Origin of the sequence: Aquicoccus sp. SU-CL01552 (assembly GCF_040365005.1) — a bacterium.
Lineage (GTDB): Bacteria > Pseudomonadota > Alphaproteobacteria > Rhodobacterales > Rhodobacteraceae > Antarcticimicrobium.
The window spans coordinates 1-54,568 of sequence record NZ_BAABWV010000003.1 but is presented as its reverse complement, the minus strand read 5'-3'; the positions used below and the strand labels follow the sequence as shown (position 1 = coordinate 54,568).

Here is a 54,568-nt window from a genome sequence, read left to right as displayed (position 1 = left end):
CCCTGCATGCCAGATACAGCAGTAACGCCGTTGACTCGGACCGCCCCTAGGCGCCACATTTTACCCTCAACAGGAATCAAACTGGACCGCCCTTGCGCTTCTCCAAGCTCAGACTGACCGGCTTCAAAAGCTTCGTCGACCCGACCGATCTGGTGATCGCCGACGGGCTGACCGGCGTGGTCGGGCCCAATGGCTGCGGCAAGTCGAACCTGCTCGAAGCGCTGCGCTGGGTGATGGGGGAAACCCGCGCCAAGGCGATGCGCGGATCGGGCATGGAGGACGTGATCTTTGCCGGCTCCGGCAGCCGGCCGGCGCGCAACTTTGCCGAGGTCACCCTGCAGATCGACAACTCCGACCGGCTGGCGCCGGCGGGGTTCAACGATACCGACACGCTGGACATCATCCGCCGCATCACCCGCGACGTCGGCAGCGCCTACAAGGCCAACGGCAAGGACGTGCGTGCGCGCGACGTGCAGATGCTGTTCGCCGACGCTTCCACCGGGGCGCATTCGCCGTCGCTCGTCCGCCAGGGCCAGATCTCGGAATTGATCAACGCCAAGCCCAAGGCGCGCCGCCGCATCCTGGAGGAGGCGGCGGGCATCTCCGGCCTGTACCAGCGCCGGCACGAGGCCGAGCTGAAGCTGCGCGCGACCGAGACCAACCTGACCCGCGTCGACGACGTGTTGGAACAGCTCTCGGTCCAGCTTCAGCAACTGGCGCGACAGGCCCGGCAGGCCGCTCGCTATCGTGAGATCGGGGAACAATTGCGCCTGTCCGAGGGGATGCTGCTCTATCGGCGCTGGCGCGAGGCTGACGAGGCCCGCGCCGCGGCCGAAACCGTGCTGCGCGAGCGCACGACCGAGGCCGCCCGCGCCGAGACCGAGGCGCAACAGGCTGCCCGCGCCCGCGCCGAGGCAGATGAGGCGATGCCCCCCCTGCGCGAGGAAGAGGCGATCGCGGCGGCGATGCTTCAACGGCTCCAGGTCGAGCGCGACGCGCTCAACGACGAGGAGGCCCGCGCGCGCAAGACCATCGAGACCCTGACCGCCCGCATCGACCAGCTTGGCCGCGACATCGAGCGCGAGACAGGCCTCAACCGCGACGCCGGCGAGACCATCGAGCGGCTGGAGTGGGAGGCCCGCGAACTCGCCAAGGCCAGCGAAGGGCAGGACGAGCGGTTGTCCGAGGCCGCCGAACTGTCCCATGAGGCCGCCTCGGTGCTGCAGGACCGCGAGGAACACCTCAGCCAGGTGACCGAGGATGTCGCCCGCCTGGCCGCGCGCCACCAGTCGGCGCAGCGCCTTTTGGGCGACAGCCGCAAGACCCTGGACCGCTCCGAGGCCGAAGAGGAGAAGGCCCGCCAGGCGGTCGCCCAGGCGCAAGAGGCGGTGGAGGGCGCCGACGCGGCCTTCGAGGCCGCACAAGAGGCGGCGGAAGAAGCACAGGAGGCCGCCGAAGCAGCCGAAGAGGCACTGACCGCCGCCGACGAGATGCGCACCGACATCCAGGCGCGCGAGGCCGAGGCCCGCGCGCAACGCTCCGAGGCCGAGGGCGAGGCCGGCGCGCTGCGCGCCGAGACCCAGGCCCTGGCCAAGCTGGTGGCACGCGACACCGCCGAGGGTGGCCAGGTGCTCGACCTGCTGCGGGTGACGCCGGGCTATGAAAAGGCGCTCGGTGCCGCGCTCGCCGACGATTTGCGCGCCCCCGTGGTCGAGGAGGACGGCCCGTCGGGCTGGGCGCAGCTGCCCGGCTACAGCGCCGCGCAAACCCTGCCCGAGGGGGTCACCGGGCTGGCCAACTATGTCACCGTCCCCGAGGTGCTTGCCCGCCGCATCGGCCAGATCGGGGTAATCGAGGCCGAGGACGGTCCGCGCCTGCAACTTCTGCTGAAACCGGGGCAGCGGCTGGTCACGCTCGAGGGCGACCTGTGGCGCTGGGACGGCTACCGCGCCTGGGCCGAGGATGCCCCCAGCGCCGCCGCCCTGCGGCTGGAACAGCTGAACCGCCTCGAGGCGCTCAAGCAGGAGCTGGAACAGGTCAACGCCCGCGCCGAGGGCGCCCGCGCCGCGCATGAGAGCCTGAACCGCAAGCTGGCCGAGGTGACCGAGGCCGACAAGGCCGCCCGCGCCGCCCGCCGCGCCGCCGATCAGCGGGTCGCGGATGCCGCCCGCGCCCTCAGCCGCGCCGAATCCGAACGCAACCTCGCCGCTGGCCGGCTGGAGAATCTCGGTCTTGCCGTCACCCGCCACAAGGAAGACGCGATGGCCGCCCGCGCCCAGCTGCGCGAGGCCGAGGCCGGGCTGGCCGAACTGGGCGATCTGGACACCGCCCGGGCGCAGGTCGAGGCGATCCGCCAGAGCGTCGAGGCGTCGCGCATCACCATGCTCACCCGCCGCTCCGCCCATGACGAGCTGCGCCGCGAGGGCGAGGCGCGCACCAGGCGCCAGCAGGAGGTCACCAAGGAGATCAGCGGCTGGAAACACCGGCTCGATACCGCCGAACGCCGCATCGCCGAACTGATCGAACGCAAGACGGGATCGGAAGAGGAGTTGGAGGCCGCCCGCGCGGTGCCCGAACAGATCGCCGAAAAGCGCGAGGACCTGTCAGAGGCCAGCGCCGAGGCCGAAACGCGCCGCGCCAGCGCCGCCGACGCGCTGGCCACCGGCGAGGCGGTGCAGCGCGCCGCGATCCAGGCCGAGCGTGACGCCGAACGCCACGCCTCCGACGCGCGCGAAGGGCGTGCCGCCGCCGAGGCCCGGATGGAGGCCGCCCGCGAAACCGTGCAGGCCGCCGCCGAGCGCATCGCCGAGGACATGCAGCTCACCCCGAACCAGTTGCTCAACCAGCTTGACGTGGCGCCGGGCGACATGCCCCGTGCCGACGTGCTCGAGGCCGACGTCAACCGCTACAAGCGCCAGCGCGACGCGCTCGGCGCGGTCAACCTGCGCGCCGAGGAGGACGCCCGCGAGGTGCAGGAGGAATTCGACACCCTGTCGCACGAAAAGACCGACCTGGAAGAGGCGATCAAGACCCTGCGCAGCGGTATCGCCGGCCTCAACCGAGAGGGCCGCGAACGGCTGCTCACCGCCTTTGAACAGGTCAACAGCAACTTTGCCATGCTGTTCCGGCATCTCTTTGGCGGCGGCGAGGCCAACCTCGTCATGGTCGAAAGCGAGGATCCCCTCGAGGCCGGCCTCGAGATCATGTGTCAGCCGCCGGGCAAGAAGCTCTCGACGCTGTCGCTGCTCTCGGGGGGCGAACAGACGCTGACCGCGCTGGCGCTGATCTTTGCGGTGTTTCTCGCCAACCCGGCGCCGATCTGTGTGCTCGACGAGGTCGACGCACCGCTAGACGACGCCAACGTGACCCGGTTCTGCGATCTGCTCGACGAGATGTGCCGCCAGACCGACACGCGGTTCCTGATCATTACCCACCACGCCGTGACGATGAGCCGGATGGACCGCCTGTTTGGCGTCACCATGCAGGAACAGGGGGTCAGCCAGCTTGTCTCGGTCGATCTGAAAAAGGCCGAATCGCTGGTGGCGTGAATTGCCACGCCCCGGCGTTTCTCCTCGAACTCCCCCCGCGTGCGGCGCTAGAATGGATCATGATCCGCCGTCTGCTTCTCTCGAGTCTGTTGCTGTTCCCCGCCGCGCTGCCGGCGCAGGACTGGGATTGGCCGGCGTCGGATTTCGACGGGCTCTACACGGGCGAAAAGCTGCGCTTCTCCGCGGCCCCCAAACTGGCGCCCGACGGGTCGGTCCGGCGCCAGTTGCCCGCCCGGAGCTCGCAGGACTTCGGCCTGTTCACCCTGCGCCGGGACGGTCGGCTTTGCATTGACTACGGCGACGGAACCAGCCGCTGCGACCTCTACCTGCGCGAGGGCCAGATGCACCTGCTACTGTCCGAGGGTCAGGGGCGGTTCCCGTTCCGTTTCGAACTGGGCGTCGGCAACTGATCCGTCACAGCCGGTTCAGCAGTGCCGCGGTCGGCCAGGCGTCGGCGGGCAGGCCCAGCCGTTTCTGCTCGGCCTGCACCGCGGCGCGGGTGCCGCCGCCCAGGATACCGTCGATCTTGCCAACGTCATGGCCCCGGGCCTGCAACTTGGCCTGCAACTGCTTCATCTGCGTCCCCGACAGCCCCGGCTCGGGATTGCCCGCGTCATAGACCTTTCCGCCCTCCAGCCGGGTGGCGAAATAGGCGGCGGTGAGGACATAGGTGAAACTCTGGTTCCACTCGAAATAGACCTGGAAGTTGGGATAGGCGATGAACGCCGGCCCCTTGCGCCCCTGCGGCAGGATGATCGAGGCCGGCAGTGACCCCTTCGCCAGCTGTCCCGCGCGCGGGCGCACGCCCATCTTCGCCCAGTCGGCCACCGTCCGGGTCTGGCCCGGCCCGGTCAGCGACCAGTCCAGCGTGTCGGGCACCCGCACCTCCTGCAACCACGGCTCGCCGGCGCGCCAGCCCAGGTTCGACAGCATCTTGCCCCCCGACATCAACGCATCGGGCGCCGAGGTCTTCAGCCGCACATGCCCGTCGCCGTCGCCGTCCACCCCGTTCTCGATGATGTCGCGCGGCAGCATCTGCACCATGCCGATCTCGCCGGCCCAGGCCCCCGTGGTCCGCGCCGGGTCGAAATCGCCATGTTCGTACAGTTCCAGCGCCGCAAAGATCTGCGGTCGGAACAGCTGCGGGCGGCGGCAATCATGCGCCAGCGTGGTCAGCGCGTTCAGCGTGTTGAAATCGCCCTGGAACCCGCCGTAATCAGTCTCGAACGCCCAGAACGCCAGCAGCACCCCGCGCGAAACGCCGAACTCGCGCTCGATCCGGTCGAAAACGGAGTCGTATTTCTTCGCCATCGCGCGGCCCCGGTCGATCCGGTTCTGCGAGATAAGCCGGCGCGAGAACTCGATGAAGGGTTTCTGGAACACGCCCTGCGCGCGGTCGGCGCGCAGCACCTTTGGATCCTGTCGCACGTTGCGGAAAAACGCGTTCACCGTTCCCCGGTCATGCCCCTTGCTCACAGCCTCGGACCGGAGTCCGTCGACAAAGGCGGAAAACGCGCCGCCGCATTGTGCATGGGCGGTGGGGGCGGCAAGGCACAGGGCGATCAAAGGGGCGAAAAGGCGCATGAAATCAATATCCTTGAATAAGTCGCCGCTACCATAACGGCAGCAGCAACGCACAGGCAACGGTGAGCAGAAGGAAAACCAACCAGACCCGCCAGAGCAGTCGCGCCGCCGCCGCGACCTGCCCCGGGCCGATGCGTTTTCGGCCAGTGGGATTCACCCAGGGCAGGTCCCGCATCCGCCCGTCATAGCTGCGCGGTCCGGCCAGCGCGACATCCAGCGCGCGGGCCGCCGCCGCCTCGGGCCAGCCGGCATTGGGGGAGCGGTGCCGCCGCGCATCCGACGCGATCGCGTGCCACTCCCGCATCTGCCCGGTGAAAACGGCGATCAGAACGCCGGTCAGCCGGGCCGGGATCAGGTTCATCAGGTCGTCGGCGCGCGCCGCCGCCTTTCCAAAGGCTTCATAGCGCGCGTTGCGATATCCGATCATGCTGTCGGCGGTGTTGATCACCTTGTACAAAACGAGGCCCGGAGTCCCCAAAATCAGGAACCAGAACGCCGGCGCGATCACCCCGTCAGACAGGTTTTCCGCCGCGCTCTCGATGGCGGCGCGGGCGACCTGGCTTTCGTCCATCGCGCCGGTATCGCGGCTGACGATCCGGGCGACCATGCGCCGCCCCTCCTTGAGCGAGAGGCGCAACCCGTCGGCGACCGCCTGCACATGCTGCACCAGCGCCCGCTGCGCCAGCAGCACCGCGGCGGCCAGGACCTCGGCCACCGGCCCCAGCCGGGTCAGCACCTCACCCAGCGTCAGCGCCCCCAGCGCCAGCAGCGCGAGGGCAAGCGCCCCCTTGAGCACGAGACCGTTGCCCCGGTTGAGCAGCCGGTCCAGCGCCGAGACCGCGCGCCCCATCAGTACCGCCGGATGCGGCAGCCGCTTCCACAGCCAATCGGGTTCGCCGAGCAACGCATCGAGGACAAGCGCCATGGCCAGCAGCGCGGCGGTGGTCACAGCGCCGCCTCCAGCCGCGCCCAGCCCTCGGCTGGAGGCAGGCCAAGCCGAAGAAGGTTCTGAGAATACGGGAAAATTCGGCTCCACACGTGATGACGGGCCAACCGGTCCCGCCAGGCAGCGGCGTCATCGACGCGATACAGTCGGAACAGGTCGGTGCCGCCCGCCACCTTGGCACCGCGCCGGATCGCCAGCGCATCCATCCGGGCGGCATCGCGGGCCAGTCGGGCGCGCGTCGTCTCGGCCCAGCCGGTGTCGCGCAGGGCCAGTGCCCCCACCCGCAGCGCCGGGCCGGAGACCGGCCAGGGTCCCAGCAAGTCGGACAACCGCGCGATTGTGTCCGGCGCGGCGATGGCAAAGCCCAGCCGCAGACCGGCCAAGCCCCAGAACTTGCCAAAGCTTTTCAGCATCACCACACCGGGCCGCGCCGCCAGTGCGACCAGCGACCGCCCCGGGCAGATGTCGCAAAAGCTCTCGTCGATCACGGTCAGCGGCGCATCGGCCTCGCGTGCGGTCCAAAGCCGCCCGTCGGGGTTGTTCGGATGCACCAGCACCCGCGCCTCGGCCAGACCATCCCCGATCACGGTCCAGCCCTGGGCGGCAAAGCTGGCGGCATGTTCGTTGTAGGTGGGCGCGGCGATCCGCACCCGACCGGGCGCCGCCAGCGCGGGAATGCGCGCGATCAGGGCCGAGGCCCCCGGCGCGGCCAGCACCTCGGCCCCGTCGGGCACCTGCCAGAGGTCTCGCGCGGCCTGCACCAGCGCCTCTTGCGCGGCGTGGTCGGGCAGGGCGGTCCAATCCGACGCGACCAGCGCCGGCAGGGGGTAGGGGGTTGGATTGATGCCGGTGGACAGATCCAGCCAGTCGGCGCGCGCGCCGCCGTACCGGGCGATCGCCGCATCAAGGCCACCGCCATGGTCGCGGGGCGTTCGGGTGTCGGTTGGGGCGTCGTTCGGCATCTTGCGGACCCGGTTGCTCGAGGGACATCGCACCGCTTCAACCGGATTTCCCGTCGCGGCACAAGCGGGCGGTGCAACCGTGCTTGGAGAATTCCGGGAACCTCGCTAGACTGCACGTTGCGCAGAATGACGGCGTTCAGAGGTTCACCAGGTGCCGAACAAGGTCACGAACACACTTATCGTCGAGAGCGACCCCAACCTGGGTGAACTCTGGGCGCGGCACCTGCGGCGGCAGGGCGGGACCGTGCGTCTTGCGCAGACCCAAAGCGAGGCGATTCTCGCCTTGCAGGCCGAAAGTTTTGACATCATCGTACTCGACCTGATCCTCTCGGACGGCAGCGCGCTGGCGGTGGCCGATTTCGCCAGCTTTCGCAGCCCGGACACCCGCGTGATCTTTGTCACCGACACCACGTTCTTTTCCGACGGCTCGATCTTTGCCCATAGCGCGAATGCCTGCGCCTATGTGCAGACCGACACCCTGCCCGAGGATCTGGCTGCCATCGTCGAGCATTACGGTTCTGCGCGGTAGGGGGCGTCTCAGGCCTCAGCCCCGGTTGTGCGGCGCCCAGAGGTTGAGGCGGGGAGCTACGGGCACGATCCGGTGCGGGTTGATCCCGTCATGGCTGTAGAAATAGTGGCGCCGGATGTGGTCGAAGTTCACCGTCGCGGCGACGCCCGGCCACTGGTACAGCTCGCGGGTATAACCCCACAGGTTGGGGTAATCGACGATCCGTTGCCGGCTGCATTTGAAATGCAGGTGATAGACCGGGTCAAAGCGGATCAGCGTGGTGAACAGGCGCCAGTCGGCCTCGGTGATCCGGTCGCCCATCAGGTAGCGGTTCTCGCCCAGCCGAGCCTCCAGCCAGTCGAGCGTGTCGAACAGGGGCCGCACCGCCTCTTCATAGGCCGCCTGCGTGGTGGCGAAACCGGATTTGTAGACACCGTTGTTCAGGGTGTCATAGATGCGCGCGTTGACCGGTTCGATCTCTGCGTGCAACTCCTCGGGCCAGAAATCCGCCCTGTTGCCGGTAAGCCCGTCAAAGGCACTGTTGAACATGCGGATGATCTCGGCGCTTTCGTTTGACACGATGGTCTCGCGCTGGCGATCCCAGAGGATCGGTACGGTGACCCGGCCGCTGAACGACGGGTCGGCGCGGGTATAGAGCTGATGCGCAAAGTCATGGCCGTACAGAAGGTCGCCGGTGGCGCCCTCGAAACCGGTGGAAAAGCTCCATCCGTTGTCCAGCATGTCGGGGTGGACAACGGAAACGCCGATGTGATCCTCCAGCCCCTTGAGCGCGCGAAAGATCAGCGTGCGATGCGCCCAGGGGCAGGCGAGGCTGACATAGAGGTGATAGCGCCCCGATTCGGCGGCAAACCCGCCGGTCCCGCTGGGCCCGGCGCTGCCGTCGGGGGTGATCCAGTTGCGAAATTTCGCCGCCGCGCGTTCGAATCGCCCGCCGGTCTTGGCGGTGTCGTACCAGGCGTCGTGCCATGTCCCGTCGATCAGCAAACCCATTTTTGCCCTCCTTGGATGTTGGTCCGGGACCTAGGCGGCCTCGTCCGCCTTGCCCATCCCCATGGCTGCGCATTTCCCCTGCACGACTGCACAGTGGGGGTGCTGCAAAAAGGCAGCGGATCGCCGCCACTTGCGCCAAGGGGCGATCTGCACGCTTGCCTTTGTGCCGTCCTCGCCCAAAGTGAGGATCGACTTGGGGAGGATCGTGACGTGACCACCTATCTTTCGGATGAACTGCGCGCCGGGCTGGATGCGGCGCGATTGGCGGGATTGAAAAAGGCCAGCCGCCTGCGGGTGCTGGCCGGTGACGACTTCCACAAGGTCCTGCGGCTGTGGCGCGACGGTTTCGCGGTCGAGGCCGGCGAGGGGGCGCAGTTGCGAGGGCTGGTCGATCTCTACGACGGCAGCAATCACCTGTACCAATGCCTGATCGTTGCCGCCGAGGAAGAGGGCGGCGAGATGCGCTACGAGTTCAAGCGTTCAACCGCCGCGATGGACCGCGCGCCGCTGGACTACAGCCGCGATCCCGAGGCGCCGGCGGCGCTGTTGCCCCGGCCGGAGTGACCGGGGCCGAACCCTATTGCAGATCGCCGAAGGCGGCGCTCAGCCGGGCGCAGGCGTCCTCGATCCGCGCCCGCTGGGTGCCGAGGTTGAAGCGCAGGAAATTATCGCCGCCCAGCCCGAAGGTGGTGCCGTGGTTGGCGGCGATCCCGGCCTGCTGTTCCACCCTGCGGGTGAACTCTGCCCGCTCCATCCCGGTGCCCGAGAAATCGACCCAGGCGAGGAAGGTGGCGTCGAGCTCCATCGACTTGAGGCCGGGGATGTCGGCGATGGCGGTGTCGAAAAGCCTGCGGTTGCCGTCCAGGTAGACCATCAGCTCATCCACCCAGGCCGCGCCCTCGGGCGAATAGGCCGCCGCCAGAACCGCCTGCCCCATCGAGTTGCCCGACAGGTTCAGCGCCGCCATCCGCGCCGCGAACCGTTCCCGCAGCTTGTCGTCGGGGATGATCACGTTGCCGGTGTGCAACCCGGCCACGTTGAAGGTCTTGGAGGGTGCGGTCAGCATCATCAGCCGGTCGGTGATCGTGGGGTCGGCCACCGGCATCGGCAGGTGCTTTTGCCCCGGATAGACCAGGTCGTGGTGGATCTCGTCCGAGATCAGCAACAGGTCATGGCGGCGGCAGAAATCACCGACGCCCTGCAATTCCTCGCGGGTCCAGACCCGGCCGCCGGGATTGTGCGGCGAACACAGGATCACCATCTTTTCGTCGCCGGTCATCTGCGCGTCCCAGGTCTCGAAGTCCAGCGTATAGCGGCCGTCTTCGTTGGCCATCTCGCACTCGACAACCTTGCGGCCGGCATTGCGGATCACCTTGGCAAAGGCGTGGTAGACCGGCGTGAACAGCACGATGCCGTCGCCGGGGGCCGTGAAGGTGTCAAGGCACATGCCCACGCCGTTGACCAGCCCGGTGGTGGTGAAGATCCAGTCCGGCTCCACTTTCCAGCCGTGGCGGTTGTCCATCCACCAGCGGATCGCGCCGGTATATTCATCGGTGTTGTCGAAATAGCCGAACACCCCGTGCGCGATCATGTCGCGCATCCGGTCCAGTACCACGTCGGGGGCGCGGAAATCGGTGTCGGCCACCCACATCGGCAACCCGTCCTCGGGCGAAACGCCGTAAACGGTTTCCATCTTGTCCCATTTCGCGCAATGGGTGCCGCGGCGGTCGATAATCTCGTCAAAATTCATGGGGGTCTCCGTCTGGTTGCGGCGGAGGCTAACGGGAATGGCGCCGGGCGCAAGGGGGGGCGTTGCGAAGGGCGGGGTGATCGCCTAAATCACAGTCATGAAACGCTCGATCCTGATCCATCCCGACCCGCGGCTGAAAAAGCTGTGCGCGCCGGTGCCCGACGTCTCCGACGACTTGCGCAAGCTGGCCGACGACATGCTGGAAACCATGTACCACGCCCCCGGCATCGGCCTTGCCGCGCCGCAGGTGGGGGTGCTCGACCGGCTGATCGTGCTGGATTGCGTCAAGGAAGAGGGGGCCGAGCCGAAACCCCTGGTGATGTTCAACCCCGAGATCCTCGCCAGTTCGGATGAGACGAGCAGCTATGAAGAGGGCTGCCTTTCGATCCCCGAGCAATTCGCCGAAGTGACCCGCCCCTCCGAGGTCGAGGTGACCTGGATGGACCGCGACGGCAACGCCCGCAAGGAAACCTTCGACGGGCTATGGGCAACCTGCGTACAGCATGAGATCGACCATCTGAACGGCAAGCTCTTCATTGATTATCTCGGCCCGATGAAGCGGCAGATGATCACCCGCAAGATGCAGAAACTCAAGCGCGACATGGCGCGCGCCTGAGATGGTCGCGCGCCCGACCCTGCGCTGGCCCGACAAGCGACTGCGCACCGCTGCCGAACCGGTGGAGGAGATCACCGACCAGATCCGCGCTACCTGGGACGACATGATCGACACCATGGAGGCGATGCCCGGCGTCGGTCTTGCCGCGCCGCAGATCGGCGTGATGCTGCGCCTCGCGGTCGTCGATGCCTCCGAGGCACGTGGCCAGGCGGTGCGCATGGCCAACCCGGAGGTGCTGCATGCCTCGGTGCAGCCGCGTGTCCATGAGGAGGCCAGCCCCAATCTGCCCGGCGTCTCGGCCCGGATCGAGCGTCCGCGCGCGGTGACGGTGCGGTTCCTGAATGAACAGGGCGAACAGGAAGAGCGCGATTTCGTCGGCCTCTGGGCGACCAGCGTCCAGCACCAGATCGACCACCTGGCGGGGCGGATGTATTTCGACCGGCTCAGCAAGGTCAAACGCGACATGCTTTTGCGCAAGGCGCGCAAGCTGGCAGGCTGACCGCCCAAGTGACGTCGCGTTCGCGTCCTTTGGGGCGTTTTGGCCGTTGCATCCCGCCCGTCCCTTTCGCCTTTTCGGGGCGACGAGAACCAGGCAGGGAACGCGCAAATGGCCAAGGACACATTGGAATTCATCCCCTTCGAGAGCTTCGAGGTCGGGCAGGTGCAGGAATTCGGCGCCTATGAGGTGACCAAGGAAGAGGTCATCGAGTTCGCCGGAAAGTACGACGCGCAGTTTTTCCACCTCGACGAGGAGGCGGCGAAAGAATCGCTGTTCGGAGGGCTTTGCGCCAGTGGCTGGCACACCTGCGCCATGACCATGGCGATGATGGTTGAGAACATGGACAAGTCCGGCCGTGGGCTGGGTTCGCCCGGCATCGATTCGCTGCGTTGGATGAAACCCGTCTATCCGGGCGAGGTTCTGTCCGTCCGCATGGAGGTGATCTCGCTGCACCCCTCCAAAAGCCGCCCCGAGATCGGCATCGTGAAAAACAAGGTGACCGTCCTCAACCAGGATGGCGTGCCGGTGATGGAATTCGTCAGCAACGGCATTTTTCCCCGCGGGAAATCCTAACGCGCCGCCGATGCTGGACACCGGGCAGCGCATGGCTAAGGTGCGCGGCGTTGATACCCCCGGCGACAAGGCAGAGGTCAGGCGATGCGCATCATCTTCATGGGAACCCCGGATTTCTCGGTGCCGGTGCTCGACGCGCTGGTCGAGGCCGGGCATGAGATCGCCTGCGTCTACTGCCAGCCGCCGCGCCCCGCCGGACGCGGCAAGAAGGATCGCCCAAGCCCGGTGCAGGCGCGGGCCGAGGCGCTGGGCCTGCCCGTCCGCCACCCGGTCAGCCTGAAGGGTGCCGAGGCGCAGGCGGAGTTCGCGGCATTGGGCGCCGATGTCGCCGTCGTCGTGGCCTATGGGCTGATCCTGCCGCAGGCGATTCTGGACGCGCCGGCCAAGGGCTGCCTCAACATCCACGCCAGCCTGCTGCCGCGCTGGCGTGGGGCTGCTCCGATCCACCGCGCGATCATGGCCGGCGATGCCGAGACCGGCGTCTGCATCATGCAGATGGAGGCCGGGCTCGATACCGGGCCGGTGCTGCTGCGCGAGGCGACGCCGATCGGCGCGGAAGAGACCACCGCCGAACTGCATGACCGCCTGTCCGCGATGGGGGCGGCGCTGGTGCTGCGGGCGCTGGAGCGGCTGGATGACCTGACGCCGGTGCTGCAGCCCGAGGACGGCGTGACCTATGCCGAGAAGATCGACAAGTCCGAGGCGCGGGTGGACTGGACCCAACCCGCCGAGGTGGTCGACCGCAAGATCCGCGCACTGTCGCCCTTTCCCGGTGCCTGGTGCGAGATCGACGGCGCGCGGGTGAAACTTCTGGCCTCGCGCCGGGCCGAGGGCAGCGGCGCCCCGGGCGAGGTCCTGGACGACGCGCTGACCGTCGCCTGCGGCACGGGTGCGGTGCAATTGACCCGCTTGCAACGGGCGGGCAAGGCGGCGCAGGATGCCGAAGTGTTCCTGCGCGGGCTGTCCGTGGTGCGGGGCGCGCGGCTGGATTAGGCCGAGGGAAAGGCGGGGTCATGTTCCTGACGTTGATGGGCACGGTGGTGATCGCGGGGATTGTCGGCTATGGCGCCGAGAAAACCGGCTTTACCCGCAACGGGATCCTGCAATCCATCATCATCTGCATCGGGGGCGCCTTCCTGTTCTATTTCCTGCGCCTGATGTTCGGAATCGGCTTTGGCTCTCCGGGAATGAATGCCATCATCTCTTCGATCGGGGCGCTGATCATCGTGCCGTTCCACTGGCGGAGGTAAGCGAATGGGCATCATTTTCCTGATCATCATCGGCGCGGCGGCGGGGTTCCTTGCTACCCGGATGATGAAGGTCGAGGCCGACATCCCCACCACTATGCTGATCGGCATCGTCGGCGCCTTGCTGGGCGGGCTGATCCTGCGGGCGCTGCTGACCATGATGGGGGCGCTGTCCGGCTTCGTCGGCGCGGTGCTGGGGGCGATGCTGGTGATCTGGATCTGGCAGACCTATTTCCGGCGATAGAGTCGCGCCGGGGCGCTGCGGGAAACCTGCACTCGCCTGCCCGGTCCACCGCTCCCGCGCGCCTTGACAAAGGCTGGCGCGGAGGGGCCGAACCCACTACGCTCAAGGGCTCGGCCCGTCGCCTTCGGGCGGCAGGCGGTTCCACTCGGTTCCTGGAGAGCCCGTGTCATGAGAACGCGTTTCATCCATAGCGTCCTGCAATTGCGCAAGCGCCTCTGGGCCAAGCCCGCGCTCTATTGCCTGATGGCGGTGCTCGCCTCCTTTCTCGCGCAGGCGGCGGATTACTGGTCGGCGGGGAGCCTGCTGCCCGAGATCACGCCGGATACGATCCAGACATTGCTGACCATCATTTCCTCGTCGATGCTGGCGGTCGCGACCTTTGCCGTGGGCTCGATGCTGGCCAGCTATTCCTCGGCCAGCGCCTCGGCCACGCCGCGCGCCTTCGCGCTGGTGCTGGCCGATGACGTCTCGCAGACCGCGCTGTCCAGTTTCATCGGGGCCTTCATCTTCAGCATCGTCTCGATCGTCGCGCTCAAGACCGGCCTCTATGGCCGGGGTGGGCTGTTCGTGCTGTTCGTCCTGACCCTGGCGATCTTTGCCTGGGTCATCCTCACCTTCGTGCGCTGGGTCGACAACATCGCCCGCCTCGGTCGGCTGGGCACCACGATCGACAAGGCCGAGGCCGCCGCCCGCACCACCCTGAAGGCGCGGCGTCTCAAGCCGTTCCTCGGCGGCGTCGAGAAGACGGAGCGCACCGCGCTTCGGGGCAGCAAGGTGTTCTGCGACGACATTGGTTATGTTCAATACGTCGACATGAAGGTCTTGCAGGCCATTGCGGAGGAGCACGAGGTGCGGATCATGGTCGATGCCATGCCCGGCTCGTTCTTGGCGCCGGGCCGGCCGGTGGTGATCCTCGATACCGAGGAGGATCCCGACGACAAGCTTGCACGGCGCATCGCGAACGCCTTTGTCATCGGCGAAAACCGGACCTTCGACGTGGACCCCCGGTTCGGCCTTATCGTGCTGTCCGAGATCGCGGCGCGGGCCCTGTCGCCGGCGGTGAACGACCCCGGCACCGCCATCGTGATCATCGGGCGCTTCGTGCGGCTGTTCTCGGCCTGGGCCGAGCCGGTGGAGGAGAGCGAAAGCACCAAAGCGATCTATGACCGCGTCATCGTTCCGACGCTGGAACTGGCCGAGATGTTCGATGACGCTTTTACCGCGATCGCCCGCGATGGCGCCGGCGCGGTGGAGGTCGGCATCCGGCTCCAAAAAGCGTTCCTGTCGCTCTCGACCCTCGATTTCCCCGGCTTCGCCGAGCAAGCCCGCCGTCATTCCGCGCTGGCGCTGGATCGCGCCCGGGACAGGCTGCCGTTGCAGGACGACGTCACGCGGCTGGAGCGGATCGCGCGCCTGCTGGCCTGAGCTCCGGACCGCCGACCAGGGGCCCGAGAGCGTCCGCGTTGGAAATACGGGCGTTTTCGCCTAGACTGGTCCTGTTTCGCGGCAAGGGGCCGGTCATGCGCGTGCTGTCACTGATCCTCGTCCTACTGATCCTGCCCTCAGCCCTGCTGGCCGGGCGGGTGGCGCTGGTGATCGGCAACGCCGACTATTCCGCCGTGGCGCCGCTGGACAACCCGCGCAACGATGCCGAGGCCGTCGCCGACGCGCTGGAACGGCAGGGGTTTTCCGTGCTGCGCGGCACCAACCTGGGCCGGATCGGGATGCGGGATGCGCTGCGCAAGTTTCGCGACATGGCCGACCGGTCCGAGATCGCTTTGGTCTACTACGCCGGTCACGGCATCGAGATCGGCGGCACCAATTACCTCGTCCCGGTCGATGCCCGTCTCGAGGACGAGCGCGACGCGCCGCTGGAGATGGTCGATCTGGACCTGGTGCTGCGCCAGATCTCAGGCGCGGGGGAGATGAAGATGGTGGTGCTGGACGCCTGTCGCAACAATCCCTTCGTCATGCGAATGCAGCGGCCCGGCGCCAGCCGCAGCGTCAGCCAGGGCCTGGCCGATATCCGCACCAACCAGAGCGATACTCTGGTGGCCTATGCCGCCGCAGCCGGCGCGATCACCCCGGACGGACCCGAGGGCGGAAACTCGCCCTTTACCGCCGCCTTTCTCGCGGCGTTGGCGGGGCCACCGGCGGATGTGCGCCGGGTGCTGGGCCGGGTCCGCGACCGGATGCGCCAGACGGTGCCGGGGGCGGCGCCCTTTGTCTATTCCTCGCTGGGGGGTGGTGAGTATGTCATCAACCCCGATAGTGCGGGCGCCGTTGCCTCCGCTCCCGGCCCGGTGCCCGATTCCGACCCCGCCGTGCCCTCGCTGGCCGAGGATTTCGTCCGCATCGACCGTGACGGAACGCTGGCCGACTGGGATGCCTTCCTGATCCGGCACCAGCGGCAGAGCGATCATCCGCTCTATGCCTTTGCGCTGGAAAAACGTGAGTCCTTGCGCCCGCCCGCCCGAGGCCAACCGGATGACCCGGGCGCGCCGCGCGAAAGCCACGCCGCCCTCATCCCCGCCCCCCCCTCCGTGCCGGGGTCTGCAGCTCGCGTTCAGGACCTTCCATCGGTGGACGGTCTGGCCCGTGATATCCAGCGCATGCTTCGGGTCAGCGGCTGCTATCGCGGTGGCATCGACGGGATTCTCGGGCGCAAGTCACGGCGCGGGCTGGTGGTCTTCAGCGAAGTGGCCGGTGTTGCCTTGACGACCGAAGATCTTGACGATGCGGCGCAACTGCTGCGTATCCGCACCTTGCTCGAGACGCACGCGGGGGTCGAATGCCCGCCCGCGCCGGTGCGCACCACCGTGCGTAAACCGGCGCCGGCCAAACCGGCGGTCTCGCCCGTTACCCCGGCCGGCAAGGACACGGCATCGCAGGCCCACAAGGGCACCAATATTACCGGGGCGACGACGCGCAAGGACGCGACCAAGCTGGTGCCAGTCCGGACGTCAGACTGCATCGGCCCGAGGCGCAAGCTGCATGACTGCGACTAGGCTTTCGTCTTGAACGGTTTCATGCCCGCGCGTGCCAACTCGTCGGCGCGTTCGTTCTCCGGGTGGCCGGCATGCCCCTTGACCCATTTCCAGGTCACCTTATGGCGCGCCTGCGCCGCGTCCAGCCGCTGCCACAACTCGGCATTCTTCACCGGCTTTTTCGCCGCGTTCTTCCAGCCGTTCTTCTTCCAGCCGAAGATCCAGCCGGTGATGCCGTTCTTCACGTAATTGCTGTCGGTGACGATGGTCAACTCGCTGGCCCGCGTCAGGCTTTCCAGCGCGTTGATCGCGGCCAGAAGCTCCATGCGGTTGTTGGTGGTCTGGGCCTCGCCGCCCTTCAATTCGCGCTGCTTGACGATCTCGCCGCCCTCCATCGCGCGCAACAGCACCCCCCAACCCCCCGGGCCGGGATTGCCGGAACAGGCCCCGTCGGTATAGGCGATCAGCTCAGCCATGGGCGAGCACCGAGATCCAGGGCGCCGTGGTGCCGTCCAGCCCCTCGCCTGACCCGTGTTTGACATCTGTGGGCGTGAAGCCCGCCGTGCGAAGGTGGTCCATCAAGTCGTCCTCTGTGTAATAGGTATAGTGCCGCCCGATCCGGTCGCGGGCCGCCCCCTTGCCCAGCTTCAGCCCGATGAGAAAGACCCCGCCGGGTTTCAGGGCACGATGCAGCGCCGCCAGGTGGCGCGGGAAATCGGCGCGGGGGGCATGCAGCAGGCTGAAGTTGGCCCAGATCCCGTCATGGGTGGCGCTGCCCGCGATCTCGTCAAAACTGGCCTGTCGCGCGGTCACGCCCGGGTGCCTGCTCGCCATCTCGACCATCGCGGCCGAGGCATCCACCGCCTCGACCACCAACCCCGCCCGTGCCATCGCCGCCGCCGCCGCCCCGGGTCCGCAGCCGAGGTCGAGCACCCGGCCACCCGCCGGGCAGGCGGCGATGAACGCCGCCAGCCGCGGGTCGGTGGTGTTGTATTGGTCGGTCTTGGCGGCATACTCCGCCGCCCGGTCGTCATAGACGCCGATGGTTTGCGGATCGCTCACAGCCAGACCCCCACGGCGAGGCAGCCGATCGCCACCGCGCTCAGCAACAGGCGCAGCCGCATCCACCAGCGCGGCGTCAGCCCCCAATGGGAAAACGCCGCATCCAGCAGCAGCAGCCCGGCAAAGCCGAAGATCAGGTTGGTGCCCGCCGCCACCGGCCCGCCGCCGGTCATGAAGAACGCCCAGAGCGCCGGCAGCACCGACAGCAGGTAGCCGGTCGCCGCCTGTCCGCCCTGTGCTCGCGTGGCAAACCCCCAGAGCACCCCGGACATGAAGCTCAGGATCACCGAGCCATAGAACAGCTGGATATACGGCCCGACGAAACGCGGCCCCAGGTGCACCGCGCCCCAGGCTTGCAGGTCGGTGTTCAGGTAGGTCGCCGCGCCCCAGAGGAATGGGACCAGGCCGGCCAGGCCAAGCAGCAGCGGGGCAGGGGGGATGCGGTGCATTGGACGCTCCGGTCAGGCGGGCGCGCGCAGCACGCGCGGCACCTTGAATTCCACGTTTTCGACCGCCGTTTGTACGGTTTCCACCGTCACCTCGTAGCGGGCGCGAAAGGCTTCGATCACCTCGTTGACCAGCACCTCGGGCGCCGAGGCCCCGGCGGTGATGCCCACGCTTTCGATCCCCTCCAGCGCGCGCCAGTCGATGTTCTCGGCCCGCTGCACCAGCTGGGAATAGGAGCAGCCGGCCTTGGCCCCCACCTCGACCAGGCGGCGGGAGTTCGACGAGTTCGGCGCGCCGACCACCAGCATCGCGTCGCATTGGCCGGCCATCGCCTTGACGGCCTCCTGCCGGTTGGTGGTGGCGTAACAGATGTCTTCCTTGTGCGGTCCCACGATGGTGGGAAACCGCGCCCGCAGGGCGGCGACGATATCGGCGGTGTCGTCGATGCTGAGCGTGGTCTGGGTGACATAGGCCAGCCGGTCGGGATCGCGCACCGCGACCGTCGCCACGTCCTGCGGTGTCTCGACCAGAACCACCTCGCCCTCGGGCAACTGGCCCATGGTGCCGATGGTCTCGGGGTGACCGGCATGGCCGATCATGATCATCTGCAACCCGTTGTCGAAATGCCGCTGCGCCTCAATATGCACCTTGGAGACCAGCGGGCAGGTGGCATCGACATAGACCATGTGCCGCTGCTCGGCCTCGGAGGGCACCGATTTCGGCACCCCATGCGCCGAGAAGATCACCGGGCGATCCACCGGGCAATCCTCCAGCTCCTCGACAAAGACCGCGCCCTTGTCGCGCAGCCCGTCGACGACGAACTTGTTGTGCACGATCTCGTGGCGCACGTAGACCGGGGCGCCCCATTTCTCCAGCGCCATCTCGACGATCTTGATCGCACGGTCGACCCCGGCGCAAAAGCCGCGCGGCGCGGCGAGAAAGAGGGTGAGGGGCGGTTTGGTCATGTCGCGGTCTCCTTGCCCCGACAGGTAAGGCCTCGGGCGGCGATGGTCCAGCCCGCCGGCGGCCCGGAATGCCGTTCACGCAGCCGTGATTGGACCTTCCCGCGGGGGAGGCTGGCACCCCTGCAACGGGACAACCGACAACGGAGACACAGCCATGAACAAGCTGGTGGTGGGGGCCGGCGGCACCGGCGCGCTGGCGCTGGCGGTCGCGGCGCTGATCTGGTGGCAGACCGGGGCCGAGGCGCAGCCGGGTCTGCTGCCCTATTCCGATCCGCAAACGGTGGCGCGTGGCGCCGAGGTCTACGCGGGGTATTGCGCCAGTTGCCACGGGGCGCGGCTGCAGGGGCAACCGAACTGGCGCGACCGCGACGCCGAGGGATACCTGCCCGCGCCGCCGCATGACGAGACCGGCCACACCTGGCACCATCCGGACAAGCAACTTCTGGCGCTGACCTGGCATGGCACGGCGCAACTGGTCGGCAACGGCTACAAAAGCCGGATGCCGGGCTTCAAGGACACCCTGAACCCCGAAGACGTTGTCGCGGTCCTGGCCTATGTCAAGAGTACGTGGCCTGACGCGGTGATCGAGCGGCACAACGACGTGAACGCGCAGGCGGGACACTGAACGCCGCGCCCGGGCCCCAACCCGGCGTGACGTCAGTGACCCGCCCCGCGATCAGTTGTTGGCGTAGGCGACGTTGCGCGCCTCCGACGTCTGGTGCTCCCGCGGAGGGCGCCCGATCACTTCCTTCAGCTCTTCCAGCTCAATGAAGTTGTCGGCCTGCCGACGCAGGTCGTCCGAGATCATCGGGGGCTGGCTGCGGATGGTCGAGACCACCGAAACGCGCACACCCTGGCGTTGCAGGCTGGCCACCAGCGGGCGGAAGTCGCCATCGCCGGAGAACAGCACGATATGGTCCACACGTGGCGCCAGTTCCATGGCATCGACCGTCAGCTCGATATCCATGTTGCCCTTGACCTTACGGCGGCCCATGCTGTCGGTGTATTCCTTGGCCGGCTTGGTGACCATGGTGAACCCGTTATAATGCAGCCAGTCCACAAGCGGGCGGATCGGCGAATACTCGTCATTTTCCAACAGCGCGGTGTAATAGAATGCACGCAGAAGCTTGCCGCGTCGCATGAATTCCTGGCGCAACAGCTTGTAGTCGATGTCGAACCCCAGCGCCTTTGCGGCCGCATAAAGATTCGATCCATCGATGAACAGCGCGAGCCGTTCGTCTTTGTAAAACATAAAAATGTCCTTCCGATAATCTCACTTCGCCGTGGTGTTCCGTGAGTGAATGATAAAATCTGGCGAAATGATAAAAACAAAATAAGTGAAATCGAGTATACCGCAAGGCCCGCGCCATGTCGAAAGAACACCTGAAATGACCGATTCCCGGTCAAATACCTGTGTAGCGCTGGGGGCGAACCTGCCTTCCTGCGCTGGAACCCCGCAGCAGACCCTGGTCGCGGCGGTCGCCGCCATGGCCGAACGGGGGCTGGTGATTCGCGCCGTAAGCCGGTTTTTCGCGACCCCCTGTTACCCGCCCGGGGCCGGTCCCGACTATGTCAACGCGGCGGTGCGCCTGTCCACCGACCTGGCGCCGCAGGCCCTGCTTGCTCTCCTGCATGAGATCGAGGCCCGTTTCGGGCGCGAACGGCAGTTGCGTTGGGGCATTCGAACGCTCGATCTGGATCTGCTGACGGTGGACGACATGGTTGTGCCCGATCCGACCACCCAGGATCGCTGGCGCGGGTTGGACGACACGGCGCAGCGCCAGCTGGCGCCCGAGGGGCTGATCCTGCCGCATCCGCGCCTGCAGGACCGCGGATTCGTCCTGGTACCGCTGGCCGATATCGCGCCGCACTGGGTGCATCCGCGCCTTGGTCGGTCGGTCTCGGACCTGCTGGCGGCGCAACCGTCGGAGGAACTGGCCGAGATCCGCCCCATCTGACCCCGGTCGGTCGTACGACTCGCCTTGTCAAGCCGGAGATTCGCCGTTACAAAGCCTCGCTCTGGACCCGGATATGTATTGGAGATCCCTCGATGGCCCGCGTGACGGTTGAAGATTGCGTTGACAAGGTACCGAACCGGTTCGAACTGGTGATGCTGGCCGCGCATCGTGCGCGCGAGGTGGCTGCCGGCGCGCCGATCACCGTGGACCGCGACAACGACAAGAACCCGGTCGTTGCCCTGCGCGAGATCGCCGAGGAAACCCAGAGTGCCGACGAGCTGCGTGAGCGGCTGATCGAATCGAACCAGACCCAGATCGAGGTCGACGAGCCGGAAGAGGACAGCATGGCCCTCCTGATGGGGGCCGAGGCTGACAAGCCGGCCGAGGACGACATGAACGAGGAAATGCTGCTGCGCAAGCTGATGGAGGCCCAGGGCCAGGGCTGAGCGGGCAGATGAGGATGCGGACCGGATGATCTCAGCCGAAGACCTGATTGCGCTGGTCCGCAACTACAATCCGAAAACCAACGCGGCACGCATCGCCGATGCCTATGCCTTCGGGTTCGAGATGCACGACGGGCAGACGCGCCAGTCGGGCGAACCCTATTTCAGCCACCCGGTCGCGGTCGCCGCGATCCTGACCGAGCAGCGGCTGGACGACGCCACCATCATCACCGCCCTGCTGCACGACACCATCGAGGACACCAAGGCCAGCTATTCCGAGGTGACCCGCCGGTTCGGCACCGAGGTCGCCGAACTTGTCGATGGCGTCACCAAGCTGACCAACCTGCAGCTTTCCAGCCGCGAGACCAAGCAGGCCGAGAACTTCCGCAAGCTGTTCATGGCCATGTCCAAGGATCTGCGCGTGATCCTGGTCAAGCTGGCCGACCGGCTGCACAACATGCGCACCATCAAGGCGATGAAGCCCGAAAAGCAGGCCCAGAAAGCCCGCGAGACGATGGACATCTTTGCGCCGCTGGCCGGGCGCATGGGCATGCAGTGGATGCGCGAGGAACTCGAAGATCTGTCGTTCCGGGTGCTGAACCCGGAAGGCCGGCAATCGATCATCCGCCGCTTCATCACCCTGCAGCGCGAAACCGGCGACGTGATCCACCGGATTACCGGCGACATGCGGCACGAGCTGGAAAAGGCCGGGATCGAGGCCGAGGTGTTCGGCCGGGCCAAGAAACCCTATTCGATCTGGCGCAAGATGCAGGAAAAGGACCAGGGGTTCTCGCGCCTGTCAGACATCTACGGGTTCCGCATCATTACCGGCAGCGAGGAGGATTGCTATCGCACCCTCGGCGCCATCCACCAGCGCTGGCGCGCGGTTCCGGGCCGGTTCAAGGATTACATCAGCCAGCCGAAATCGAACGGCTACCGCTCGATCCACACCACGGTGTCGGGCCGCGACGGCAAGCGGGTCGAGGTCCAGATCCGCACCCGCCAGATGCACGACGTGGCTGAAACCGGGGTGGCGGCGCATTGGTCCTATCGCGACGGGGTGCGGTCGGAGAACCCCTTTGCCGTCGACCCCGCGAAATGGATCGCCTCGCTGACCGAGCAGTTCGACGCCGAGGAAGATCACGAGGATTTCCTCGAGGCGGTCAAGCTCGAGATGTATTCCGATCAGGTGTTCTGCTTCACCCCCACGGGCGACGTGGTCAAGCTTCCGCGCGGGGCGACGCCGATCGATTTCGCCTATGCGATCCATACCCGCATCGGGCACGCCTGCGTCGGCGCCAAGGTCGACGGCATCCGGGTGCCGCTCTGGACCCGGCTCAAGAACGGCCAGTCGGTCGAGATCATCACCGCCGAGGGGCAGACGCCGCAGGTCACATGGCTGGAGATCGCCACCACCGGCAAGGCCCGCACCGCGATCCGCCGCGCCCTGCGCGAACTGGACCGTGGCCGGTTCATCAAGCTGGGGCACGAGCTGGCGCGCTCGGCCTTCGAGCATGTCGGGCGCAAGGTCACCGACAAGGTGCTCGAGACCGCCGCTCGGCACCTGCGACTGACCGGCCGCGACGAGCTTCTGGCGCGCCTGGGCAGCGCCGAACTGACCGCGCATGACGTGGTGCAGGCGGTCTATCCCGAACTGGCCAGTGACGACGGCGACCAGGTGCCGCCGCGCCGGGCGGTGATCGGCCTGCAGACCGGCCAGAGCTTTGAGCGCGCGCCCTGCTGCCAGCCGCTTCCGGGCGAGCGTATCGTGGGCATCACCTATCGCGGCAAGGGCGTGGTGGTGCACACCATCGACTGCGACCGGCTCAGCGAATTCGAGGATCAGCCCGGCCGCTGGGTCGACCTGCACTGGCATTCGGGCACCCACCCGGCGGTCTATACCGTGACCCTGGACATGACGATCGGCAACGACGCCGGCGTGCTGGGGCGTATTTGCACATTGATCGGCGAGAAAAAGGCCAATATCAGCAATCTGGCATTCGTGGACCGCAAGCCCGACTTCTATCGCCTGATGGTGGATGTCGAATTGCGGGATGTGGAGCAACTGCACTCGCTGATGCTGATGCTCGAGGCCGAAAGCGACGTGGCCTCGGTGGAACGCTACCGCGAGAGTTCGCCAGTCCACGCCACGACGGGCTGACACCGGCGCCGGGACGAAGGGGACGACGAGGTTGGTTTTCAAACGCCGGGATCGCCGCTCGCTCTCCAAGATCGCGTTGGAGTTCCTGTATCCCCGCGGTGGATGGTATCGCGCCTTTCTTTACGTCAAGCACCGGGTCCGCCGCCTTCCCGACACGCCCGAGCGGATCGCGCGCGGCATCTGGGCCGGCGTGTTCACCACCTTTACCCCGTTCTACGGGCTGCATTTCGTGGTCGCCTTCCTGATTTCGCGGCTGATGCGCGGCAACCTGCTCGCCGCGCTCAGCGCCACGTTCTTCGGCAACCCGCTCACCTATGTGCCGATCGGGGTGATCTCTCTGCGCACCGGGCATTTCCTGCTCGGCACCCATTTCGACGAGACCCGCCACACCGGGTTCCTTGGAAAGTTCGCCCATGCCGGGCGCGATCTGAGAGACAATATCTTTGCGCTCTTCACCGAGCGCGATGCCGACTGGAACGGGCTGGCGGTGTTCTATCACGACATCTTCTATCCCTACATGATCGGCGGGCTGATCCCCGGCGCGGTGGCCGGCACCATCGCCTATTTCATCAGTGTGCCGCTGATCCGCGCCTACCAGCAGCGGCGGCGCGGCAAGATCAAGGCCAAGTTCGAGGCGATCAAGAAAAAAGCCCGCGCAGAGGCTGACCTTGTCGCAAAGCGGGATTAGTGTCTGCGCGACCCCTCTGGCAAGGAGAGCCCCAATGAGTGAAGCAAATCTGCGTCTGGGCGTGAACATCGACCACGTCGCCACCGTGCGCAACGCGCGCGGCGGCGCCTATCCCGATCCGCTGCGCGCGGCGAAACTGGCCGAGGCGGCCGGCGCCGACGGCATCACCGCGCATCTGCGCGAGGATCGCCGCCATATCTCGGACGCCGATATCGAGGGGCTGGCCGAGGCGCTGAGCGTGCCGTTGAACTTCGAGATGGCGGCGACGGACGAGATGCAGGCGATCGCCCTGCGCCACAAGCCGCACGCGGTCTGTATCGTGCCCGAAAAGCGCGAAGAACGCACCACCGAGGGCGGGCTTGAGGTGGCGCAGGACGAAACCCGGCTGGCCCGGTTCATTGCGCCGCTGCGCGAGGCCGGCTGCCGGGTGTCGCTGTTCATCGGCGCCGACCGGCCGCAGATCGAGGCCGCCGCGCGGATCGGCGCCGAGGTGATCGAACTGCATACCGGGGCCTATTGCGATTTCCACGCCGAGGGGCGCGTCGCGGCCCGTGACGAAGAACTGGCGCGCCTGCGCGAGATGTCGGCGCTGGCGACCTCGCTGGGGCTCGAGGTGCACGCCGGCCACGGGCTGACCTATGACACGGTCCAGCCGATCGCCGCCTTTCCCGAGGTGCGCGAGCTGAACATCGGCCACTTCCTGATCGGCGAGGCGATCTTTCGCGGTCTCGACCCGGCGATCCGCGAGATGCGCCGCCTGATGGACGCGGCGCGGGCGTGACGCGGCGATGATCCTCGGGATCGGCACCGATCTGGCCAATATCGACCGGGTGGCGGGCACGCTCGAGCGGTTCGGCGACCGGTTCCGCAACCGCGTCTTTACCGAGGTCGAACAGCGCAAGGCCGAACGTCGTCGCGACGTGGCCGGCACCTATGCCAAGCGTTGGGCGGCCAAAGAGGCCTGCTCCAAGGCGCTGGGCACCGGGTTGCGCATGGGCATCGCGTGGAAGGACATGGCAGTCAGCAACCTGAAAACCGGGCAGCCGGTCATGCAGGTCACCGGCTGGGCCGCCGAGCGGCTGGCGCAGATGACCCCGCCCGGCCACGAGGCGATCATCCATGTGACCCTGACCGACGATCACCCCTGGGCGCAGGCCTTTGTCGTGATCGAGGCGCGACCGATTGCCGGGGAGGAGGCCGCGGCGGGCTGAGCGCCGCCGTCCTCTTGCCATCGCCCTCTTGACGGTCCACCCGCGGTGCAAGCCGCGCAAACCGGCCCCCGCTCAGGCTGGTACGGCTGCGTGCCTTCTACTCCGAGAAGAAAAACATGAAGTCATAGACGCCGGCGACATCGTAGCCGACCAGGGTAACCGAACCGCCGTCCCAAGAAATCACCGCTGCATCCGCATCGCCGCCGACGGTGAGGTCGTCGAAACTGTCGGGGCCGTCGTCGAACCGGATAAAATCGAAGTCGCCGTAGAAATCGAAATCGAAATCAAGGATCCGGTCCTGGCCGCTGTCACCGTCGAACACGAAGATATCGCCGTCGGCGCCGCCTTTCAGGGTATCGTTGCCTTTGCCGCCGTAGAGCGTGTCGGCGCCCGCCCCTCCCTTCAGCGTGTCGCTGCCGGCACCCCCGTAGAGCGTGTCGAGCCCAGCACCGCCGATCAACGTATCCTTGCCGTTGCCGCCCCACATCCGGTCAATCCCCGCGCCGCCTTTCAGGGTGTCGCCGCCTTTACCGCCGTAGAGCGCGTCGTTATCGCCGTTGCCATACAGGAGGTCGTCGCCGTTGCCGCCATAAAGCTGGTCCGCGCCACCACCACCGATCAACTCGTCCTTGCCATTGCCGCCGAAAAGCTCGTCGTTTCCACCCTGTCCGAGCAGGAGGTCAGCGCCCTTGTTTCCGTAAAGATCGTCGTTGCCGCCGCCGCCTTGCAGGGTGTCGTCGCCCTTGCCGCCGAAAAGCTGGTCGTCGCCCTTGCCGCCGTCCAGCGTATCGTCGCCGTTGCCGCCCTGCAGCCGGTCCTGACCTTTGCCACCATACAGCGTGTCGGCACCGTTGCCGCCGATCAGGTCGTCTTCACCGGCAAACCCCCTGATCACGTCGCGACCGCCCTTGCCTGCGAAGGCGTCGTCCTCCTCGGAGCCTTTCATCAGGTCGCGACCGGACGTGCCGTATTCGAACACCGACGCGTTCCAGGGCAGGTTCTCCTCCGTCACATCCGCAGTGTCGATATAGGTGATCGAGGTGCTGCCCTCGATGAAGAAATGCGAGTCGGTGACAAAGTCGTATTCCGGGTTGTAGAGGATCGTTGAAATGTCCAGCTCCTGAACACCGTCCTCTTCGTCGTTGTTATAGACCCAGAAAGAATTGCCCGAGGCGGCGTTGGTCATCAACTCTTCCTCGCCGCCGGTCTGGATGATGATCGACATGGAACTGACGAAATACCCGTTCTCCAGGCTGAGCTCCACGATGTCTCCGCTATGGGTCAGATTGTCTGATGTGCCGCCATAGTTGAACTCGTTGACATCCGAGGAATAAAGCCCGGAAACTTCCAGCGTGGCGTCTGTCGTCATCCCGGCATGTGCGCGTTCTATGAAATCGTCGGTGTTGAAGGCACCGAAATAGATCTTGACCAGATCACCCTCGTAGACGGTGACACTCGCCCCCGTGTCGGAGAGGTGAATGAAATCGGTGCCATAGGGATCGCCGTAGGTGGCGGCGTTGTACTGCGAACGGAACACCTGTGCGGCGAAGGTCCAGCTCTCGCCTTCGTTGAGATAGTCGTAAAGATAACTGCCACTGATCATGGTCGGCGCCCTGAAATTTCACACATTGAGATACCTTCGTTTTGATAAGAGAGACGCGGCGCGTTTTGAAGGTTTTTCCTGCGCGGCGTCCGGTGGAACAGCAGACTGTCGATGTCTTGGGCAATGCTGGTGAAAACCGTACCTTGACCCGCATTGGGTGGCCGGGCGGCGGCACCTTGACACCGGCGGGGTCGCGCCGCATGAAACGCCGGTACCAATTCCAGCCCTGGAGGCCCGCATGGCCCGAACTGAAAAAACCGGACACGCCCTCTGGGAGACGGTCAAGACCATCGTCTATGCCCTGCTGATCGCGGGGGTGTTCCGGACCGTGTTCTTTCAGCCGTTCTGGATTCCCTCCGGCTCGATGAAGGAAACCTTGCTGATCGGCGATTTCCTTTTCGTCAACAAGATGGCCTATGGCTATTCCTATGCCTCCTGCCCCAACATCAAGCTGCCCGGCATCGGTATCGACATCGACGCCGAGGATATCTGCGGCTTTCTCAAGGGTGACAACACCCGCGTCTGGGGTGGCGAGCCCGAGCGCGGCGACGTGGTGGTGTTTCGCCACCCGGTCACCGGCGCCGATTTCATCAAGCGCCTGATCGGCCTGCCCGGCGACCGCATCCAGGTCATCGACGGCGTGCTGCAGATCAACGGCGAGGCGGTCAAGCTCGAGGATGACGGCGTCTTTGCCGAGGTCTCGGCGCCGCAGGGGCCGCAGGGCTATCGCCCGCGTTGTGAAAACGGCCCGGTGGGCAACGGCGGCAGCTGCGAGAAATCGCGCCAGATCGAGACGCTGCCGAACGGTGTGCGCCATGCCATCCTCAACATCGGTGATCAGCGGTCGGACCACACCGGCGTCTATACCGTGCCGGAGGGCTATTATTTCTTCATGGGCGACAACCGCGACAATTCCAGCGATAGCCGCCTGCCGCAGGCCGCGGGCGGTGTCGGCTTTGTCCCCTATGAGAACCTCGTGGGGCGGGCCGACCGGATCATGTTCTCCTCTGGGGGGCGGTCCATGCTGTACTTCTGGACCTGGCGCGGCGACCGTTTTTTCAAGGGGATCGAGTGAAACTCTCGGCGGATCTGAAAGCATTCGAAAAGCGGATCGGGCACCATTTCGCCCGGCCCGAACTGCTGGTGCGCGCGCTGACCCATGGCTCGGTCTCCTCGCCGACGCGGGCAGACAACCAGCGGCTTGAATTCCTCGGCGACCGGGTGCTCGGGCTGGTGATGGCCGAGGCGTTGCTGCTGGATGACAAGAAGGCCTCCGAGGGCCAGCTGGCCCCGCGCTTCAACGCGCTGGTCCGCAAGGAGGCCTGCGCCGAGGTCGCGCGCGAGATCGACCTGGGCGCGGTGCTCAAGCTGGGACGCTCCGAGATGCTCTCGGGCGGGCGGCGCAAGCAGGCGCTGCTGGGCGACGCGATGGAGGCGCTGATCGCAGCCGTCTACCGTGATGCCGGGTTCGAGGCGGCGCGCGACATGATCCTGAACCTCTGGGGCGCCCGTATCCAGAGCGTCGAGGAGGACGCCCGCGATGCCAAGACCGCGCTGCAGGAATGGGCGCAGGCACGCCGCCTGCCGCCGCCCAGCTATGTCGAAGTCGCCCGCACCGGCCCCGATCACGCCCCGGTCTTCACCATCGCCGCGCGGCTGCAAAGCGGCGAAGAGGCACAGGCCACCGCCGGCTCCAAGCGCCAGGCCGAGCAATCCGCCGCCAAGGCCCTGCTGGAGCGGCTGGTCGGGACGTAGAACCCGCGCCGCGCGGACCTCGCCTGCACGTCCGCCACAGGGTCTGATCGATTTGACGCGTCCCGCCTCACCACGGGGCGGCGCGGCCGTTGTCGCTGCTCTCTAGCCTTCGCGCACAAAATCCTCTATCGGAGCACAATTCAAACACGGGAATCCCTCATGACCACACGCGCCGGTTTCGTCGCCCTGATCGGAGAGCCCAACGCGGGCAAGTCCACGCTGACCAACGCCATGGTCGGCGCCAAGGTGTCGATCGTCACCCACAAGGTGCAGACCACCCGCGCCCGCATTCGCGGCGTCGCGATGGAGGGCGAGGCACAGATCGTTTTCGTCGACACCCCGGGCCTGTTCCGTCCGCGCCGCCGGCTTGACCGCGCCATGGTCGCGGCGGCCTGGGGCGGGGCGGCGGATGCCGACATCATCGTGCTGATGGTCGAGGCGCATCGCGGCGTCACCGAGGGGGTCGAGCGCATCCTCGAAGGGTTGGCTGAGATCGGCAAGGGCCGCACCGTGGCGCTGGCGATCAACAAGATCGACCGGGTCAAATCCGAGGCGCTGCTGGTGCTGGCCAAGACCCTGAACGACCGCTACCCCTTTGCCGAGACCTTCATGATCTCTGCCGAGAAGGGCCACGGCGTTCCCGCCCTGCGCAAATGGCTCGCCGGGGAACTGCCCGAGGGGCCGTGGCTTTATCCCGAGGACCAAATCGCTGATCTGCCGATGCGGATGATCGCCGCCGAGATGACGCGCGAGAAGCTGACCCTGCGCCTGCACCAGGAACTGCCCTATCAACTCACCGTCGAGACCGAGTCCTGGGACGAGCGCAAGGACGGCTCGGCCCGGATCGAGCAGATCGTCTATGTGATGCGGGACGGTCACAAGGGCATCGTGCTGGGCCACAAGGGCGAGACGATCAAGGCCGTCTCCAAGGCCGCGCGAGAAGAGTTGCAGGAGTTCCTGGGGCGCAAGGTGCACCTGTTCCTGCAGGTCAAGGTGCGGCCCAACTGGCTGGAGGAATCCGAGCGCTATTCTCAAATGGGGCTCGACTTCAAGGACGGGAACTGAGCGCCATGCGCCTGACCGCCCGGTTCTGGGTCGATGCCTATCTGGCCCGCCTGCGCCTGCGCGATATTCCCGCCTTTGTCACCGCCCACGGCGATGACACCGCCGGCGCGGTGCTGGTCAAGCTCAACACGCTCGACGGGCAGGCCGTGCTGTTCCAGCGCGGCTTCGACCTGGACAGCGGCGCGCGGCGCTGGTCCGAACTGACCGCCGGTGACGAAGCGCAGGTCGACGCCGCCATCGCCCGCCAGCGCGGTTTCGATCCCGACCTCTGGGTGATCGAGGTCGAGGACCGCCAGGGCCGCCACCTGCTGGACGAGGACGGGCTGGCCTGAGCGGTGCTGTCTGTGTCCGACCGGGGCAGGGGGCTGCACGCCCCCACCGCCCTTGCGGGCGGCTCCCCCGGGAGTATTTTGAAAGAGAAGAAGGGCCATCGGGGCCCGGCAGCGACGGGTGGGACCAACCCTTGGAATGGCGCGATCACGGCATCCTGCTCAGCATGCGCCGCCATGGCGAGTCGGCGGCGATCATCGACGTCTTTACCGAGGATCATGGCCGCCACGCCGGCGTGGTGCCTGGTGGCGCCAGTCGCAAACAGGCGCCGGTGCTGCAACCGGGCGCGCAGCTCGACCTGACCTGGCGGGCGCGGCTGGAGGATCATATCGGCAGTTACCGGGCCGAACCGCTGCGCAGCCGGGCCGCTGCCGCGCTGTCGGGGCGGCTGGCGCTGGCCGGGCTGAACGCGGTCACCGGCCTGTTGTCCTTTGCCCTGGCCGAGCGCGAGGTGCATCGCCCGCTCTATCACCGCTCCGAACAGCTTCTCGACCTGCTGGGGCAGGACGAGATCTGGCCGCTGGCCTATCTCAAATGGGAGCTGGCGCTGCTGGAGGAACTGGGCTTCGGCCTCGACCTCAGCCGATGCGCCGCCACCGGGATCAATGACGAGCTGATCTATGTCTCGCCGAAATCCGGCCGCGCGGTATCGCGCCACGGCGCGGGCGACTGGGTCGACCGGATGCTGCCCCTGCCGCCCTGCCTGCGCGGCGAGGGTCCGGCGCCGGATGCCGAGATCGCCGAGGCCCTGCGCACCACCGGGTATTTCCTGCACCACCGGCTCGCCCCGGCCCTGGGCAACGCACCGCTGCCCGAGGCGCGGGCGCGTTTCGTCGAGTTGTTTACCCGTCGGCTGTGAACACCATCTCGCGCCCCGCCGCGTTGCGCAGGATCAGGGTGCCGCCGCTTACCTCCGCCTCGTCCATCGCCGCAAGCGCCGAGAGGAACGCCTGTTCCGCCGCCATCTCGGGGCAGGCCCGGCGGGTCGAGATCACCTGGGCCGCGTCGAACCAGGGGTAGGGCGTGGTCATCACGCCGGAATATCGGTTGCAGGGCGCCTCGCCCGCGATCCGGCCCGGTTCGGGAAAGTGCAGCGTCGCCGTCGCGACATAGGGGGCACCGTCCAGCTCGACCAGTTGCCAGACCCGGTCCGCCGCGCCATGGCCGGCGAGGGTCTCGTCCTTATCGCACATGTTCAACCCCAGCAGGGCGATCAGAAAAATCAACCGCATGGGGGCAGGATGCCACGCCGCGGCGCCTTGCACAAACCGGTCGGAGTGGGTGTAATACATGCGGATAACAGAACATGAGGGCGCGCGATGACAGAAGAGAAGGCCATTCGGGACGGCGAGGAACAGCTGCATTTCGATCCCGGCGACCGAGGGCAGGCGGAGGTCACCTTCATCGGGCATATCCGCTCCGACTGGGCGCGCGACAAGGCACCCCGGAACCTGACCGAGGCCCGGGCGCTGGGCAGCGGCAAGGCCCGGATCGAGCTTGACCCGGTCTATGCGCGCGGGCTTGCCGGGCTCGAGGTCGGCAAACCGATCTGGGTGCTCTACTGGATGGACCGGGGCCGCCGTGACCTGATCGTGCAGGCGCCGCACCACCGGCCCGACCCGCGCGGGGTGTTTTCCCTGCGCTCGCCGGTGCGCCCGAACCCGATCGCCATGGCGGCGGTACGGATCACCGATCTGGACGCGGTGCGCGGGGTGATCGAGATCGACGCCACGGATGCCTTTGACATGACGCCGGTGGTCGACATCAAGCCCTGGATCGAGGGCATCGACATCCCGCCGGAGGGGTGAGCGGACCAAGCAAAAGGGCGCGGCCATCACGGCCACGCCCTTACCCATTGGGCTCCGCCCGTTCGACGTTGGAAATGGTCCAACGGACCATTTCCCGGGCGCGCCTTACCCGAGCAGACGCCGCGCGATCACCTGCGCCTGGATCTCGGCGGCGCCTTCGAAGATGTTCAGGATCCGCGCATCGCACAGAACGCGGCTGATCTTGTACTCCAGCGCGAAACCGTTGCCGCCGTGGATCTGCAGCCCGTTGTCCGCCGCCGCCCAGGCCACCCGCGCGCCCAACAGCTTGGCCATCCCGGCCTCGAGGTCACAGCGCTTGCCGTGGTCCTTTTGCCAGGCGCTGAAATAGGTCAGCTGGCGCGCGATCATGATCTCGACCGCCATCATCGCCAGCTTGTCGGCGACGCGGGGGAAGTTGATCAGCGATTTGCCGAACTGCTTGCGGTCCTGGGCGTATTGCATGGCGATATCCAGCGCCGATTGCGCCACTCCGATGGCCCGCGCGGCGGTCTGGATGCGCGCGGATTCGAAGGTTTCCATCAACTGCTTGAAGCCTTTGCCCTCTTCCTGGCCCAGCAGGTTCTCGCCCTTGACCTTGAACCCGTCAAAGCCGAGTTCGTATTCCTTCATGCCGCGGTAGCCCAGAACCTCGATCTCGCCGCCGGTCATGCCGGGGGTGGGAAAGGGATCGCCCTCGGTGCCCGGCGTCTTTTCGGCCAGGAACATCGACAGCCCCTTGTAGTTGGTGGTGTCGGGGTCGGTGCGCGCCAGCAGGGTCATCACGTTGGCCCGCGCCGCATGGGTGATCCAGGTCTTGTTGCCGGTCACCGTGTAATCGCCGTCCTCGCCCTTGACCGCACGGGTGCGCAGCGATCCCAGGTCGGACCCGGTGTTGGGCTCGGTGAACACCGCCGTCGGCAGGATCTCGCCGCTGGCGATCTTCGGCAGCCAGTGCTCCTTTTGCCCGTCGGTGCCGCCGGCGAGGATCAGTTCGGCCGCGATCTCGGAGCGGGTACCGAGGGAGCCGACGCCGATATAGCCGCGCGACAGCTCCTCCGAGACCACCACCATCGAGGCTTTCGACAGGCCCAGACCGCCCAGGTTCTCCGGAATGGTCAGGCCGAACACGCCCATCTCGGCCAGTTCCTCGATGATCTCCATCGGGATCAGCTCGTCCTTGAGGTGCCAGTCATGGGCAAAGGGCTCGACCTTTTCCACTGCAAAGCGGCGGAACTGGTCGCGGATCATCTCCAGCTCTTCCTCCAGCCCCGAGGCGCCCACGGTGGTTTCCGCCGCGCGCTCCTGCATCAGCGTGACCAAGCGGGCCCGGGCGGCGGGGGAATTGCCGCCGTGGCTCAGGGTGGCGACGGCCTCGGCGTCCAGTGCCGCGGTCTCCTGCGCGCTCAGCCCCAGGTCGGACAGCCGCACGATTTCGCCCTGGCTCATCGGGATGCCGCCGCGGATCTGGGCCAGGTATTCGCCGACCCCGATCTGGTGGATCAGCTGCTCCACCTCGCCGAACTTGCCCGCCTCCTGCAACCGGGTGGCCCAACCCTGCATCTGGCGCAGCGCCTCCACGTAGGTGGCCAGCCAGGACAGCCCGTGGGCGGCGGTCTGGTTCGCCTCAAGCGCGGCGCCCGACACCCGGTCGCCGTCGCTGACCGTCTCGCGCAGCCGGGCCTTCGCGGCCTCCAGCACGGTTTCGGCGGGTGCGATCGCCGCGCCGGTCAGGGTCAGCAGGTCGGGCAGAATTGCGGTCTCGGTCATCTTGGTCGGGTCCTGTCCGTCATGGGCCATGAATCATATCCTCCGTCACGTCGCTTGGTCCTAATCACTTCGCAGGTGCAGCGCAACAAAAATACGCCCAAAGCCCCGTGCTGGTTCAATAGTTGCGTGATTAATTTTGCAGTGCAGCGCCGCGCCAAGATGATATGAGGGCGGAATGGACATGTATTTCTCTTTCCTCACGCCGGGGCTGGCCGCCTATACCCTGGCAATCGCGGTGCTGGCCGGACTGGTCAAGGGCATGGTCGGTTTTGCCCTGCCGATGATCCTGGTCTCCGGGCTGGGCACGGTTCTGCCGCCCGAGATCGCGCTGGCCGGACTGATCCTGCCCACGGTTGTCACCAACGGGGTGCAGGCGCTGCGCCAGGGGCCGGCGGCGGCGCTGTCCTCGATCGGCCGATTCCGGGTGTTCCTGATTGTCGGCGCGGTGTTCCTGGTCGCCAGCGCGCAGCTTGTCGCCGTGCTGCCGATCCCGGTGATGCTGCTGATCCTCGGCGTCATGATCACCGGGTTCACGCTGATGCAACTGGCTGGTGTGCATTTTCGCATGTCGGCCCCCTCGGCGCGGATCGAGGCGGCGGTGGGCGCCTTTGCCGGGTCGATCGGCGGTGTCTCCGGGGTCTGGGGGCCGCCCACGGTGGCCTACCTGACCGCGTTGAACACGCCCAAGGCCGACCAGATCCGGGTGCAGGGGGTGATCTACGGCATGGGCGCGCTGGTGCTGATGGCGGCCCATGTGGGGTCGGGTGTGCTCAACCGCGAAACGCTTCCGTTCTCGGCGGCGCTGCTGGTGCCGACGCTGGCCGGGATGTGGCTGGGCGGACGGATTCATGACCGGATTGACCAGACCGCGTTCCGGCGCGCGACGCTGGTGGTGCTGACGCTGGCGGGGCTGAACCTGTTGCGGCGCGGGTTGATCGGCTGAGCGGCCAGACCATGCGGTCGACCGGTTCCGAACCGTCTTGACGGGGCATGAAAAAACGCCCCGGCGCGGGGCCGGGGCGTTTGAGATCCGTCAACGGGTGGCGTCGCGATCAGCCGATCGCAACCGCCTTCACGTCGTCGTCGATATAGGGAACATACTGTTCGAAATTGTCCGAGAACATCTGCACCAGCTTGGCCGCCTGCGCGTCATAGGCGTCCTTGTCGGCCCAGGTCTGGCGCGGGTCCAGCAGTTGGGTGTCGACACCCGGAACCGCCACCGGAACCTCGAAGCCGAAGTTGCCGTCCTTGCGGAACTCTGCCTCGTTCAGCGAGCCTTCCAGCGCCGCGGTCAGCAGCGCGCGGGTGGCCTTGATCGGCATCCGGCTGCCGGTGCCGAAGGCGCCGCCGGTCCAGCCGGTGTTGACCAGCCAGCAGGTGGCACCATGCTCGGCGATCTTTTCCTGCAGCAGCTTGCCATAGGCCTCGGGACGGCGCGGCATGAAGGGGGCGCCGAAGCAGGTCGAAAAGGTCGGCTCGGGCTCGACCACGCCACGTTCGGTCCCCGGGGTTTTCGAGGTGAAGCCGGACAGGAAGTGATACATCGCCTGCGCCGGGGTCAGCCGCGAGATTGGCGGCAGAACGCCATAGGCGTCACAGGTCAGCAGGATGATGTTCTTGGGGTGGCCCCCCAGCGAGGTTTCCGAGGCGTTGGAGATATACTCCAGCGGATAGGCGCAGCGCATGTTCTCGGTCAGGCTGCTGTCCTTGAAATCCAGCTCGAAGGTTTCCTCGTCGAACACCATGTTCTCGATCACGGTGCCGAACTTGGTCGTGGTGGCATAGATCTCGGGCTCGGCCTCGGCTGACAGGTTGATGGTCTTGGCATAGCAGCCGCCTTCGAAGTTGAAGGTGCCGTTGTCCGACCAGCCGTGTTCGTCGTCACCGATCAGGATGCGCGCGGGATCGGCCGACAGGGTGGTCTTGCCGGTGCCCGACAGGCCAAAGAAGATGGCGGTGTCGACCGGGTTGCCGACCGCGTGGTTGGCCGAGCAGTGCATCGGCATCACGCCGTTTTCCGGCAGCAGGTAGTTCAGCAGGGTGAACACCGATTTCTTGTTCTCGCCGGCGTATTCGGTGTTGCCGATCAGGATCAGCTTCTTGTCGAAGTTCAGCGCGATCACCGTGTCGCTGCGGCAGTCATGGCGCTCGGGGTCGGCCTTGAAGCTGGGGCAGTTGATGATGGTGAAATCGGCAAGGAAGTTGTCCAGCGCGGCGCGCTCGGGACGGCGCAGCAGGTGGCGGATGAACAGCCCGTGCCAGGCCAGCTCGGTCACCATGCGCACGTTGATCGCATATTCGGGGTCGGCGCCGCCCACCAGGTCCTGAACGAAAAAGTCACGGCCCTTCATGTGCTCCAGCATGTCGGCGTAAAGGGTGTCGAACCCCTCGGGCGACATGGCGGCGTTGTTTTCCCACCAGATGTTGTCGACGACGCTGTCGGTCTTGACCACGTGCTTGTCCTTGGGCGACCGGCCGGTGAACTTGCCGGTGGTCACAAGGAACGCGCCCCCCTTGCCCAAGGTGCCTTCGCCGCGTTTCAGCGCCGCCTCGACCAGCGCGGGCTCCATGAGGTTGTAGTGGACATTGCCCAGGCCCTCGATGCCCTGGTCCTCGAGGCGGAATTGCGGGTTGACCCGTCCAGATGTCATGCGTTCGTTCTCCTGTGGCGGCGCCTGGCGTCGCGTATCGTTCTATCGCTGTGCGGGGCGATGCCGGGCGAAATGACCCGGTGCGCCGCTCTTAGCATGACGTTTTGGGCCGTGAACAGGACGCTTTGGCGCAGTTAGCGCAACCAAGGCGAGGTTTAGCGCAACCACCCCGCGAGCGTCGCCGCAACCTGCGGCAATTCAACCATGCTTAAGGAAATTCTGTTGCCATCGGGGCCTATTGTTCCGGCGAATCGCAGTTAAGGATTGATTCGCCCCGCCGAAAAAGGGCAGAATGATGGAAAAAACGTGGCAGTCACGAGCAGATAGGTGGACTCCAATGTCAAAGATCGCACTGGTTGACGACGACAGGAATATTCTGACGTCGGTTTCCATGACACTCGAGGCCGAGGGGTTCGAGGTCGAAACCTACAACGACGGGCAACAGGCGCTCGACGCCTTCAACAAGAAGCTGCCGGACATGGCGGTGCTGGACATCAAGATGCCGCGCATGGACGGCATGGACCTGCTCCAGCGGCTGCGGCAGAAGACCCAGATGCCGGTCATCTTCCTGACCTCCAAGGACGACGAGATCGACGAGGTGCTCGGCCTGCGCATGGGCGCCGACGACTATGTGAAAAAGCCGTTCTCGCAACGGCTTCTGGTCGAGCGCATCCGCGCCCTTCTGCGCCGCCAGGAGGCGGTGGCGGGCGATGCGGACGGCACCAGCCCCGAGGCCAACGTGATGGAGCGCGGCGACCTGCGCATGGATCCGCTGCGCCACTCGGTCGCGTGGAAGGGCAAGGACGTGTCGCTGACGGTGACCGAGTTCCTGCTGCTGCAGGCGCTGGCGCAGCGTCCCGGCTTCGTGAAAAGCCGCGATCAGCTGATGGACGTGGCCTATGATGATCAGGTCTATGTCGACGACCGCACCATCGACAGCCACATCAAGCGGCTGCGCAAGAAGATGCGCAGCGCCGACCCGGACTTCTCGGCGATCGAGACGCTCTACGGGATCGGCTACCGCTACAACGAGGACTAGGGGCCGTTCCGGCCGGTATCGAAAGGGTTGACGTGCGCGACACTGGTGCCACACAGATGCATCACGACGGCGATGTCGTGCTGGGCGACGATTGGGTCGCCCCGCGCGAAACCATGGCTGCCGAAATGCGTGCGAACCGGGACCGGCGCGGCTTTTTCTCGCTGCGCGGCTCGCCGCTGACCCGCAAGATCATCGTCTTCAACCTGATCGCACTGATCCTATTGGTCGCCGGCCTGCTCTATCTCAACACTTCGCGCGATAGCCTGGTTGCCCAACGTGCCGATGCGCTGGCGGGCGAGGCGCGGCTGGTCGCCAATGTGTTCGAGGCGCAACTGCCCGCGCGCGGGCCGGTCAACCTGGCCGCCGGCGACGGCATTGACGTGCCCGAGACGCTGGCCGCGCTCAGCCTGCGCGACGGGGTCGAGGTGGTGGTGTTCGATCCTGCCGGCAACGTGGTGGGCAAGACGCTGGGCACCGGTGCGGGCCTGCCGGATCCCGCCGCGACCGCGCCCGAGGCGCGCCGCACCCTGATCAGCGACGGTCTTTCGGCCCTGTGGAGCGCCGTTGCCGGGCTGTTCTCCTCCGCGCATGAGGCCGTGACGCCCGCCGCGATCGAGACGCGGCTGCGCCCGGTGCTGCCGACCGCGCTTGAGGGCGGCGAAACCGGGGTCTCGACGTTGCAGGATGGCACCAGGGCCACCGAACTGGCCGCCGTCACCCCGATCCTGCAGGGCGGCACCGTGGTCGGCGCCATCGCCGTGGTCAACCCGGCGGGCGAGGTCGACGCGCTGGTCCGCGCCGCGCGCGAACGCGTGCTGGAGATGTTCATCGTCGCGCTGCTGGTCTCTGTCGGGCTCAGCCTGGTGCTGGCCTCGACCATCGCCAACCCGCTGGCCGACCTTGCCGAGGCCGCCGAACTGGGCCGGGATCGCAACGCGCGCAAGATGAACCCGGGCCGCGTCCGCATCCCCGACCTGACCGCGCGCCCCGACGAGATCGGCCGCCTGTCCCGGGCGCTGCGCGGCATGGTCACGGCGCTGTATCACCGCATCGACGGCAACGAGCAATTCGCCGCCGACGTCGCGCATGAGATCAAGAACCCGCTGGCCAGCCTCCAATCCGCCGTGGGCACCCTGCGCATGGTCAAGCGCGAGGACCAGCGCGACAAGCTGCTCGACGTGATCGAACACGACGTCCGACGCCTCGACCGGCTGGTCAGCGACATTTCCAACGCCTCGCGCCTCGATGCCGAACTGGTCAAGGAGGAGGAAGAGCGTTTCGACCTCCTCGCCATGCTGTCTAACCTGAACCAGTACCTGGGCGAGGACGCCCGTGCCAAGGGCATCGACTATATCACTGATCTGCCCGACGATCCGGTCGCCATCCAGGGGCTCGAGGCCCGGCTGGCGCAGGTCTTCGTCAACCTGATCACCAACGCGATCTCGTTCTGCGAAGAGGGCGACGCAATCCGCGTCTGGGCCCGCAAACGGCAGAACCGGGTTCTGGTGGTGGTCGAGGATACCGGCCCCGGCATCCCCGAAGAGGCGCTGAGCAAGATCTTCAAGCGGTTCTATTCGCAGCGCCCGGAAGAGCATTTCGGCAACAACTCCGGGCTGGGGCTGGCGATCTCCAAGCAGATCGTCGAGGCGCACGGCGGCGTCATCTGGGCCGAGAACATCCGCCCGACCGAGGCCGACGTCGCCTCCGAGCCGCTGGGCGCCCGCTTCGTCGTGGGCCTGCCGGTCTAGGCCCGTGGCCGCGCCCGCTGGCCCCCCCGATCCGCCGGACACCATCCTGCATGCCTCCTGCGTGGCGCTCGCCGGGCGCGGGCTGCTGATCGCCGGGGCCTCCGGGCGGGGCAAGTCGTCGCTGGCGCTGCGCATGATGGCACTGGGCGCGACCCTGGTCGCCGACGACCGTGTCGCACTGCGCCGCTCCGGGGACGCGGTGCTGGCCGCTGCCCCACCCGCCATCTCCGGCATGGTCGAGGCGCGCGGCCTCGGCCTGCTGCACGCCGATCCGACCGGCCCGATCCCGGTCTTTGCCTTGCTCGACCTTGACCGGGACGAGACCGACCGCTTGCCGCCCGCGCGCCACCGTGATCTGCTGGGGCGGCCCGTGATCTTGCTTTTCCGGGTCGAGGCGCCACATTTTCCTGCGGCACTCGTTCAATTCCTCAAGACCGGCCAGCGAACCCTGTGATGACGACATGATGACCGCGACCCAATCCTCCCCCGTGCGCCTTGTCCTGGTGACGGGCCCCTCTGGCGCCGGGCGCTCCACCGCGATCCACGCGCTCGAGGATCTCGGGTTCGAGGCGATCGACAACCTGCCGCTGCGGCTGGTGCCCTTGCTGCTCGACGGGCCGCGCCCGGTGCGCCCGCTGGCGCTGGGGATCGACCCGCGCAATCGGGATTTCTCTACCGGCGGGCTGCTCGACCTGATCGAAACGCTGGCCGCCCGATCCGATGTCGATCCCACCGTGCTCTATCTCGATTGCGGCGAAGACGTCTTGATCCGCCGCTTTTCCGAAACCCGGCGCCGCCACCCGCTGGCCCCGGCCGAAAGCCCCCAGGTCGGCATCCGGCGCGAGCTGGACCTGCTGGCACCGGTTCGCGACCGTGCCGACGTGCTGATCGACACCAGCGATCTGACCCCGCATCAACTGCGTGCCGAGACCGAAGGCTGGTTCGCCCCGGACGGCGACGGGCAGCTGGCGCTGACGGTGCACAGCTTTTCCTACAAGCGCGGGCTGCCGCGCGGCATCGACATGGTGTTCGACTGCCGCTTTCTCTCCAATCCCTACTGGGTGCCCGAGCTTCGCTCCTGCGACGGGCGCGACAGGCGCGTCGTTGCCCATGTCACCGCCGATCCCCGGTTCGATCCGTTCTTCGACCGCGTGCTCGACCTTACCCGGCTGCTGCTGCCGGCCTATACAGAAGAGGGCAAGTCGCACCTGTCCATCGGGTTCGGCTGTACCGGCGGACAACACCGATCGGTCGTGCTGGCGGAATCCATGGCCAAGGCCCTTGCGGACGGCGGACGCCCAGTGTCAATTAGGCATCGCGAGCTGGACAGCCAGCGGAATGAATGAGGGGCCGGGGGTTGCGCACCGGATGATCGGGATCGTTATTGTCGCGCATGGTGGACTGGCCAGGGAATACCTGGCCGCCGTGGAGCATGTGATCGGCAAACAGCCGGGCCTGGTCGCCGTGTCGATCGAGCCCGACCATGACCGCGATGCCAAGCAGCGTGAAATCTGCGCTGCCGCCGACTCGGTGGATGCCGGCGATGGCGTGGTGATCGTGACCGACCTGTTCGGCGGCTCGCCCTCCAACCTCAGCCTGCGCGCCTGTGCGCCCTCCGACCGGAGGATTCTCTACGGGGCCAACCTTCCGATGCTGATCAAACTGGCAAAAAGCCGCCACTTGTCCGTGGGCGACGCCGTGCGCACTGCCATGGAGGCGGGCCGCAAGTATATCAACAGCCGCAATATCGGCCCGAACGAAGTCTGAGCCCGCCAAATGACCCGACGCACACTGAAAATCTCCAATGAAAAGGGGCTGCATGCCCGCGCTTCGGCCAAGCTGGTCGAGGTCGTCGAAGGCTTTGATGCCCAGGCCGAGGTGATGCGCGACGGTTTGACCGCTTCGGGCGACAGCATCATGGGGCTTTTGATGTTGGCAGCGTCCAAGGGAACGACTATTGACGTCGAGACGTCCGGGCCGGATGCTGAGGCGCTGGCCGCTGCGCTTGAGGCGCTGGTGGCCGACAGGTTCGGCGAAGACTACTGACGCCGCCGCCGGCACGCGCTGCGATGAACGGGAAATATAAATTGGTCGAGACCGCGCACAACAGCAACACGAGGCTTTCTGCCAATCCCGAGCCGACGCCGCAGGGCGAGGTCTATGACCGTCGCACCCTGACCTACGCCAATTCCTTCGACGATCCCTGGACCTCCTTCGCCATCAAGGCGATGGAATGGGCGACCGGCAAGCTGTCGATCCTGCGCATGGTCGACAAGTTCGAGAAGATGAACTCCGACTTTCGCGGGCAGAAGTTCTGGCGCGGGGCGCTCGACGTCATGGGGATCGACCTGCAGACCCCGGTCGAGCAGCTGGCCAACATCCCCGCCGACGGCCCCGTCGTGGTAGTGGCCAACCATCCGCACGGCATGGTCGACGGCATGATCCTCGCCGAGTTGATCGGTCGGGTGCGCCTCGACTACCGCATCCTGACCCGCTCGGTCCTCACCGGGCTGGACGAGGCCGCGACCTCCTTCATGATCCCGGTTCCCTTTCCGCATGATCCCGACGCCCAACGCAAGATGGTCGAGATGCGCGCCAACGCGATGGACGTGCTGGGCCAGGGCGGGGTGGTCGCGCTGTTCCCGTCCGGCGTGGTGATGTCGGCGGATACCTGGATGGGCCCGCCGGTCGAGCGGGAATGGCACGTGTTCACCGCCAAGATGATCCGCAAGTCCGGCGCGCGCGTGGTCCCGATCTATTTCCCGGGCCGCAACTCGCGCGCCTACCAGATCGCCTGCCAGGTCTCGCCGATCCTGCGCCAGGGGCTCCTGCTGCATGAAATCGTGCGCTCCTGCAACAAGCCGCAGGCGCCGGTGGTCGGCGCTCCGTTGACCGACGAACAGATGGCCCGGCTGGCGACCGACCCGCGCGGCTTCATGGCCTGGCTGCGTGAGCATACGCTGTCGCTGGGCTCCTCCTCCTCCTGAACATCGCCGCGCAGAGCGCCCCCGGTCTCTTTCTGGCCTGAAATACTCCGGGTATGTGGCGGCAACTGCAATGACCGCATCTTGTTGGGCGTCTCGGATCCAGGGGCGCTGAATCGCGCGAAGAGGGCGGGGCAACTTGGCCCCCGGCCTCACCATGATCCTATTGTTGCCACATTCCCAACTATTTTATGAACGCTACTCAACCAAGACCACGGTGGAGCGATATCAGATCGCCAAAGCTGCTCCGCGATTCAAAAACGCCAAGAACCCAGCAGGTTAGAGATGCCGTCACATCATCGCGCAAGAGTGTTCCAGGCAGTCATCCTGCTCCTGTTTCTCGGCCTCTCATACCTGTCATTTGTCCTGGTTCACAAGATCGCACAAGGCAGATCGGAGGAAAGCTTCCAGGTCCTGGCAGACCAAATCCTGACCTCGGTTGAACGACGGCTCGAGGAATATGATCGTATACTCGATGGTGTTTCCGGTCTGGTGATGGCCTCGGACGTGGTGACGGCCTCCGACATGGAGGTCTATGCGAAGTCCCTCGATATTCCCGGTGATCTGTCTGTGCTTGATGGGATCGGCCTGGCATCGGCGGGCAGCGTGGGGCCCGGCGCCGGGGCCGGTGGGCCCATATACATCGGCGGGATGAACAAGCGCAGCGCCACATCCTCCAAGCCGGCGGAAGACCAGTTCATCGTGCAATATGTCGAGCCACTGGCAAGCCATGAGCAGTTGCTGGGCTTGGATTTTTCCAGCGATTCCGAACTCCTGTCCCTCGCGAAACGCGCACGCGCGGCGGGGGAAACACTCGCGACCGTGCACTTTCCTGGCCGGTCGCTGCAAGATCGCTTCGCTCAGATCCTGTTGCTCAAGCCAATCTTCAATTCTTCGCAAGACAAGAATGCCTTCTTGGGTTTTGCCTTCGCCGTGTTGAACATTGAAAACGCCTTCAAGAACCTGACGCCGTCGCAAGGCAAGTTACTGACCCTGCATGTGGAGGCCGGCGCGGATACGTTGCGCGACCCTCTCGAAATCACGTCTGCCGTCACCGCCATGACGCCTGATTTTGCGTTTCACCAGTCGATCGAAAAGTTCGGGCAAGCCTTCTCGCTGTCGATGACCAGCACACCCCAGTTCGACGCCATCCAGCCCTTCCGTGCAAGATGGGTTGTCCTGGCATTGGGGCTTTTCATCACCGCTCTGGTGAGCACGATCATGCACGTCTTGATCAGGAAGAATATTGCGATCTCCGCCGACGTCACTCAAAAATCGCGAGACCTGGAAACCCAGGTTCAGGAGAACCGCTGCATCCTTGAGAACGCGATGCTCTCCATCGTGTCAGTGACCAAGACCGGGCAGATCATCCATTGCAACGAGGCCGCGCTGAAACTTCTGGCGCATCTGAATGGTCCCGATAAAATGGATGGCGAAATGATCAGCGACCTGTTGCCGGATTTCGACATGCAAGAGGGGGACGGTTGGTCAAAAGTGGTTATCGCTCCGATGGTGGGGGGCGGTGAGCCTTTGACAATCGAGATTGAAAGGAAAACCTGGTTCACGGCGGACGGTGATGAGCGGATCGCCCTTTTGATGCGTGACATCACGGTGAGTGAGCGTCTCACGCAGGAAATTGCGGAGGCCGAGCAACGGTGGAACCTTGCCCTGATGAGTGCTCATATCGGCGTATTTGATATCTGCCTCGAGACAAGGACTTCGGTTGTTTCCGATGTCTGGCTCAAGACTCTGAAAATACCGGCTCTGCCCGGATGTAAAAATCCTTATCAACAACAGATGGCCAAGATCCATCCGGATGATCTGGTCATTCTGAAAAATGCCGAAGATCGTTGTATCAAGGGTCACACCGAACACGCCACGGCCCGTTTCCGCGTAAACGTGGAAAAGGATGAGTGGCGCTGGATCGAGTCGGACGCCGTCGTGGTCAAGCGTGCCCCGGACGGGACCGCCCTCAGGATGCTCGGGATCCAGACGGATGTGACGGAACGTTTCAAGCTCGATCAGATGAAACGCGAGTTTGTGGCAACGGTCAGCCATGAACTCAGAACGCCGCTGACGTCGATCAAAGGTGCCATCGGGCTTTTGCAAGCCCAGTTGAAAGGGGTCGAGATTTCCGGCGTCGATCGCCTGGTCAATATCGCGGCGTCGAATTCCGACCGGCTTCTCAGCCTTGTGAACGACATTCTGGATCTGGAAAAACTCAACGCCGGCGGAATGAAGCATGATATGGAAGCGGTCAATCTGAACGAGATCATGGCCCTTGCCTCGAAGCAGGTCGAACCCTACGCCGCGCAGTGGAACGTCGAGGTCAAGGTTGTGGAGCCCGAGGCGGACAGGACCATCTGGGCCGACAAGAAACGGATCAATCAGATCATCTCCAACCTGTTGTCAAACGCCTGCAAGTTTTCGAACCCCGACACGACGGTTCGGCTGACCGCCGAAATCATGAACGCCTACGCGAAAATCTCGGTCACCAATGTCGGCCCCGGCATACCGGAAAAGTTCCGCAGCACGATATTCCAACCCTTTTCGCAGGCGGACAATTCCGACACCCGTCAACGGGGCGGCACCGGATTGGGCTTGAGCATTTCGCGCCGCTTGGTCGAAGACATGGGCGGCACCGTCGGTTTCAAGAGCGATCCGGGCAAGGAAACCGTTTTCTGGTTCACCTGCCCATTGGCGGACGATCTGGAGATCGTTCGCGTCGCCTGATGAACCTGGGCGGGGGCGCTCGCCCCTCTCCGTCTTCCGGCCTCAGCGGGTCGGCACCGGCGCCTCGCCGCGATAGTCGTAAAAGCCCCGCTGCGTCTTGCGGCCCAGCCAGCCGGCCTCGACGTATTTCGTGAGCAGGGGGCAGGGGCGGTACTTGGTATCGGCCAGCCCGTCGTGCAGCACGTTCATGATCGCCAGGCAGGTGTCCAGCCCGATGAAATCGGCCAGTTCCAGCGGCCCCATCGGGTGGTTCGCGCCCAGCTTCATCGACTCGTCGATCGACTTCACGTTGCCGACCCCTTCGTACAGGGTATAGACCGCCTCGTTGATCATCGGCATCAGGATGCGGTTGACGATGAAGCCGGGGAAATCCTCGGCGCTGGCGGCGGTCTTGCCCAGCCGTTCCACCACCTCGAGGCAGGCCTTGTAGGTGGGCTGATCGGTGGCGATGCCGCGGATCAGCTCGACCAGTTGCATCACCGGCACCGGGTTCATGAAGTGGAACCCCATGAAGCGTTCCGGGCGGTCGGTGCGGCTGGCCAGCCGGGTGATCGAGATCGACGAGGTGTTCGACGTCAGGATCGTGTCGGCCTTCAGATGCGGCTGCAGATCCTCGAAGATCGCCTGTTTCACGCTCTCACGCTCGGTGGCGGCCTCGATGACCAGGTCGGTTGCGCCGATATCGGACAGCTCCAGCGTCGTGGTGATCCGCCCCACCGCCGCCTTGACCGCCGCGTCGGCGATCTTCCCGCGCGAGGCCTGCCGCGCCAGGTTGCCCTCGATCAGCTCCATTGCCTTGTTCAGCGCGTCCTGGCTGACGTCGGACAGAACGACGTCATACTCTGCCAAGGCCATAACATGGGCGATGCCGTTGCCCATCTGCCCCGCCCCGATCACACCGACTGATTGAATGCTCATCGTCCCGCCTTTCGCCGCGTTTCCGCGCCGACCATACCGGGGCTTTCTGCCGGGGTACAAGGGTCGGCGGACATCTGGATTTTAATCAAATACGCCCGTTAGCCGAATCGCAACGCAAATCCTGCCAGGGTGACCGACAGGACCACAGGACGGAGGGCGGGATGAGCCTGCATATGACCGGCGCCGGCGCGCTCGAGGATCCGATTTGTACCTACCCGGGATCGCGCCTGCCGGTGCGCGCGCCCTGCGCCCGGCTGGAGGGGCGCTATCTCGCCTTTCTCGGCGGCAGCGAGACCTTTGGCCGATTCGTCGCGACCCCCTTTCCGGCACTGCTCGATCGCCGCCTAGGCCAGACCTGCGTCAACCTGGGCAGCATCAACGCCGGGCTCGATGCGGTGCTGGGCGATGCCGGGGCGATGCGAATCGCCGCTGCCGCCGCGCTCACGGTGGTTCAGCTCCCCGATGCGCAGAACCTGACCAACGGCTTTTACCGGGTGCACCCGCGCCGCAACGACCGGTTTCTCGCCGCCTGTGCCCCCCTCACCGAGCTCTACCCGGAGGTCGATTTCACCGAGTTTCATTTCACCCGGCATCTGCTGATCGCGCTGCACCGGCACTGTCCCGGCCGGTTCGCGACGCTGCGTACGGAATTGCAGCGGATCTGGGTCACGCGGATGCACCGGCTGCTGCGGGGCCTGGGCGGGCGGGGGCTGCTGCTCTGGCTGCATGATGGGGATGACAGCCCCCGGTCGGACGCGCCGCTGGGGAGCGAGCCGCTCTTGGTGTCCCGCACCATGGTCGACCGGGTTTTGCGCCAGGCGCGCGGGCTGGTCGAGGTGCCGGTCACCGCCGCCGGACAGTTGGAGGGGGAAACCCGCAAGATGGACTTCGGCCCGCTGCAGCGGCCGACCGCCGAACACATGCTGGGGCCGGCCATGCATGCGCGCATTGCCGACCGGCTGGGGGATGCCATCGCCACCCTGCAATAGGCGCCAAAGAAAAGGCCCGCCAAGCGGCGGGCCTTTCCAATTCGAACGGGCGGGGTCCGGCCCCGATGTGGTTTATCCCAGCTTTTCGGTCAGCTCGGGCACGGCGGCAAAGAGGTCGGCGACCAGGCCGAAGTCGGCAACCTGGAAGATCGGCGCCTCCTCGTCCTTGTTGATCGCGACGATCACCTTGGAGTCCTTCATGCCGGCCAGGTGCTGGATCGCGCCGGAGATGCCGACGGCGATGTAAAGCTCGGGCGCGACCACCTTGCCGGTCTGGCCCACCTGCCAGTCGTTCGGGGCATAGCCCGAATCGACCGCCGCGCGCGAGGCGCCGACAGCGGCGCCCAGCTTGTCGGCCAGCGCCTCGATGATCTTGAAGTCCTCTTCCGAGCCGACACCGCGACCGCCCGAGACGACGATCCCGGCGCTGGTCAGTTCCGGACGATCCGAGGCCGCGACCTTGTCCTCGACCCATTCCGACAGGCCCGAAGCCTCGGCGCCGCCCACGGTCTCGACCGGGGCCGCCGCCTGTTCACCGGCAGCGTCAAAGGTCGAGGTGCGGAAGGTGATGACCTTCTTGGCGTCCTTCGATTTCACCGTCTGGATCGCGTTGCCGGCATAGATCGGGCGCTCGAACGTATCGGCGTCCACCACGCCCGATGCGTCCGAGATCACCATCACGTCCAGCAGCGCCGCGACGCGCGGCATCACGTTCTTGGCGTCGGTGGTGGCAGGCGCCACGATGTGGTCGTAATCGCCGGCCAGCGACACGATCAGCGCCGCGGTTGATTCGGCCAGCCGATGACCCAGCGCGGCATCCTCGGCGACCAGCACCTTGGCGACACCGTCGATCTTGGCGGCCTCCGCCCCGGCCTCGGCGGCCGAGCCGCCGGCGCAGAGCACGGTCACATCGCCCAGGGCCTTGGCCGCGCTCACCGCCTTGGCGGTGGCATCCAGCGCCAGCGCGCCGTCATTCACTTCTCCGAGCAGCAGAACAGCCATTACACCACCCCCTTCTCTTTCAGTTTCGCCACCAGCGTATCCACGTCCGGCACCATCTCGCCGGCCTGGCGCGCCTCGGGTTCGGTGGTCTTCACCACCTCGAGGCGCGGGCTGACGTCGACGCCGTAATCCGCGGCAGTCTTTTCATCCAGCGGCTTCTTCTTCGCCTTCATGATGTTGGGCAGCGAGGCATAGCGCGGCTCGTTCAGGCGCAGGTCCACGGTCACGATGGCGGGCATCTTGACCTTGATGGTCTGCAGGCCGCCGTCCACCTCGCGGGTGACCAGCGCGGAATCGCCCTCGACCTTCAACTCGCTGGCAAAGGTCGCCTGCGACCAGCCCAGCAGCGCCGAGAGCATCTGGCCGGTGGCGTTCATGTCGTTGTCGATCGCCTGCTTGCCGGCCAGCACGAGGCCCGGCTGCTCTTCCTCGACGATCTTGGCCAGGATCTTGGCCACGGCCAGCGGCTCGATGTCCTGGTGGACGTCATCGGCGGCCACGACCAGGATCGCCCGGTCTGCGCCCATCGCCAGCGCCGTGCGCAGCGTTTCCTGCGCCTGCTTGACGCCGATCGACACCGCCACGACCTCCGAGGCCGTCCCGGCCTCTTTCAGGCGGATCGCCTCTTCGACGGCGATCTCGTCGAACGGGTTCATCGACATCTTCACGTTGGCAAGATCGACACCCGTTCCGTCCGCCTTCACGCGAACCTTGACGTTGTAGTCGATCACGCGCTTGACAGGTACCAGTACCTTCATGAGCGTTGGTCTCCTTAGGTTGCTCGGCGCGGGAAACAGGGCGCCTTTTCGTCATCCCGACATGTGTTAGCGGCTGGCGCCGCGGGAAAACAGGGAAAAATCGACCTGTTTGCGCTCTCGGACGCCGCGTTCAGGCGAGGGTGGGAAAAAAACGTGGCGCATCGGCGACGCGTCGTCGTTCAGCGGTTGGCGCCCGGCACCCAGAGCACGTCGTCCAGCCCGCCGTTGTTGGCAACCCGCGCGGCGACGAAGAACCAGTCGCTCAGCCGGTTCAGGAATTTCACCGCCGCCGCGTTCACAGCCTCCTGCGCGGCCAGCTCGACCGCCGCCCGCTCGGCCCGGCGGGCCACCGTGCGACAGACGTGCAACTGCGCCGCCAGCGGCGTGCCGCCCGGCAGGATGAAACTGCGCAGCGGCTCCAGCCCGGCGTTCATCGCGTCGATCTCGATCTCGAGCCGCTCGACCTGCGCCGGCATCATGCGCAGCGGCGGGTATTCGGCCTCGGCGTCCTTTTCCATGTCCGGGCGGCACAGGTCGGCGCCCAGGTCGAACAGGTCGTTCTGGATCCGCGCCAGCGCCTCGTCCATGTCGTCGTCCTCGGCGTCCAGCCGGGCCACCCCGACAAAGGCGTTCAACTCGTCCACCGTGCCATAGGCATCGACGCGACCGGCGTATTTCGGCACCCGCGCGCCGTCGCCCAGAGCGGTATCGCCGGCATCGCCGGTGCGGGTGTAGATCTTGTTCAAAACCACCATGGATCAGCCACCCTGTCGCTTGAGATAGATGTACAAGAGGATCAGCGCCACCGCGACCGCCTGCGCCGCGATCCGCAGCCGCATCAGCTTGTTGCTGTATTTCGCGTTGAAGGCGCCGCCCTTGGCAAAGCCGCCGATACCCAGCGCCAGAACCACCGCCACGGCCACCACCGCCAGCACCACGATCACGAACAGCGGATCACCCATTTTGCCCTCGCTTGGCTTGCATCCCTGCTGACACCTAGCGGCAATCGTCGAAAAAGCGAACCGGATTCTCAGATCCGGGTCACGATCCAGTCGATCGCGCGGGTCGGCAGAACCCGCCGCAGATAGCCGGTCAGATAGGTCGGAACGGTGACGTAATAACGCGCCTTCGGCCGCCGCGCCTCCAGCGCGCGAATCAGCTTTTCGGTGACCGCTTCGGGCGGCAGCTCGAACTTGTCCTTGCCGGTCTCGCGATAGATCCGCGGGATCAGCTGCGCCTCGTACTCGGCCCGCTTGGCCGAGTGTTCCCAGTCGATGTAACGCTCGAAATAGGCGATCCCCTTCTTGCGCAGCGGCGTGGTGATCGGGCCGGGCTCGATCAGCACCACGTCGATGCCGGTGCCGCGCAGCTCGATCCGCAGGGTATCGCTCAGCCCCTCCAGCGCGTGCTTGGTCGCCGCGTAGGCGCCGCGCCAGGGGATCGACACGAGCCCCAGCGACGAGGAACATTGCACGATGCGCCCGTGTCCCTGCGCCCGCATCACCGGGATCACCTGTCGCGTCAGGTCGTGCCAGCCAAAGAAGTTCGCCTCGAAGATCGCCCTGAGCCCGTCGCGCGGCAGGTCCTCCACCGCGCCCGAAAGCTGGTGACCGCCGTTGTTGAACAGTGCGTCCAACCGCCCGTCGGTCGCCTCCAGCACCTGCGCCAACCCGGTCGTGATGCTGTCGGGGTCGGTGTGGTCGATGCGGGGGCTGTCGAACCCCTCGGCCCGCATCCGGTCGCAATCGCGCTGCTGGCGACAGGCGGCGAACACGCGCCAGCCCCGGTCGCGCAGCCCGCGCGCCGCGTTCAGCCCGATGCCCGAGGAGCAGCCGGTGATCAGGATGGTGTTTTTCATGGTCGGGCGGTCTGTCTCGTCATGAAGGTCGGGGTGATGGGTCGGCCCTCTCTATGCGGTCAAATCCACGCTGCCGCAATGGGGCAGCCGCGGCGGCTAGTCCGCCTTCTTGCTGATGAGCGAGGCCGCGACCCAGCCGATCCGCCGCTCCGGCAGCTTGCGCAGCCGCAGCCAGCCGGTGCCCGAGGTGCTCAGAACCTCGACCTCGTCGCCCAGCACCAGCCGCGCGATCACCGGATAGATGGTGCCCGGTCCGTCGCGCATGTTGACCCGCGTGCCGGTCACCTTGCGCAGGTCCGGTTTCGGCTCGGGCGGCGGGGCAGGGGCCGCCACCGGCTCCGGTTCCACCGCCGTCTCGCGCAGCCCGACCGCCCCCTGTTCCAGCGTGGTCAGGGCAAGGCCGCTCCCGGCACCGGAAAACCCGGTCAACTGCACGCCCAGCCCCTGCCGGATCTGCGCCAGCCGGTCGGTGCGGGCCAGTTGCCGGGCCTTCAGCGCCGCGCGCTGGGTCGCGGCCGTGACTTCGGCCGGTGCGCCGTCCCGGGCCTTGCGCGGCGCGATCAGCGGGGCGGTCGGCGCGGTGGCCGCCGGGTCCGGTCGAATCGCGGCCTGCTGCGGCGCGGGCCGCGGCGGGCGTACCCCGCGCGGCTCGAACGCGCCCCCGCCGGACAGTTCATAGAACGTCCAGCCGAGGATCAGAAAGGAAACGATGATCAAACGCGGCAAGGGGCCTCCAGGGCGGAACCGGGTAACGCGACGCCCGGTGGCGAACCCGCCGGACGGAGACCCACCTTAGACGATCTACCGATTCGGTGCAGCGGGAAGCAGGTCTCCGTTTTCCCCGCCGATGCAGGACCGGCCGCGAAACAACCGCGCCGCCCGCGATTGTCGCCGCTTTACGCCCGCCGCCTGCGCGCGTATCACCGCCTCATGAACGACCTGATCGAAGATCCCAAGATGCCGCCGCCGGACGTGCCCGGCGAAACCGCCGAACCGCTGCGCCGCGCCATCGGAGAGCGCTATCTGACCTATGCGCTCTCGACCATCATGCACCGGGCGCTGCCCGACGCGCGCGACGGGCTGAAACCGGTGCACCGGCGCATCCTCTACGCGATGCGCCAGCTGCGGCTGAACGCGACCGGGGGCTTCCGCAAATCCGCCAAGATTTCCGGCGACGTGATGGGCAACTACCACCCGCACGGCGACGCCGCGATCTATGACGCGATGGCGCGGCTGGCGCAGGATTTCAACGTCCGCTTCCCGCTGGTCGACGGCCAGGGCAACTTCGGCAACATCGACGGCGACAACCCCGCCGCCGCCCGTTACACCGAGGCCCGGATGACCATCGTCGCCGAGGCGCTGCTCGACGGGCTGGACGAGGACGCGGTCGATTTCCGCGACAATTACGACGGCACCCTGACCGAACCGGTGGTGCTGCCGGCGACGTTTCCCAACCTGCTGGCCAATGGCGCCAGCGGCATCGCGGTGGGCATGGCCACCAACATCCCGCCGCATAACATCGCCGAGCTGTGTGATGCCTGCCTGCACCTGATCAAGACCCCCGACGCCCGCGACGACACTCTGCTCAACTACGTGCCGGGCCCCGATTTCCCCACCGGCGGCATCATCGTCGAACCGCCCGAGAACATTGCGCGGGCCTATCGCACCGGGCGCGGCTCGTTCCGCCTGCGCGCCAAGTGGGAGCAAGAGGACCTTGGCCGCGGCCAGTGGCAGATCGTCGTCACCGAGATTCCCTACCAGGTTCAGAAATCCAAGCTGATCGAAAAGATCGCCGAGCTGATCCAGACCAAGAAGATCCCGATCCTCGCCGACATCCGCGACGAATCGGCCGACGACATCCGCATGGTGCTGGAGCCGCGCTCGAAGAACGTCGACCCCGAGGTGCTGATGGGCATGCTGTTCCGCAACTCGGATCTCGAGGTGCGGTTCTCGCTCAACATGAACGTGCTGATCGACGGGCTGACGCCCAAGGTCTGCTCGATGAAAGAGGTGCTGCGCGCCTTCCTCGATCACCGCCAAGAGGTGCTGCTGCGCCGCTCGCGTCACCGGCTGGGCAAGATAGACCACCGGCTGGAAGTGCTCGAAGGCTTCATCATCGCCTTCCTGAACCTCGACCGGGTGATCGACATCATCCGCTACGACGACGAACCGAAGGCCGCCCTGATGCGCGAGGACTGGTCCGGGACCCATGTCCGCGCCACCTCGGAAAAGGATTACCTCACTCCCGCCCCGGGCGAGGGCGAGCTGAGCGAGGTCCAGGCCGAGGCGATCCTCAACATGCGCCTGCGCTCGCTGCGGCGGCTCGAAGAGATCGAGCTGATGCGCGAACGCGACGCCCTGATGGAAGAGCGCGCCGGCCTCGAAGACCTGCTCGAGGACGAGGGCCTGCAATGGTCCCGGATCTCCGAACAGCTCAGGGAAACTCGCAAGACCTTCGGCAAGGACTACGCGGGCGGCGCCCGTCGTACCGTCTTTGCCGAGGCCGGCGAGGTCGAGGAGGTGCCGCTCGAGGCGATGATCGACCGCGAGCCGATCACCGTGGTCTGCTCCCAGATGGGCTGGATTCGCGCCATGACCGGCCATATCGACCTGAACCGCGAGCTGAAGTTCCGCGATGGCGACGGCCCCCGATTCGTGTTCCACGCCGAGACCACCGACCGGCTGCTGGTGTTCGGCTCGAACGGGCGGTTCTACACGCTCTCGGCGGCCAACCTGCCCGGCGGGCGGGGGCTGGGCGAACCGCTGCGCCTGATGGTCGACCTTCCCAACGAGGTCGAGATCGTCACGCTTTTCGCCCATACGCCGGGCCAGAAACTGCTGGTCGCCTCCAACGCCGGCAACGGCTTCATCGTCTCCGAGGACGAGGTGCTGGCCCAGACCCGCAGCGGCAAGCAGGTGCTCAACGTCAAGGGCGACGACGAACGCGCCCAGCTGTGCAAGCCGGTGCGCGGCGACCACGTCGCCGTGGTCAGCCTGAACAGCCGTTTCCTGGTCTTCCCCGCCTCCGAGCTGCCCGAGATGACCCGGGGCAAGGGGGTGCGGATCCAGAAATACAACCAGGCCCGCGGCAAGCAGGGCGCGCTGGAACTGGACGGCGGCCTCAGCGACATCACCACCTTCGACTGGGCCGAGGGGCTGCGCTGGCAGATGGGCGGCGGCAAGACCCGGCACGAACCGGACCTGACCGAATGGCTCGGCAAGCGCGCCGGCGTCGGCAAGCGCCCGCCGCACGGCTTCCCGCGCGACAACAAGTTCACCTGAGCCCGCACCTCCTGACATCCCCGCGAAAGCGGGGATCTCCAGCCCCCCTGCCCAAGGCGCCCCCGCGACCCGGCGAAGCGTTTGCGCCCGGACGCCGGGTGGTCTACTCCTTCCCGGACTGACCTGACCCGGAGCCGCCATGATCCGCCTTTCCGCCCTGCTCGCCGGCCTGTTCCTGCTCACCGCCTGCACCGCGCCCTCGCCCGATGACCCGCTCCAGGATCTCGGCGCCTTCTATTTCGGCCACAACATCGTGGTGGCCCCCAAGATGCAAAAGGGGCCGATCTCGCGCGATGCCAGCAAGGAAGAATGGGTCGAGGTTCTGACCAAGGCGATGGGCGACCGGTTCGGCCGTTACGACGGCGACCAGCTCTATCACTTCGGCATCTCGGTCGAAGGCTTCATGCTGGCGCCCCCGGGCGTGCCGCTGCTCTATACCCCGAAATCGGTGCTGATCATCAATGTCACCGTCTGGGACGACGCCGCCGGCAAGAAGCTGAACGACGAGCCCAAACAGATCACCGTGTTCGAAACCACCTCGGGCGGCTCGGCGCTGGTCGGCTCGGGCCATGACCGTACCAAGGAGGAACAGATGCAGGGGCTGGCCCGCAACGCGGCCCACCAGATCGAGGAATGGCTGGTGGAAATGCACGCGGAAAACGGCTGGTTCGCGCCCCGGCCCGACGCCGATCCCGCCGCCGGCCCCACCGCCGCGCCCGCAGGCGGCGCGCCGCTGCCCGAGGCCGGCTGACCGCTGCCGCAACGGCGGAGCATGAGATGCTTGATTTTCCTCGCCGAACCCAATATGTGCCGCGCGCAGAGGAAACCGGGTCGTTGGGACCCCACCAGTTCAAAAGGGCGCCTAGGA

58 protein-coding genes are annotated in these 54,568 nt (G+C 66.3%); 37 read left to right on the top strand and 21 right to left on the bottom strand.

What is annotated here, in order from left to right; genetic code table 11:
• The first annotated feature begins 92 nt into the window (after nt 1-92).
• Together smc and ABWV23_RS04495 are read left to right on the top strand one after the other, a co-directional pair.
• On the top strand, nt 93-3,548 hold the full coding sequence (gene smc / locus ABWV23_RS04500) for a chromosome segregation protein SMC (RefSeq protein ID WP_353345378.1): 3,456 nt from the start codon (nt 93-95) through the stop codon (nt 3,546-3,548).
• 59 nt (nt 3,549-3,607) lie between these two features.
• Nucleotides 3,608-3,958, top strand: coding sequence for a hypothetical protein (locus tag ABWV23_RS04495; RefSeq protein WP_353345376.1), 351 nt, complete (start codon nt 3,608-3,610; stop codon nt 3,956-3,958).
• Nucleotides 3,959-3,962: 4 nt separating this feature from the next.
• Here the strand turns inward: ABWV23_RS04495 and ABWV23_RS04490 are convergent, their stop codons facing one another.
• The 3 genes from ABWV23_RS04490 to ABWV23_RS04480 are packed head-to-tail and all read right to left on the bottom strand — an operon-like array spanning nt 3,963 to nt 7,040.
• Nucleotides 3,963-5,132, bottom strand: coding sequence for a lytic murein transglycosylase (locus ABWV23_RS04490; protein ID WP_353345374.1), 1,170 nt, complete (start codon nt 5,130-5,132; stop codon nt 3,963-3,965).
• Between the two features lie 28 nt (nt 5,133-5,160).
• Nucleotides 5,161-6,081, bottom strand: coding sequence for an adenosylcobinamide-phosphate synthase CbiB (cbiB, locus tag ABWV23_RS04485; RefSeq protein ID WP_353345372.1), 921 nt, complete (start codon nt 6,079-6,081; stop codon nt 5,161-5,163).
• Nucleotides 6,078-7,040, bottom strand: a complete 963-nt coding sequence (locus ABWV23_RS04480) for a threonine-phosphate decarboxylase (protein WP_353345370.1) — start codon at nt 7,038-7,040, stop codon at nt 6,078-6,080. Before ABWV23_RS04480 ends, cbiB begins: the two co-directional genes overlap by 4 nt.
• 151 nt (nt 7,041-7,191) lie before the next feature.
• Here ABWV23_RS04480 and ABWV23_RS04475 point away from each other — a divergent pair, with 151 nt between their 5' ends.
• On the top strand, nt 7,192-7,569 hold the full coding sequence (locus ABWV23_RS04475) for a response regulator transcription factor (protein WP_353345368.1): 378 nt from the start codon (nt 7,192-7,194) through the stop codon (nt 7,567-7,569).
• 15 nt (nt 7,570-7,584) lie between these two features.
• On the opposite strand, the gene ABWV23_RS04470 is transcribed toward ABWV23_RS04475, so the two are convergent.
• Nucleotides 7,585-8,559, bottom strand: a complete 975-nt coding sequence (locus tag ABWV23_RS04470) for a glutathione S-transferase family protein (protein WP_353345366.1) — start codon at nt 8,557-8,559, stop codon at nt 7,585-7,587.
• A 210-nt stretch (nt 8,560-8,769) separates the two neighbouring features.
• Here ABWV23_RS04470 and ABWV23_RS04465 point away from each other — a divergent pair, with 210 nt between their 5' ends.
• Nucleotides 8,770-9,123, top strand: coding sequence for a hypothetical protein (locus ABWV23_RS04465; protein ID WP_353345364.1), 354 nt, complete (start codon nt 8,770-8,772; stop codon nt 9,121-9,123).
• Between the two features lie 13 nt (nt 9,124-9,136).
• Here the strand turns inward: ABWV23_RS04465 and ABWV23_RS04460 are convergent, their stop codons facing one another.
• Entirely contained in the window at nt 9,137-10,309 is a 1,173-nt protein-coding gene (locus ABWV23_RS04460) for a MalY/PatB family protein (RefSeq protein WP_353345362.1), read from the bottom strand.
• 97 nt (nt 10,310-10,406) lie between these two features.
• Between ABWV23_RS04460 and def (ABWV23_RS04455) the strand changes: the two genes are divergently transcribed.
• From def (ABWV23_RS04455) to ABWV23_RS04420, 8 genes are all read left to right on the top strand, one after another.
• A complete protein-coding gene (gene def / locus ABWV23_RS04455) occupies nt 10,407-10,925 on the top strand; it encodes a peptide deformylase (protein WP_353345360.1) in 519 nt (172 codons plus the stop codon).
• Between the two features lies 1 nt (nt 10,926).
• A complete protein-coding gene (gene def / locus ABWV23_RS04450) occupies nt 10,927-11,424 on the top strand; it encodes a peptide deformylase (protein ID WP_353345358.1) in 498 nt (165 codons plus the stop codon).
• A gap of 108 nt (nt 11,425-11,532) precedes the next feature.
• Nucleotides 11,533-11,997 carry a MaoC family dehydratase gene (locus tag ABWV23_RS04445; RefSeq protein ID WP_353345356.1) on the top strand — a complete coding sequence of 155 codons (465 nt, stop codon included), beginning with the start codon at nt 11,533-11,535 and terminating at the stop codon, nt 11,995-11,997.
• A gap of 84 nt (nt 11,998-12,081) precedes the next feature.
• On the top strand, nt 12,082-12,990 hold the full coding sequence (fmt, locus tag ABWV23_RS04440; protein WP_353345354.1) for a methionyl-tRNA formyltransferase: 909 nt from the start codon (nt 12,082-12,084) through the stop codon (nt 12,988-12,990).
• Between the two features lie 20 nt (nt 12,991-13,010).
• Nucleotides 13,011-13,247 carry a hypothetical protein gene (locus ABWV23_RS04435; protein WP_353345352.1) on the top strand — a complete coding sequence of 79 codons (237 nt, stop codon included), beginning with the start codon at nt 13,011-13,013 and terminating at the stop codon, nt 13,245-13,247.
• Between the two features lie 4 nt (nt 13,248-13,251).
• Nucleotides 13,252-13,488, top strand: coding sequence for a GlsB/YeaQ/YmgE family stress response membrane protein (locus ABWV23_RS04430; RefSeq protein ID WP_353345350.1), 237 nt, complete (start codon nt 13,252-13,254; stop codon nt 13,486-13,488).
• A gap of 168 nt (nt 13,489-13,656) precedes the next feature.
• Complete coding sequence (locus tag ABWV23_RS04425; RefSeq protein WP_353345348.1) at nt 13,657-14,913, top strand: DUF2254 domain-containing protein; 1,257 nt, start codon at nt 13,657-13,659, stop codon at nt 14,911-14,913.
• Between the two features lie 95 nt (nt 14,914-15,008).
• Entirely contained in the window at nt 15,009-16,496 is a 1,488-nt protein-coding gene (locus ABWV23_RS04420) for a caspase family protein (RefSeq protein ID WP_353345346.1), read from the top strand.
• On the opposite strand, the gene rnhA is transcribed toward ABWV23_RS04420, so the two are convergent.
• The 4 genes from rnhA to ispH are packed head-to-tail and all read right to left on the bottom strand — an operon-like array spanning nt 16,493 to nt 18,949.
• Nucleotides 16,493-16,951: a ribonuclease HI gene (gene rnhA, locus ABWV23_RS04415; RefSeq protein WP_353345344.1), complete on the bottom strand. Its 459-nt coding sequence runs from the start codon at nt 16,949-16,951 to the stop codon at nt 16,493-16,495. The two genes, ABWV23_RS04420 and rnhA, sit on opposite strands and share 4 nt — an antisense overlap.
• Entirely contained in the window at nt 16,944-17,537 is a 594-nt protein-coding gene (locus tag ABWV23_RS04410) for a class I SAM-dependent methyltransferase (protein WP_353345342.1), read from the bottom strand. The genes rnhA and ABWV23_RS04410 overlap by 8 nt, the downstream gene beginning before the upstream one ends.
• Nucleotides 17,534-17,986 (bottom strand): DUF3429 domain-containing protein, encoded by a 453-nt coding sequence (locus tag ABWV23_RS04405; protein ID WP_353345340.1) that lies wholly within the window; start codon nt 17,984-17,986, stop codon nt 17,534-17,536. Before ABWV23_RS04405 ends, ABWV23_RS04410 begins: the two co-directional genes overlap by 4 nt.
• A 12-nt stretch (nt 17,987-17,998) precedes the next feature.
• Nucleotides 17,999-18,949, bottom strand: coding sequence for a 4-hydroxy-3-methylbut-2-enyl diphosphate reductase (gene ispH, locus ABWV23_RS04400; RefSeq protein WP_353345338.1), 951 nt, complete (start codon nt 18,947-18,949; stop codon nt 17,999-18,001).
• Nucleotides 18,950-19,103: 154 nt separating this feature from the next.
• On the opposite strand from ispH, the gene ABWV23_RS04395 reads away from it, so the two are divergent.
• Nucleotides 19,104-19,574, top strand: a complete 471-nt coding sequence (locus ABWV23_RS04395; protein WP_353345336.1) for a c-type cytochrome — start codon at nt 19,104-19,106, stop codon at nt 19,572-19,574.
• Between the two features lie 51 nt (nt 19,575-19,625).
• Here ABWV23_RS04395 and ABWV23_RS04390 read toward each other — a convergent pair whose 3' ends face one another.
• Nucleotides 19,626-20,201 carry a LabA-like NYN domain-containing protein gene (locus ABWV23_RS04390; RefSeq protein ID WP_353345334.1) on the bottom strand — a complete coding sequence of 192 codons (576 nt, stop codon included), beginning with the start codon at nt 20,199-20,201 and terminating at the stop codon, nt 19,626-19,628.
• 136 nt (nt 20,202-20,337) lie between these two features.
• On the opposite strand from ABWV23_RS04390, the gene folK reads away from it, so the two are divergent.
• From folK to acpS, 6 genes are all read left to right on the top strand, one after another.
• Nucleotides 20,338-20,907, top strand: coding sequence for a 2-amino-4-hydroxy-6-hydroxymethyldihydropteridine diphosphokinase (gene folK, locus ABWV23_RS04385; protein ID WP_353345332.1), 570 nt, complete (start codon nt 20,338-20,340; stop codon nt 20,905-20,907).
• 92 nt (nt 20,908-20,999) lie between these two features.
• Nucleotides 21,000-21,353, top strand: coding sequence for a DNA-directed RNA polymerase subunit omega (gene rpoZ / locus ABWV23_RS04380; RefSeq protein ID WP_353345330.1), 354 nt, complete (start codon nt 21,000-21,002; stop codon nt 21,351-21,353).
• 25 nt (nt 21,354-21,378) lie between these two features.
• A complete protein-coding gene (locus tag ABWV23_RS04375) occupies nt 21,379-23,511 on the top strand; it encodes a RelA/SpoT family protein (RefSeq protein ID WP_353345328.1) in 2,133 nt (710 codons plus the stop codon).
• A gap of 31 nt (nt 23,512-23,542) precedes the next feature.
• The gene (locus ABWV23_RS04370; RefSeq protein ID WP_353345326.1) at nt 23,543-24,199 is read left to right on the top strand and encodes a DUF2062 domain-containing protein; all 657 of its coding nucleotides are present in this window, start codon (nt 23,543-23,545) and stop codon (nt 24,197-24,199) included.
• A gap of 34 nt (nt 24,200-24,233) precedes the next feature.
• On the top strand, nt 24,234-24,980 hold the full coding sequence (locus ABWV23_RS04365) for a pyridoxine 5'-phosphate synthase (RefSeq protein WP_353345324.1): 747 nt from the start codon (nt 24,234-24,236) through the stop codon (nt 24,978-24,980).
• Between the two features lie 7 nt (nt 24,981-24,987).
• Nucleotides 24,988-25,410, top strand: a complete 423-nt coding sequence (gene acpS, locus ABWV23_RS04360) for a holo-ACP synthase (RefSeq protein WP_353345322.1) — start codon at nt 24,988-24,990, stop codon at nt 25,408-25,410.
• A 97-nt stretch (nt 25,411-25,507) separates the two neighbouring features.
• Here the strand turns inward: acpS and ABWV23_RS04355 are convergent, their stop codons facing one another.
• On the bottom strand, nt 25,508-27,013 hold the full coding sequence (locus ABWV23_RS04355; RefSeq protein ID WP_353345320.1) for a calcium-binding protein: 1,506 nt from the start codon (nt 27,011-27,013) through the stop codon (nt 25,508-25,510).
• Nucleotides 27,014-27,251: 238 nt separating this feature from the next.
• On the opposite strand from ABWV23_RS04355, the gene lepB reads away from it, so the two are divergent.
• From lepB to recO, 5 genes are all read left to right on the top strand, one after another.
• Complete coding sequence (lepB, locus tag ABWV23_RS04350) at nt 27,252-28,088, top strand: signal peptidase I (protein WP_353345318.1); 837 nt, start codon at nt 27,252-27,254, stop codon at nt 28,086-28,088.
• Nucleotides 28,085-28,768 carry a ribonuclease III gene (gene rnc / locus ABWV23_RS04345; protein ID WP_353345316.1) on the top strand — a complete coding sequence of 228 codons (684 nt, stop codon included), beginning with the start codon at nt 28,085-28,087 and terminating at the stop codon, nt 28,766-28,768. Before lepB ends, rnc begins: the two co-directional genes overlap by 4 nt.
• Before the next feature lie 159 nt (nt 28,769-28,927).
• Complete coding sequence (gene era, locus ABWV23_RS04340) at nt 28,928-29,833, top strand: GTPase Era (RefSeq protein ID WP_353345314.1); 906 nt, start codon at nt 28,928-28,930, stop codon at nt 29,831-29,833.
• Nucleotides 29,834-29,838: 5 nt separating this feature from the next.
• Nucleotides 29,839-30,165, top strand: a complete 327-nt coding sequence (locus ABWV23_RS04335) for a DUF1491 family protein (protein WP_353345312.1) — start codon at nt 29,839-29,841, stop codon at nt 30,163-30,165.
• Nucleotides 30,166-30,296: 131 nt separating this feature from the next.
• Nucleotides 30,297-31,022, top strand: a complete 726-nt coding sequence (recO, locus tag ABWV23_RS04330) for a DNA repair protein RecO (protein ID WP_353345310.1) — start codon at nt 30,297-30,299, stop codon at nt 31,020-31,022.
• Here the strand turns inward: recO and ABWV23_RS04325 are convergent.
• Nucleotides 31,006-31,395 (bottom strand): META domain-containing protein, encoded by a 390-nt coding sequence (locus ABWV23_RS04325; RefSeq protein WP_353345308.1) that lies wholly within the window; start codon nt 31,393-31,395, stop codon nt 31,006-31,008. The two genes, recO and ABWV23_RS04325, sit on opposite strands and share 17 nt — an antisense overlap.
• A gap of 87 nt (nt 31,396-31,482) precedes the next feature.
• Between ABWV23_RS04325 and ABWV23_RS04320 the strand changes: the two genes are divergently transcribed.
• Complete coding sequence (locus ABWV23_RS04320) at nt 31,483-31,971, top strand: SAM-dependent methyltransferase (RefSeq protein ID WP_353345306.1); 489 nt, start codon at nt 31,483-31,485, stop codon at nt 31,969-31,971.
• 105 nt (nt 31,972-32,076) lie between these two features.
• On the opposite strand, the gene ABWV23_RS04315 is transcribed toward ABWV23_RS04320, so the two are convergent.
• Nucleotides 32,077-33,768: an acyl-CoA dehydrogenase family protein gene (locus tag ABWV23_RS04315; protein ID WP_353345304.1), complete on the bottom strand. Its 1,692-nt coding sequence runs from the start codon at nt 33,766-33,768 to the stop codon at nt 32,077-32,079.
• Between the two features lie 145 nt (nt 33,769-33,913).
• On the opposite strand from ABWV23_RS04315, the gene ABWV23_RS04310 reads away from it, so the two are divergent.
• Nucleotides 33,914-34,681 carry a sulfite exporter TauE/SafE family protein gene (locus tag ABWV23_RS04310; protein ID WP_353345302.1) on the top strand — a complete coding sequence of 256 codons (768 nt, stop codon included), beginning with the start codon at nt 33,914-33,916 and terminating at the stop codon, nt 34,679-34,681.
• Between the two features lie 109 nt (nt 34,682-34,790).
• Here the strand turns inward: ABWV23_RS04310 and ABWV23_RS04305 are convergent, their stop codons facing one another.
• A complete protein-coding gene (locus ABWV23_RS04305; protein ID WP_353345300.1) occupies nt 34,791-36,389 on the bottom strand; it encodes a phosphoenolpyruvate carboxykinase in 1,599 nt (532 codons plus the stop codon).
• A gap of 337 nt (nt 36,390-36,726) precedes the next feature.
• Here ABWV23_RS04305 and ABWV23_RS04300 point away from each other — a divergent pair, with 337 nt between their 5' ends.
• The 8 genes from ABWV23_RS04300 (at nt 36,727) to ABWV23_RS04265 (ending at nt 44,893) form a co-directional block, all read left to right on the top strand.
• Nucleotides 36,727-37,428 carry a response regulator transcription factor gene (locus ABWV23_RS04300; protein WP_353345298.1) on the top strand — a complete coding sequence of 234 codons (702 nt, stop codon included), beginning with the start codon at nt 36,727-36,729 and terminating at the stop codon, nt 37,426-37,428.
• Nucleotides 37,429-37,484: 56 nt separating this feature from the next.
• On the top strand, nt 37,485-39,176 hold the full coding sequence (locus tag ABWV23_RS04295; RefSeq protein ID WP_353345296.1) for a sensor N-terminal transmembrane domain-containing protein: 1,692 nt from the start codon (nt 37,485-37,487) through the stop codon (nt 39,174-39,176).
• A gap of 4 nt (nt 39,177-39,180) precedes the next feature.
• Nucleotides 39,181-39,630 carry an HPr kinase/phosphorylase gene (locus ABWV23_RS04290; RefSeq protein ID WP_353345294.1) on the top strand — a complete coding sequence of 150 codons (450 nt, stop codon included), beginning with the start codon at nt 39,181-39,183 and terminating at the stop codon, nt 39,628-39,630.
• A gap of 10 nt (nt 39,631-39,640) precedes the next feature.
• The gene (gene rapZ, locus ABWV23_RS04285; RefSeq protein ID WP_353345292.1) at nt 39,641-40,522 is read left to right on the top strand and encodes an RNase adapter RapZ; all 882 of its coding nucleotides are present in this window, start codon (nt 39,641-39,643) and stop codon (nt 40,520-40,522) included.
• A 22-nt stretch (nt 40,523-40,544) separates the two neighbouring features.
• Nucleotides 40,545-40,943 carry a PTS sugar transporter subunit IIA gene (locus tag ABWV23_RS04280; protein WP_353345818.1) on the top strand — a complete coding sequence of 133 codons (399 nt, stop codon included), beginning with the start codon at nt 40,545-40,547 and terminating at the stop codon, nt 40,941-40,943.
• 9 nt (nt 40,944-40,952) lie between these two features.
• A complete protein-coding gene (locus ABWV23_RS04275) occupies nt 40,953-41,222 on the top strand; it encodes an HPr family phosphocarrier protein (RefSeq protein ID WP_353345290.1) in 270 nt (89 codons plus the stop codon).
• 23 nt (nt 41,223-41,245) lie between these two features.
• Nucleotides 41,246-42,163 carry a lysophospholipid acyltransferase family protein gene (locus ABWV23_RS04270; RefSeq protein WP_353345288.1) on the top strand — a complete coding sequence of 306 codons (918 nt, stop codon included), beginning with the start codon at nt 41,246-41,248 and terminating at the stop codon, nt 42,161-42,163.
• 306 nt (nt 42,164-42,469) lie between these two features.
• Nucleotides 42,470-44,893, top strand: coding sequence for an ATP-binding protein (locus tag ABWV23_RS04265; RefSeq protein WP_353345286.1), 2,424 nt, complete (start codon nt 42,470-42,472; stop codon nt 44,891-44,893).
• A 42-nt stretch (nt 44,894-44,935) separates the two neighbouring features.
• Here ABWV23_RS04265 and ABWV23_RS04260 read toward each other — a convergent pair whose 3' ends face one another.
• A complete protein-coding gene (locus ABWV23_RS04260) occupies nt 44,936-45,811 on the bottom strand; it encodes a 3-hydroxybutyryl-CoA dehydrogenase (RefSeq protein WP_353345284.1) in 876 nt (291 codons plus the stop codon).
• A gap of 161 nt (nt 45,812-45,972) precedes the next feature.
• Here ABWV23_RS04260 and ABWV23_RS04255 point away from each other — a divergent pair, with 161 nt between their 5' ends.
• A complete protein-coding gene (locus ABWV23_RS04255) occupies nt 45,973-46,800 on the top strand; it encodes a DUF6473 family protein (protein ID WP_353345282.1) in 828 nt (275 codons plus the stop codon).
• Nucleotides 46,801-46,872: 72 nt separating this feature from the next.
• Here ABWV23_RS04255 and ABWV23_RS04250 read toward each other — a convergent pair whose 3' ends face one another.
• The 6 genes from ABWV23_RS04250 to ABWV23_RS04225 all read right to left on the bottom strand — a co-directional run bounded on the left by ABWV23_RS04250 (nt 46,873) and on the right by ABWV23_RS04225 (nt 51,144).
• Nucleotides 46,873-47,802, bottom strand: coding sequence for an electron transfer flavoprotein subunit alpha/FixB family protein (locus ABWV23_RS04250; protein ID WP_353345280.1), 930 nt, complete (start codon nt 47,800-47,802; stop codon nt 46,873-46,875).
• Nucleotides 47,802-48,560: an electron transfer flavoprotein subunit beta/FixA family protein gene (locus ABWV23_RS04245; RefSeq protein WP_353345278.1), complete on the bottom strand. Its 759-nt coding sequence runs from the start codon at nt 48,558-48,560 to the stop codon at nt 47,802-47,804. Before ABWV23_RS04245 ends, ABWV23_RS04250 begins: the two co-directional genes overlap by 1 nt.
• 179 nt (nt 48,561-48,739) lie before the next feature.
• Complete coding sequence (locus ABWV23_RS04240; protein ID WP_353345276.1) at nt 48,740-49,315, bottom strand: cob(I)yrinic acid a,c-diamide adenosyltransferase; 576 nt, start codon at nt 49,313-49,315, stop codon at nt 48,740-48,742.
• 3 nt (nt 49,316-49,318) lie between these two features.
• A complete protein-coding gene (locus ABWV23_RS04235) occupies nt 49,319-49,522 on the bottom strand; it encodes a twin transmembrane helix small protein (RefSeq protein WP_353345274.1) in 204 nt (67 codons plus the stop codon).
• Between the two features lie 68 nt (nt 49,523-49,590).
• Nucleotides 49,591-50,418, bottom strand: a complete 828-nt coding sequence (locus ABWV23_RS04230) for an SDR family NAD(P)-dependent oxidoreductase (RefSeq protein WP_353345272.1) — start codon at nt 50,416-50,418, stop codon at nt 49,591-49,593.
• Nucleotides 50,419-50,514: 96 nt separating this feature from the next.
• On the bottom strand, nt 50,515-51,144 hold the full coding sequence (locus ABWV23_RS04225; protein ID WP_353345270.1) for an SH3 domain-containing protein: 630 nt from the start codon (nt 51,142-51,144) through the stop codon (nt 50,515-50,517).
• Nucleotides 51,145-51,348: 204 nt separating this feature from the next.
• On the opposite strand from ABWV23_RS04225, the gene ABWV23_RS04220 reads away from it, so the two are divergent.
• Together ABWV23_RS04220 and ABWV23_RS04215 are read left to right on the top strand one after the other, a co-directional pair.
• Entirely contained in the window at nt 51,349-53,700 is a 2,352-nt protein-coding gene (locus tag ABWV23_RS04220) for a DNA topoisomerase IV subunit A (RefSeq protein ID WP_353345268.1), read from the top strand.
• 139 nt (nt 53,701-53,839) lie between these two features.
• Complete coding sequence (locus tag ABWV23_RS04215; protein WP_353345266.1) at nt 53,840-54,451, top strand: hypothetical protein; 612 nt, start codon at nt 53,840-53,842, stop codon at nt 54,449-54,451.
• Nucleotides 54,452-54,568 lie beyond the last annotated feature (117 nt).

Bases quoted from the DNA above. Each gene is read 5' to 3' on its own strand.
- acpS (WP_353345322.1), top strand. From the start codon at position 24,988: ATGATCCTCGGGATCGGCACCGATCTGGCCAATATCGACCGGGTGGCG.
- ABWV23_RS04320 (WP_353345306.1), top strand. From the start codon at position 31,483: ATGACAGAAGAGAAGGCCATTCGGGACGGCGAGGAACAGCTGCATTTC.
- def (WP_353345358.1), top strand. From the start codon at position 10,927: ATGGTCGCGCGCCCGACCCTGCGCTGGCCCGACAAGCGACTGCGCACC.
- ABWV23_RS04470 (WP_353345366.1), bottom strand. From the start codon at position 8,559: ATGGGTTTGCTGATCGACGGGACATGGCACGACGCCTGGTACGACACC.
- def (WP_353345360.1), top strand. From the start codon at position 10,407: ATGAAACGCTCGATCCTGATCCATCCCGACCCGCGGCTGAAAAAGCTG.
- ABWV23_RS04335 (WP_353345312.1), top strand. From the start codon at position 29,839: ATGCGCCTGACCGCCCGGTTCTGGGTCGATGCCTATCTGGCCCGCCTG.
- ABWV23_RS04435 (WP_353345352.1), top strand. From the start codon at position 13,011: ATGTTCCTGACGTTGATGGGCACGGTGGTGATCGCGGGGATTGTCGGC.
- folK (WP_353345332.1), top strand. From the start codon at position 20,338: ATGACCGATTCCCGGTCAAATACCTGTGTAGCGCTGGGGGCGAACCTG.
- ABWV23_RS04430 (WP_353345350.1), top strand. From the start codon at position 13,252: ATGGGCATCATTTTCCTGATCATCATCGGCGCGGCGGCGGGGTTCCTT.
- ispH (WP_353345338.1), bottom strand. From the start codon at position 18,949: ATGACCAAACCGCCCCTCACCCTCTTTCTCGCCGCGCCGCGCGGCTTT.
- era (WP_353345314.1), top strand. From the start codon at position 28,928: ATGACCACACGCGCCGGTTTCGTCGCCCTGATCGGAGAGCCCAACGCG.
- ABWV23_RS04355 (WP_353345320.1), bottom strand. From the start codon at position 27,013: ATGATCAGTGGCAGTTATCTTTACGACTATCTCAACGAAGGCGAGAGC.
- ABWV23_RS04365 (WP_353345324.1), top strand. From the start codon at position 24,234: ATGAGTGAAGCAAATCTGCGTCTGGGCGTGAACATCGACCACGTCGCC.
- ABWV23_RS04280 (WP_353345818.1), top strand. From the start codon at position 40,545: ATGATCGGGATCGTTATTGTCGCGCATGGTGGACTGGCCAGGGAATAC.
- fmt (WP_353345354.1), top strand. From the start codon at position 12,082: ATGCGCATCATCTTCATGGGAACCCCGGATTTCTCGGTGCCGGTGCTC.
- lepB (WP_353345318.1), top strand. From the start codon at position 27,252: ATGGCCCGAACTGAAAAAACCGGACACGCCCTCTGGGAGACGGTCAAG.
- ABWV23_RS04220 (WP_353345268.1), top strand. From the start codon at position 51,349: ATGAACGACCTGATCGAAGATCCCAAGATGCCGCCGCCGGACGTGCCC.
- ABWV23_RS04275 (WP_353345290.1), top strand. From the start codon at position 40,953: ATGACCCGACGCACACTGAAAATCTCCAATGAAAAGGGGCTGCATGCC.
- ABWV23_RS04445 (WP_353345356.1), top strand. From the start codon at position 11,533: ATGGCCAAGGACACATTGGAATTCATCCCCTTCGAGAGCTTCGAGGTC.
- ABWV23_RS04390 (WP_353345334.1), bottom strand. From the start codon at position 20,201: ATGTTTTACAAAGACGAACGGCTCGCGCTGTTCATCGATGGATCGAAT.
- ABWV23_RS04230 (WP_353345272.1), bottom strand. From the start codon at position 50,418: ATGAAAAACACCATCCTGATCACCGGCTGCTCCTCGGGCATCGGGCTG.
- ABWV23_RS04425 (WP_353345348.1), top strand. From the start codon at position 13,657: ATGAGAACGCGTTTCATCCATAGCGTCCTGCAATTGCGCAAGCGCCTC.
- rapZ (WP_353345292.1), top strand. From the start codon at position 39,641: ATGACCGCGACCCAATCCTCCCCCGTGCGCCTTGTCCTGGTGACGGGC.
- ABWV23_RS04305 (WP_353345300.1), bottom strand. From the start codon at position 36,389: ATGACATCTGGACGGGTCAACCCGCAATTCCGCCTCGAGGACCAGGGC.
- ABWV23_RS04270 (WP_353345288.1), top strand. From the start codon at position 41,246: ATGAACGGGAAATATAAATTGGTCGAGACCGCGCACAACAGCAACACG.
- ABWV23_RS04250 (WP_353345280.1), bottom strand. From the start codon at position 47,802: ATGGCTGTTCTGCTGCTCGGAGAAGTGAATGACGGCGCGCTGGCGCTG.
- rpoZ (WP_353345330.1), top strand. From the start codon at position 21,000: ATGGCCCGCGTGACGGTTGAAGATTGCGTTGACAAGGTACCGAACCGG.
- ABWV23_RS04495 (WP_353345376.1), top strand. From the start codon at position 3,608: ATGATCCGCCGTCTGCTTCTCTCGAGTCTGTTGCTGTTCCCCGCCGCG.
- ABWV23_RS04480 (WP_353345370.1), bottom strand. From the start codon at position 7,040: ATGCCGAACGACGCCCCAACCGACACCCGAACGCCCCGCGACCATGGC.
- ABWV23_RS04240 (WP_353345276.1), bottom strand. From the start codon at position 49,315: ATGGTGGTTTTGAACAAGATCTACACCCGCACCGGCGATGCCGGCGAT.
- ABWV23_RS04325 (WP_353345308.1), bottom strand. From the start codon at position 31,395: ATGCGGTTGATTTTTCTGATCGCCCTGCTGGGGTTGAACATGTGCGAT.
- ABWV23_RS04260 (WP_353345284.1), bottom strand. From the start codon at position 45,811: ATGAGCATTCAATCAGTCGGTGTGATCGGGGCGGGGCAGATGGGCAAC.
- ABWV23_RS04490 (WP_353345374.1), bottom strand. From the start codon at position 5,132: ATGCGCCTTTTCGCCCCTTTGATCGCCCTGTGCCTTGCCGCCCCCACC.
- ABWV23_RS04315 (WP_353345304.1), bottom strand. From the start codon at position 33,768: ATGGCCCATGACGGACAGGACCCGACCAAGATGACCGAGACCGCAATT.
- ABWV23_RS04255 (WP_353345282.1), top strand. From the start codon at position 45,973: ATGAGCCTGCATATGACCGGCGCCGGCGCGCTCGAGGATCCGATTTGT.
- ABWV23_RS04215 (WP_353345266.1), top strand. From the start codon at position 53,840: ATGATCCGCCTTTCCGCCCTGCTCGCCGGCCTGTTCCTGCTCACCGCC.
- ABWV23_RS04395 (WP_353345336.1), top strand. From the start codon at position 19,104: ATGAACAAGCTGGTGGTGGGGGCCGGCGGCACCGGCGCGCTGGCGCTG.
- ABWV23_RS04405 (WP_353345340.1), bottom strand. From the start codon at position 17,986: ATGCACCGCATCCCCCCTGCCCCGCTGCTGCTTGGCCTGGCCGGCCTG.
- ABWV23_RS04295 (WP_353345296.1), top strand. From the start codon at position 37,485: ATGCATCACGACGGCGATGTCGTGCTGGGCGACGATTGGGTCGCCCCG.
- ABWV23_RS04460 (WP_353345362.1), bottom strand. From the start codon at position 10,309: ATGAATTTTGACGAGATTATCGACCGCCGCGGCACCCATTGCGCGAAA.
- ABWV23_RS04245 (WP_353345278.1), bottom strand. From the start codon at position 48,560: ATGAAGGTACTGGTACCTGTCAAGCGCGTGATCGACTACAACGTCAAG.
- ABWV23_RS04310 (WP_353345302.1), top strand. From the start codon at position 33,914: ATGGACATGTATTTCTCTTTCCTCACGCCGGGGCTGGCCGCCTATACC.
- ABWV23_RS04375 (WP_353345328.1), top strand. From the start codon at position 21,379: ATGATCTCAGCCGAAGACCTGATTGCGCTGGTCCGCAACTACAATCCG.
- ABWV23_RS04235 (WP_353345274.1), bottom strand. From the start codon at position 49,522: ATGGGTGATCCGCTGTTCGTGATCGTGGTGCTGGCGGTGGTGGCCGTG.
- rnhA (WP_353345344.1), bottom strand. From the start codon at position 16,951: ATGGCTGAGCTGATCGCCTATACCGACGGGGCCTGTTCCGGCAATCCC.
- ABWV23_RS04420 (WP_353345346.1), top strand. From the start codon at position 15,009: ATGCGCGTGCTGTCACTGATCCTCGTCCTACTGATCCTGCCCTCAGCC.
- ABWV23_RS04300 (WP_353345298.1), top strand. From the start codon at position 36,727: ATGTCAAAGATCGCACTGGTTGACGACGACAGGAATATTCTGACGTCG.